The organism is Petrotoga sp. 8T1HF07.NaAc.6.1 (genome assembly GCF_016772115.1).
In the GTDB taxonomy this organism is placed as follows: Bacteria; Thermotogota; Thermotogae; order Petrotogales; family Petrotogaceae; genus Petrotoga; species Petrotoga mobilis.
On record NZ_AUPG01000002.1, the window covers coordinates 1 to 57,671 of the forward strand.

A 57,671-nucleotide genomic window follows, 5' to 3' on the forward strand; every position below is an offset into this window, starting at 1 on the left:
TTCACCGGTAGTAAAGAGCATAACACCGCCATGAGGCATAGGGCAAAACGAATGGGTATAAAGATGAACGAATATGGTTTGTTTAAAGGGGATACTCTCATCAAATGCCAAGATGAGGAAGAGATATTCAGAAAATTAAATTTGTCTTATATTCCACCTGAAATTCGTGAAAATATGGGTGAAATTGAAGCTGCCGAGAAAGGTGAAATACCAGTATTGATTGAAGAAAAAGATATCAAAGGTGTTTTTCATGTACATACTAATTACAGCGATGGGGCGAATACTCTTACCGAGATGGTAAATGGTGCAAGAGAAATAGGTTACAAGTATATAGGTATTACAGATCACAGTAAATCTGCTCGATATGCACATGGTTTAAAAGAGGAAGATATATTGAGACAGTTCGATGAAATTGATAGGTTGAACGAAAAATATGAGGATATAAAGATACTAAAAGGCATAGAATCAGATATCTTGAAAGATGGTTCATTGGACTATGAAGAAGATTTATTAAAACAGTTTGATTTTGTAATTGCTTCGGTACATTCTAATTTTAAGATGAGCAAAGAAGAGATGACAGAAAGGGTTATAAAAGCTGTAAAGAATAAATATACAACGATTTTAGGGCATTTAACCGGTAGGTTATTACTTTCAAGGGATGGATATGATCTTGACGTTTATAAAGTTATCGATGCTTGTGCTGAATACGATAAAATAATTGAAATAAATTCAAACCCCCATAGGTTAGATATAGATTGGCGATACCTTAAATATGCGAAAGAAAAAGGAGTTAGACTTGCTATTTGTCCAGACGCTCATAGAGTGGAAGGACTACAAGACGTAAAATATGGAATAGGTATCGCACGTAAAGGTTGGCTTGAAGCGAAAGATGTGATAAATACATATGATGTAGATAAAGTGTATGAAATTTTCAAACGAAAATGAAATATAATTTGATAAAAAATCCCCAAATATGGGGATTTTCCTATAAGTTTAATTCTTTAATGTTTTCAATGCTTCATGCAATACTTCGTTTTTCTTTAGAGCTTCGATACAAAATTCTTTGTCTTTTCCAGATAAAATCATCAGTATTGCCAATTTGGGTTTCATATCAGCCTTGATTAAGTACTCTTTGCAGGTTTTTTTATCCAATCCAGTTACCTCAGAAATTATTCTTTCTGCTCTTTCTTCTAATTTTTGATTCATGATTTTAACGTCCACCATATAGTTTTTAAAAGTCTTTCCAAGTTTTATCATAGTAACGGTGCTTATCATATTTAAAACCATTTTTTGGGCTGTGCCAGCTTTCATTCTTGTGCTTCCTGCAATGACTTCTGGGCCCGTTCTTAAAGAAACTACAATATCTGAGATTTTCATCAATTCGGGGTTTTTTACGTTGCAAATCAAAGCTGTTTTACATCCTATTTCTTTTGCCTTGGATAATGCACCTTTTACATAAGGGGTTCGCCCGCTAGCAGTTATACCTATTACATAATCTTCAGAACGGACATTATTTTTTTCTAAGTCTATTTTCCCACCTTCTTCGTAATCTTCAACATGTTCTGTAGCTTGAAAGAAGGCTTTTTCTCCTCCCGCGATTAAGGGGAGAAAGATTCCTGAATCTATACCAAAAGTTGGAACTGTTTCTACCGCATCTACAACGGCTACTCTACCACTCGTCCCTGCCCCAACATATATGATCCTTCCGTGATTCTTAATGGCTGAAATACAGTTAACAACCACATTTTCTATATTCTCTAAATTTTCGGCGATGGATAACGCTATTGTTGCATCCTCTTGATTAATTATTCTTAGTATTTCATGTATGTCCATCTCGTCCAAATTCTGAGTCTTAGGGTTACTTTTTTCGGTTTCCAGATTCTCTAGCATTTTCTAGCCTCCGTTTAATTGGTAAATTCCCAGTTGGTTTTATTTCTCCTTTGAGAATTTTAAGCAAAGAAGTTTGAATATTTTCATTAAAACCGTATGTGCAAATTCCGTACTTTACTTTAGGAATAAATACGTCATATGGGTTTCTTAAAGCAACTAAAATTAGTTTTTTTGATTTTTGGGACATGTTACTTATCAAATCAACCAATTCTGAATGCAAATATGCATTTTCAGCTAGAACCAAGATAGTTTTGTTTTTAGAGTTTTGAATTATTTCTTCCCTTACCAGAGGGTCAATTATTTTACTCGTTTCTAAAATGTTTACTTTTGCTTTGAGTTCTTTTGATATTGGCTCAATAATATAAGAAATTTGTGTTCTTTTGTCTTCGATTCCGTAAGATAATGACTCTTTAGCAAAGTAATAAATTTCATCAACGTTTTTTAAAGGCAAAAAGCTTTTGTCATGAGACATATTAAGAACAGTGATAGATTTATCAAAAATATTTTTAGCTAAGTTTATATATTCTTTTTTGCCAATTTCTTCTAGTGATATTTTATTATTGTTTTTCTCCCTCAAATCTGCTGAAATTTTCATTAACGATTGGATTCTCTCTAATGATGAATTTATCTTCTTTTTAAAATTTTCGTTATTTTTATACTCTCTCAATACAGCGTTTTTGGCTGCTGATTGTTTTTCAAAAGAATGGCAGATACTAACTATGTCCATTCCGGCATTCAGTGATTTTATTACTGCCTCTTGGGCTGAATAAAAGTTTGCTACTCCCCCCATCTCAAAATCATCCGCAACCAAAACTCCTTTATATTTTAGTTCTTCCCTTGCCAATCCTGTTAAAATCTCTTCTGATAAAGATGCTGGTCCTTTTTTATTTTGTATCTTGGAAAGGTACACATGAGTCGGCATCCATGAAGGAGAATCAATATTTAGAAACGGGAATAACTCTGTTGAAAGAAGATCATCTTTGCTTAATTCGCCTTGGGGAAGGTCTAAATGAGGATCGGTGTTGACGTTCCCAATACCAGGGAAATGTTTTAGACAAGAAAGTACTCCCCCGTCATGCAATCCCTTCACATATTCACGGGCAAACTTTAGTACCACATTTTTATCATCGGAAAAACTTCTAATTCCAATTACAGAATTCTGTGGGTTGTTGTTGATATCAACAACTGGAGCAAGATTCCAATCGATTCCCACTGCTAACATTTCTTTTGCAAGTAAATTTGCAGAAAGATATGCATTCTCTGGTTCGTTAGTCGCAGTTATACCATAGCGCTGGGTACAACAGTAAATCCTTTTTTTAATCTTGCTACCGTTCCACCTTCTTGATCGATACAAAATAAGGGTTCGTAATCTAAAAAATTTTTAATATCTTCGATAAACTTGCTAAGTTGATATTTGTTTTCTATGTTTCGTGAAAAGAAAATGATAACCCCAGGCAAAGTTGATTTTAAAACCTTCATATTTTCGTTGTTTAAAGAGGTTCCTTGAATTCCTATTAAGAATAGTTTCCCCAAAGCCTTCTCTAAACTTTCCATAGTTTTAATCCTCCATATAATAGTATATCTTCACAAAAATCAATGAAATCTTGGGAGCTCTTGTACAATTCATTTAAATAAGTGTCATTATTCTCAAAGAAAATTTTTTTATCCTCCCCCAATAAATTTTCTATATGATCTCTTTGTGTTTGACTTCCTTTATCTATGTATTTTCTAAACTCAAATTCTCCTTTTTGTTGAATTAAGTGGCGTATAATCTCTATGGCAACAATGGTAAAATTATCTTTAATTTCAGGGAAAAATTCTATGCCCTTGCACAATTCACCTTGGTATTTAGAAGAATTTGGTATAAAATACCTTTTTCTTAAAATTAAATAGGGAAATTTTTCTTTTATGAATTTGTATAGAATGTTTTCATCTATCCAAGGAGCTCCCACGAAACAGAAAGGTTTAGGAGTTCCCCTTCCTTCACTTACATTAGTCCCCTCTATGAGACAAGTTCCACTGTAAGCCAAGGTACAATCAAATGTTGGAAGAGAGGGTGAGGGAATATTCCACTTCAATTTAGTGTTTTCAAATGATTCTCCTTTCCATCCTTCAATAGGAATGATTTCAAGATCTAAATCAAGGTCAAGATATTTTTTGTAGTACTTTGCTAATTCACCTGGTGTCAAACCATATCTTAAAGGAAGTTCATATCCACCAACAAAAGTTGAATATTCTTTTTTTATTCGTGAACCAAAAACAATCCTTCCTAAAGGATTTATTCTGTCTAATATGATTATTTTTTTACTATTTTCTTGGGCGGAAATTATTGTATTAGCTAGAGTGTATATAAAAGTATAAAATCGTAAGCCAACATCTTGAATATCGTATACTAGTATGTCGATATCTTCTAACATTTCTTGTGTAGGCTTTTTGTGCTTTCCATATAAGCTAATAATTGGTATATTATATAAAGGATGAATCTGATCTGAGTATTCAACTCCATCAGCAAGACCATATAATCCATGTTCGGGTGTAAATATTTTTCTTATATCTACTCCATTTTTCAACATTATTTCTATGCCATCTTCCATATTTTTGTTAACTAAGGAATAATTTATTACCAAACCAACTTTTTTGTTTTTTAATTTTGTGAACCCATCTTTTTCCATTAAATCCAAACCTTGAAGAATCATTTAATATTCTCCCCCACTTTTTTTATTATACATATTGTATCTTAAGTTATAACAATATGTCAATTCTATTTTTTTTAATTAAGAGCGATTATTTGGAATTATAGGCAATTATTTTGGATTAGAAGATTATATCTCGTTATCTCTAATTTGCAAAAGAAAAATTATAGTAGTATAATAAAAAAGTATAAATGTTTCAAATAAAAGTCATTACTTAAATACAAATTAAATTTCTTTTTTTTACAGTTTGATACTTTCTAAATCTTCACAAAATTTTGGTATTATACTAACTATACGAAGAGGGCAAATGTATAAAATCTGTGTATACGGTTAACCCTAGTACCACATCTATGCAATAAAGTTAATACGAAAGAGAAAGAGTTTGAAATTTGAAACCAAATTTACTTTGATTATGCTTGAATGAATTAGGGAGTATAGAAGAGAAGGAGTATAAAATAGGTTTTAGTTTTTCTGAATATAGTATTTTCAAAAAATTTTAAGGAGGGAACAAAGATGAAAAAGATACTTTTGTTTGTAGTGATTTCTATTTTAAGTGTGTTTTCGTTTGCAAGTACTCTTTCTATGATCATGGATGTGACAGGGCCGTTTTCAAGAAATTTCAACCCTTATTTTTCAGGTGGTAGTAACTTCTCGGCTAGAGGTTTCATTTACGAAACTTTGTTTTACATTAACGGATATACTGGCGAGGTTGTCCCATGGTTAGCCACAGATTACGAATGGTCTGATGATTATTTGGAACTTGAAGTTACATTAAGGGAAAATGTTAAATGGTCTGATGGAGAGAATTTTAACGCAGATGATGTGGTATTTACTTTTAACATGATTAAAAGTTATCCCGCTCTGGATACTGGAGGTATGTGGAAAAAAGGCTTGAAAGAGGTAACCAAAGTGGATAATCAACATGTTAAGTTTGTTTTATCTCAAGTTGATACACTCATATATACAGATATTTTTAGCGTATACATTGTCCCCGAACATATCTGGTTAAATCTAAGTGATCCAACCACTTACACTGCTGAAAACCCTATTGGAACAGGTGCTTACTTGTTAGGACAGTTTACTAGCCAAGTTTATACATTGGAGAAAAATCCAAATTATTGGCAGAAAGAAAATGTGAAAGTCGATACTATTAGAATTCCTGCCTTTACTGGAAACGACGCTGCTCAACTGGCTTTAATGAATAAAGAAATTGATTGGGGGACTTTGTTCTTTCCAAATATTGAGAATATATTTATTAAAGCCGATCCAGAGAACAGAGGTTATTGGCTCCCGGAAGGAACCCAGTCCTACTCTTCTTTAACCTTGATGATGAAAGGTTTAAAGATGAGAATTTCCGAAAAGCTATTGCTTTGGGTATAGATAATGAACAGCTGGTACAGATAGGAATGTCGAATTTAGCCACTGTTTCTAATCCGGTATTGATAAAAGGTGGCTTCTCAGAATTAATCAATGACAATTTAAAACATATGTGGTATGACAAAGATGTTGAACAAGCAAAAGAAATGTTGAATGATTTGGGGTATAGTATCGGTAGAGATGGCATATTCACTGATAGTAATGGAAACAAATTAAGTTTTGAACTGATAGTTCCTGCTGGATGGACAGACTGGATAGCAGTGTCACAAGTACTTTCCTCCCAATTAAAACAAATAGGGATAGATGTAGTTGTATCACAAGTCGATTTTGGATTGTATTTAGAGAGAATTAGAAATAAAGATTTTGAATTGGCGTTGAGTTGGGTGAATTACGGTATAAATCCTTACTTTTTCTATGAAAGGTGGTTGCACTCTAGGAATGCTTATAGTGGTGACAACAGAGGTGGTTGGATTAGCTTAACCACAGACTCTTTGTTGGAAATTTTCAGAAAGACTTCAGATGAAAAAGAGAGACAACTTGCTATTTCCTCACTCCAACTCATTGTTTTGCAAGAAATTCCTGCTATTCCTTTATTTTACAATCCAACATGGTTTGAATATACTACATATAATTTTGAAGGATGGCCTAATAAGGAGAATCCATATGCTTTACCAACTATAACCGGAATGGATAAAGCATACATAATGATGAACTTGGAACCTGTTAAGTAAGTGAATTCAGGGAATAATAACAACCCGCCCCTTTTGGGGCGGTTTTTGGAGGTATTATGCATGAAATATTTGAGAGAAAAGATTTTCTTTTTTGTAATAGCTTTAATTGCTGCACTTACAATCAATTTTATATTACCAAGGTTGATGCCTGGGGATCCTGCTGAAAGAATACTTTTAAGAATGGGTGGAGAAGTACAGCCTGAAGCAGTTGAAGCAATGAGAATAGCACTGGGCGTAGATAAGGAAACGCCAATACTCAAACAATACTTCGCTTATTTAAAAAATACTCTAACTTTTAATTTTGGAGTATCATATTCATATTACCCTGTTGAGGTAAAAGATTTAATCTTTTCTTCTTTACCATGGACTATTGGGCTTGTGGGGATTTCAACTGTAATCAGCTTTATTTTAGGAACTTCTTTGGGCATAAGAGCGGGATGGAAAAGGAATACACCTTTTGATTCTTTTGTAACGGTCATGGGCCTAATAATTAGAGGTTTTCCGTATTTTTGGTTAGCTTTGATTTTGCTTTATGTTTTTGGATTTTTGTTAGGATTATTTCCACTTTCAAATGCTTATTCAACACAAGAATTTTTAAGTGGATGGCGGTTTGTAGGAAGTGTGTTATATCATGCTTTCTTCCGGCCCTTACACTAGTTTTAGCTTCTTTAGGTACCTGGATTCTAACCATGAGGAACAATATGATATCAACCCTTTCAGAAGATTTTATAGTAGTTGCAGAAGCTAAAGGTTTGAGAGATAAAGAGATTATGAATAGATATGCAGCGAGGAATGCACTTCTACCCAGCGTAACTTCTTTTGGGCTTTCTTTAGGATACATAGTTGGTGGAGCTTTATTGACAGAAATTGTTTTTTCATATCCTGGAATTGGATATTTAATGTATAAAGGGGTTACTAGCCAGGATTACCCACTTATGCAAGCTATTTTTTTTATTATATCTTTATCGGTTTTATTAGCTAACTTTTTGCTTGATTTTATTTACATGTTCCTAGACCCAAGGACAAGGGGTTGATAGTATATGCCAAAAAGACTAAATAAAAAAGCCATTGTAGGTTTATCAATAATATTATTTTTTGTTGTAATAGCTATATTTGCTCCCTTTTTTGCACCTTATGATCCCAACGATTTTGTAGGGACCCCATATAGTGGTCCTACCTTAAATCATCCTTTAGGGCTAGATAGGATGGGAAGGGATATATTATCTCAATTGATTTATGGAACTAGGCTTTCTTTAATAGTTGGTCTTTCAACTGGAGTTTTGATGACAAGTATATCGATATTAATAGGGATGACAGCTGGATATTTTGGAGGATTAGTTGATAGAATACTTTCCACAATAATAGACGTTTTTATGGTAATTCCTGGATTGCCTTTAATGATAGTTATAGCTTCTTATATAAGGATTAGAGGAGTTGTACCTATTATCTTAGTAATAGCATTCACAAGTTGGGCTCCCGGAGCAAGGGTTATCAGATCACAAACTTTAACAATGAGAAGTCGCGAGTTCATTCTTGCTTCAAAAATAACGGGTGAAAAAAGTGGAAGAATAATCTTTTCTGAGATTATGCCAAATATGTCTTCTTTGATTGCTTCTAATTTTTTTATGGCTTGTCTAACTGCAATTGTTGGCGAAGCTTCGCTAGAATTTCTTGGATTTGGAGATGTTAGTTCTATAACCTGGGGAACGATGTTGTATTGGGCCCAAAACAGCAGTGCCTTATTAAACAATTCTTGGGGCTGGGTTTTGGCTCCTGGAGTAGCTATAGCAACATTAGGAGCCAGTTTTGCCTTGCTAAATTTTTCCATTGATGAGATTACAAATCCAAGACTAAGAGGGGTGTGAGTAGTGCTTTTAGAAGTCAGAAATTTAAATGCAGGATATAGAAGTAACAATAAAATAGTGAAGGCGGTTAAAAATGTGAGTTTCAATGTGGAAGAGGATGATTTCTTAGGCATAGCGGGCGAATCCGGCTGCGGTAAATCTACTTTACTCTTTTCTATACTAAAACTTTTAAAAAAACCTGGTGAAATTTTTGGGGGAGAAATAATATATAAAGGTGAAAATATTCTAAAATTGGATAAAGAAAAACTCAGAAAGAAAAGATGGGTAGAATTTTCGTTAGTTACACAAAGTGCAATGAATGCTTTAAACCCTGTTTTCAAGATAAAAGATCAGATTATGGATGTAATATTCGAACATAGTAATTACTCAAAAACTGAAGCAATAAGTATGGTTGAAAAGGTTTTACGTATGGTTGGAATTCAACAAGAAAGAATGGATAGTTACCCTCATCAATTATCCGGAGGAATGAAACAACGAGTTGCTATTGCCATGGCTTTAGTTTTTTCTCCGTCATTAGTAGTAATGGATGAACCGACGACATCGCTTGATGTTGTCGTACAAAGATCAATTATGGATCAAATAGATGAAATAAGAAGAGAAAATAGATTTTCAATTATTTTTGTAACCCATGACATATCTTTGTTATTTGAGTTATCAAAAAGGATTGCAATCATGTATGCTGGAGAAATTGTTGAAATTGGTCCCACGAAAGCTGTGTATTCACATCCACTGCATCCATACACTGAAGGATTAATAAATTCTTTTCCAAGGTTAACTGCTACATCAAAAGAATATAGAGGAATACCGGGCAGAATACCAGATCTGTCCAAAGAAATAGAAGGATGTCCATTTAAAGAGAGGTGTATTTATAGAAAAGATTTATGTGATAAAAAACCAGAATTCAAAGAGATCATCCCTGGGAGGTGGGTTGCATGTCATTTTCCCCTGTAATCTCTTTTGATAATATAACAAAAAAATTTTCTATAAGAAAAGGATTTAAAACTCAATATGTTCATGCTCTGAGAAATATCTATTTGGATGTTTTTTCTAAAGAAATCATATCTATAGTAGGAGAAAGTGGTTCAGGTAAAACTACTTTGTTACGGGTATTATCTCGTGTTTACTTGGAAAACAACGGAAGTATAAAATTCAAAGGAGAAGTAATTCCTAAAAAACTTAAAAGGAATGAAGAATTAAAATTCCGAGAACAGATTCAGATGATCTTTCAAGACCCTTTCTCTTCCCTCAATCCAGTAAAAAAAGTGTATCAAATACTAAAAAGACCTCTTGAACTTCATAAATTTGAACAAGTAAACCAAAGAATAAAAGATGTTCTTGAAGAGGTTGAACTTACGCCAGTAGAAAACTTTATCAATAAATATCCTCACGAACTATCTGGAGGTCAAAGGCAGAGAGTAGTTATTGCAAGGGCCATAGTTACAAAGCCTTCTGTAATATTGGCGGATGAACCTACTTCTATGTTAGATGTTTCCATTAGAGCGGGTATAATGAAATTAATGTTGAAAATTAGAGATGATTTAGATACAACATATATTCACGTAACTCATGATTTAGCAGCTGCTAGATACATTTCAGATAGAATAGCCGTGATGTATGCAGGTATGATAATGGAAGAAGGAACAGCGGATGAAGTAGTATTAGCCCCATTACATCCTTACACAAAATTACTAAGGAAAGCCGCACCCGATCCAGACAAAATAACTTCAGAAAAGTTAGGAAATACTGGAGAAGTACCAGATTTAATTAATCTTCCCAAGGGTTGCCCTTTTGAACCTCGTTGTCCCTTTGCTATGGAAAAATGCAAGAATTATCTACCTCCATACTTTCAGGTAGATAACAGAAAAGTGAGATGTTTTTTGTATGAAAATAGATAAAGATGGAGTATTGGAAATTTCTGGGGTAAAAAGTACTCACTTAGCTAATGAGTATGGTACTCCATTATTAGTGTTGGACGAAATTAAAATCATGGAGAACATCAAAAGGATAAAAAATGTCTTCGATAGCGCTGATTATACTAATTACGAAATTGCTTATGCTTCGAAGGCATTTTTGAATACAGAGCTTTGTAGAATTTTACAAAGTGAAAATGTGTCTTTAGAGGTGGTTTCGGGTGGAGAACTTTATATAGCCTTTCATAGTTCGTTTCCTGCAAATAAAATTTTTTTTAACGGCAACAGTAAGGCTAACGAAGAATTAATTATGGCTCTAGAGAATGATGCAGGTCACATTATAGTTGATAATGAAGATGAATTTAGAAACATTGATAAGATCAGTAAAAGATTAAGAAAAAAGGCAAAAATTTATTTTAGGGTTATCCCCAACATCTCTCCAGACACTCATAAGTATATTTCAACCGGTCAAAAAAATTCCAAGTTTGGGATGCCTTTTGATGACATGTTGAAACTTATTAAATCCATCAAAAATTCTGAAAATTTGGAGATAAAAGGTATTCATGCACATATAGGTTCTCAAATAAACGAGGCAGAACCTTATGTGGAGTTAGTAAAAACTTTTTTTGATCTTTTAAACAAAATAAGAGGAGAAACAGGGGTTGTTTTACCAGAAATTGATATTGGTGGAGGATTTGGTGTAGCGCACTCGACTTTTGAAAAAGCTATAGATATTCAGAATGCTATAAAAGGGGTCATTCAAGAAGTTAGATTTTTGTCAAATGAGTTTCATTATCCTTCTCCAAAAATAATAGTAGAACCAGGTAGATACATTATTTCTAACGCTGGGACCACACTTTACACTGTTGGCACAATCAAGAAAGCCGAAAATAAAAAATACGTAGTTATTGATGGAGGTATGGCTGATAATATTAGACCTGCATTGTATGGCGCAAAATATGAGGTGTTTATTGCGAATCGGCCAAAAAATAAAACGAACTTAGAAAAGGTTACAATAGCTGGTAGGGCTTGTGAATCAGGAGATATTTTAATTGAAGAGACTTGCCTTCCAGAAATAAAACCTGGAGATTTGTTAGCGATCCCCTCCACTGGAGACTATACCTATTCGATGTCAAGTAATTATAATGGTTTTCTAAAACCTGCCATTGTTTTAGTTAACAATGGGAAACATAAGCTGATAACAAGAAGAGAAGTTTACGATGATTTGATAAAAAGGGATATCGAAAATAGCGAATGGAGATAAAGAATGGTAAGTGAATTTATATGTACTCATTTAAAAGATAAAAGGTTATATGATCCAGATTTTTGGATTGATAGGTTGCATAACCCCGATGAAATTTTGGTGGATGAATATGAAATAAAATCATTCAACCATCTTCTATATAAGAAGATGGTTGAATCTCATTTAGAAAACTATTATTATGTTTTCTCTGATTCTAAAAAAGAAGTAACATCAGATGATTTTATAAACGAAATTGAAAAGATAATGTCGATGGAAGATTTAGAAAAATTAATGCAAGAAAATTTATTTTTCAAAGATAGTGAAAAAATAAAACCATTGAATAAATATCAATTAAAAGAGTTCCTTTCAAACTTTCGAGATTTCAAAAAGGGGATTTCTGCAGATATTCCGATATCTTTTGGCTTAATAACCAATAGAAGTGGCCTAAAATCGATCCCTTTTAAATATCCATTGGGAATAACACCAAATTATCCTTTTCATGATATTACCAGACTCACTACTCTTTCACCAGGAGAACCGATTTTAATATACAGAAGAAGTTTTAAACTGAATTGGTATTTTGTTCAGAGTTCTTTTTATTCAGGGTGGATAAACACCAAAGATTTAATTGAAGTTTCTAAAAAGGAATTTTTTGATTACAATAAATCAGCAAGAACTCTAATATTGATAGAAAGTAAAGTTTGCACTGAGGAGGTGCCTACAATTGGTAAATTTCATTTTCAAATGGGGGATAAGTTAGTTTTAGCGAGCGAAGAAGAAACAAATAAATTTTATTTAAAAATGAACACCCTATTTCCTGAAGGGTGTTATCCGATAAAAATCCCTCTTAAAAGAAGATTGGTAGACGAAAAGTATGGGATTTTTCCAATTTCTTCGGCAAAAGAAGTAAAAACTTCCTTTCTTAATTTTACCCAGAGAAATTTAATTAAACAAGCTTTTAAAATGGTTGGTGAAAGATACGGCTGGGGAGGGAGTGATTACAATAGAGATTGTTCGCGTTATATAATGGATATATTTAAATGTTTTGGAATATATTTGCCAAGAGATACTAAGTATCAAGAAATCATGACTCCTGCTGAAAGAACTTCTTTTCCTCAGCAAACAGATAAAAGAAAAATAATATTAGATGGTTTAAAAACCGGGGATCTTCTTTTTATGAAAGGTCACGTTATGATGTATTTAGGTAAATTCAGAAATGAATACTATGTAATACATCAAGGGTCGGGTTTTAAGCAGAAAAAGGCTAATGGAGATTTTGAGAGTTTCGATATTCATGGTACATTTATTATGCCCCTTTCTGCCTATACTTTAGGTACGAGAACTACTTATTTGGACTCTCTTTCATCGGCTGTAAAAATCACACAAGGCCTTAATAAAATATAAAAATTATCAGAGCTTATATCTTTCTATCTTTTTGGGGGAGGTATATTTTTTGAAATTTTTTTAGCTTTTCTAAAACTTTTTTGTCGAAAGAAGAAATGATTGTTAAAAATCTTTATCAGTCTTTTAAGCTTCCCTGTGTAAGCCCTGCGATAATATACTTTTGTGAGATGGAAAATACTATAATTGTTGGTAAAAGAGCGATCACGATTCCTGCAGCCAGCACATTCCACTGCACACCAGCCTTTGATACAATGGAATATAGTCCTACAGGTACGGTATATTTGTCGGAAGTATTTAAAAACATCACAGCAGTAAACAGCTCGTTCCAGTTATTCACAAAAGAAAAACTAAGAATAGCCGATAAACCAGGTAACATTAAGGGAATAGTGATTTTGAATAGAGATTGGATTTCATTACATCCGTCAATTAAAGCGGCTTCTTCGATACTTTTTGGAATTCTATCAAAAAAACCCTTAGCCATTATTGTACTAAAAGCTGCTCCAAAACCGCTATAAATTATCACTAGGCTTATGAGTTTATTGATTAAATTTAAATTTGAAAACATTGTGTATTGTGGAACCATGATTAAATAAGTTGGGATCATCTGAGAAAAAAATAAGAATAATATAATAGGATATTTCCATTTGAATTCTTTCCTTGAAAGTATATACCCACTTAACATGGCAAATATTGTTGAAACAAAGGAAGCGCCTAAAGATACGAAAATACTGTTTACAAAATACCTTTTAAAATTGACGAATTCAAATAATCTTTTGTATCCAAACAGCGTGGGATTATTTGTCCAATACCTAATTGGAAATGAGTATATTTCCTGCGTGGGTTTTAACGAAGTTAGTATAATCCAATATAACGGGAAAGTTGCAAAAATAAAAAACATAGAGAGTAAAATTATACGCATAACTTTAGGCAAAATTTTTTTCTTCATAGGCTAAACTCCCGTTTAGAAGTTAATTTTAAGTACATAATAGTATAAATGAAAAGAATTGAAATAATAACAACCCCATGTGTTGCGGCTTTGCTGTAGTTGGATTCATAAAAAACGGTATTTATCATCTTTACAGCCAAAATCTCTGTGCTGCCAGCAGGCCCACCGCGTGTCATCCCGTAAATTATATCAGGAAAATTCATAACCCATATGGTTCTCAATAAAATTGTATTTATCAAAGTGGGTTTAATATATGGTATAGTGATATTAAAAAGCTTGGTGAAGTAACCTGCGCCGTCGATTTCCGCTGCATCGTAAAGGGAATCAGGAACAGACTGTAATGCTGCTAAAATCATGATGGCGAAAAAAGGTATTCCATACCAAACATTCACTAAAATAACAGAGAACATTGCTAACGAAGGATCCGAAAGAAAACTAATGTTTTCTTCGATAATTCCAATTTTTATTAATATATCATTGATCACCCCAAATTGACCATTTAACAACCATGACCATATTAAGCCTATGGCAAATCCAGAGATTGCCCATGGATAAAAGACTAATCCTGCATATATGCCTCTACCTTTAAAAGGCTCTTTCATTAAAAGAGCTAAAATAAAACCTAAGATTAGCTGGAAAAGCACAGAGAATAAAACCCATTCCAAAGTGTTCCAAATAGTATCTATATAAAAAGGGTCGGAAAAAATGGCTTTAAAATTTTCAAAGCCTATCCATTCAATGTTTTGGAAGTTATAAAGGGAGTAATTTTTAAAAGACAACATTACCCCACTGATAGTGGGGTATAAAATGATAAAAGATATTAATAACAAAGTGGGTAATAACAAGAAAAAAATGAATTTTCTTCGTTTCAATTAAACCACCTATTTAATGCCTGCATCTTTCCAAAAGTCAGTCCATTGTTTTAAGCAACTTTCCACAGAAAGTTGCCCGAGCAACACCTGCTGCATTGTTTTTTCCTGGAATTCATTCCACTTTCCCCAGTTTTCATTATCTAAGGGGTACTGAGTAAATTGATAATGTTCGGGATCGTCAAACATCCTGGTCCAACCTTCGAAAATTTCTGAGCTGAAATATGAATCGTACGTATAAACTGATTCTAATACTGGTAAAGCACCATAACTCTTGCTCCAATATCCGTTTATTTCAGCTGAAGCAACGAATTTAATGAATTTCCAAGCCAAATCCTTATGTTCTGAATATGTAGGAATTCCCCAGCCAACGAATCCAAAGGAAGGGTAAGCTTTTCCACTTGTTCCTAGGGGAAGTGGGGCAGTTTTATATTGGCCTGGTTGAAGCATTTCGTTTAGCATGCCAGTGGTGTCAGGGTCTTGAAATAATAGAGGTGTTATGCCAGAAACAAACGAATTAACTTGTTCATCCCATCCCCAGTTAATTGAATCTTTTGGAGATGTGTCTTTATACAAACTAACATAGAAATTTAACGCTTCTACAGCCCTTGGATCTTCAAAAATAATTTCACCAGATTTAGTTAAATACATATTGTTTGGATCTATATCATCAAAGAATGAAGTGATAACAATATCAATAAACGCCGTTGGATAACCCTTACCTCTAAAAGCGAAACCATACTGATTTTTGCCGGATTCTGTTAATGTCTTTGATATTTCGTACAATTCAGACATCGTTTTTGGATAGGTTTCAATCCCGTATTTTGCTAAAATATCTGGCCTGTAAAAGAGTGCTTTTACAAAAATGCCGTGAGGTAACAAATAAGGGATACCTTGGTAAATGCTGGCGGCTTCTAAAACCCCTTCGACCATGTCATCTTTTTCAGGCCAAGACTCGATATAGGGAGTCAAATCTTCTAATTTCCCCATAGCGGCTAATGCACTTAAATCCCAGTCACCTATCTCTACAATATCAAGTGGTTGTTCTGTACTTACCATTAAATTGATCTTTTGATAGGCTGTTTCGTATGGTGGAGAGATAACATTAATTTTTACTCCAGGATTCAAAGTCTCGAACATTTGTATTATGTTGTTTAAGGTAGGTGTTCTGTAGGGGCTTGAAAAGGCTTCAATTAAATTCAAAGTTATAACTTCTTCAGAAAAAACGAACAAACTAACAATCAAAACACACATTAAAACAAATAATTTTTTCATAAAACACACCCCCTAGTTTAATAAGTTTTGTATAATTATATCATATCTGCGAAAAAGATGAACATTTTAAAAATAAACATGATATAATACAAAAAACAATTATTGATAATAAAGTAATTACTTTATCCCATATTAAAATATTTTAGAAATAAAAAAAGGGTGGGGAGCGGGGCGAAGGGGCGCTAAATCAAATTATAGAATTTTTAAAAACAGTATTTATTTCATATTGGAATGGAGGAGTTTTAATGGATTTGTTTCTCAGATTAAATCCAAAACCAAAAAAATTATTCTATGAAGGTGCAAATATTCACTTAGAAAGTTCGAAGCTTTCTATTTTGAAAAATTTCGAAGAAGAAAGCTTTATTAAGATTTTTCCGAGTGAAGATTTTGTCTTTGTAATAGACCCAGTTTATTCCGACTTAAAAATAGAATCTATTATTTCTCCTTCTGAAAAGGACTTAAATGAATTTATCAAAAGCAATGATATAGAGTTAAGTATCGATATTATGGATTTAGAAAGCTATTTAATGAAAGTGGAAAAAGAAAACAGAACGGTTAAAATCTTTTCTAAATCAAAGAAAGGTATTTTTTATGGATTACAAACCCTAAGACAACTTATTGACTTAGAAAATAAACTTCTGCCTGTAGTTGAGATATTCGATTCTCCTTCTTTTAAAATGAGAGGAGTAATTGAAGGTTTTTATGGGGAACCATGGAGCCATCAAAACAGAATTGATTTGATAAATTTTTGTGGAAGAAATAAAATGAATACTTATTGGTATGCTCCAAAAGACGATCCATATCACAGGGAAAAATGGCGAGAGGATTATCCAGAGGAAGAAATGGAAAAAATAGATGAGCTAATAAAAGTCTCAAAAGACAATTTTGTCGATTTTGTGTTTTGTGTAAGCCCAGGACTTAGCATGAAATTTAGCGATCAAAAAGAGTTTGATTTATTGTGCAAAAAATACTATGAAATTTTAAGTAAAGGTGTAAAAAAATTTGCTATTCTTTTCGATGATATCCCTGAAAAATTGAATTACGAAGAGGATGAAAAAAAGTTTGAAGGGAATTACGGTTTGGCTCAGACGTATATAGCAAACAAGTTATACGAATTTTTAAAGGGGAAAGATTCAGAGGTTAACCTGTACCTCTGCCCAACTGAATATTGGCAGGAAGAGGATTCGATGTACAGAAGGACGATGAAAGAACACTTAAATCCTGAAATTCCTGTAATATGGACAGGGAATGGTGTATGGTCAAAAAGAGTAAGTAGAAAAAACGCAGATAAGATTTCAAACCAGTTCGGTCATGATTTGATCTTATGGGATAATTATCCGGTAAACGATGCAGATCAAGGCGAACTTTTCTTAGCCCCGTTAATGAACAGAGAAAACGACTTATGCATTTCAAGAGTAAAAGGGGTTATCTCAAATCCGATGAATCAGCCATATGCATCGATGCTTGCAGAACAAACAATAGCTGATTATCTTTGGAACTCAGAAGGTTACGATCCTTGGCGTTCTTGGAACAAATCTATTTTTAATTTGGTAGGGTCAGACTTTTTTGAAGATATGAAATTATTCAGTGAAAATTTTCTAAAATCTAGAATTTTTGAGGAGACATCCTTTAAGTTGAAAAGTCTAATAAAAGAATTCAGAAAAGATCCTTTGAATAAGGGAAAAGAGCTAAAGGAATATTTAGAGAGGTTGGGCAATCTTGAAGGAAAATTGAAATATTTAAAAGATAAAAAGTTATATGAAGACATACATCCATGGTTAAAAAAGCTTTCCCAGCTTGCAGAAATCGCTAGTAAACTGCTTAGTTCTAATGAAAAAGTTGAGATAAAAATTGAAGTAGATAAGTTAGACTCTTATGTGGTTTGTGATGGTATTTTAGAAAGATTTATAGAAGATTTCGAAGGGAAGTGATGATTTGAAAGACAAAGATATCGAATCTTTAAACGAAATTGTTTCATCGGGAGTAAATAATGTGTATACAGGGGCATCCATTTTAATAGGTAAAAAAGAAAAAATATTGTATAAAAATACTTTCGGAACAAAAGATGAAAAAGAAAGACTTACTGAAGAGGATATCTTTGATTTAGCAAGTGTTACCAAAGTGGTTGGAACTGCAACCGCGGTTATGAGACTAATAGATGAAAATCAAATAAAATTGGAAGATAAAATAGGCAAATTCATAGAGGTAAGTAGTCCAAAAAGCGAGGTTACAATCTTCGAATTATTAACTCATACTTCTGGAATGCAAGCTTATTCAAATCTATGGGAAGAGTATCGAGGAGAGGAATTGCTTAAGTACATAATCAATATTCAGCCCCAAGAAAATGCCTACAAGTGTTACGAATATTCTTGTTTAAATTTTATAACACTTATGAAAATTGTTGAAGAAGTTACTCAAAAGAATTTCAAAGAGTATGTCGAAGATATTTTTAAAAAAATAGGGATGGCAAATACTTGTTTCAATCCAAAGAATAAAGATAAAGCCGTATCCACATCTATCCGAGAAGGTAAAAGGTTGAAGGGTGTAGTAGAAGATGAACTTGCCTACTCTTTGGGTGGAGTAAGTGGTAACGCAGGTTTGTTTTCTAATGCCAGTGATTTAAGGATTTTCATAATCAGCTTGTTAAATGGGGAAATAGTTTCAAAAGACACTTTGGATCTTTTTATAACTACGTTGGTAAAAAGAGGGGAAAATACTACTCATATAGCTTGGATGGCTCCACCTGTTGCAGGATGTCAATACTCACTTGATAGTACAGGTTTCGGCCACAATGGTTTTACAGGCACATCCATTTGGATCAGAAAAGATGGGTTATTTTCAATATTTTTGACAAATTCTGTTTATTACGATAGATTCTTAAAAAAGCCTGAATTGAACGTGATACGAAATAAGATAAATAATATAATTTTTCGAAAAGATCATTAATAAATGAACACTTTGGAAGTAAAAGGAGAAGATATTATGTTGGTAATAGGTTTAATGTCAGGGACATCAGTGGATGGAATAGATGCTGCACTAATTGAAATAACAGAACAGGACGAGCAAAAATTAAATGTAAAGGTTGTTAATTTTATAAATACACCATATAGTAAAAAAATGAGAGAAAAAATTTTAGAATGTTCGGACCCCACAACTGGTAGCGTGGATAAAATCTGCAGATTGAATTTCGAGCTTGGTGAATTGTTTGCTCAAGCCGCCAAAGAGGTTGTTGAATCAAAAAGTTTGAATATGCAAGATGTTAGTTTAATAGGTTCCCATGGTCAAACTATATACCATTATGTGAGTGATGATTTTATTTCCACTCTTCAAATAGGTGAAGCTAGTGTAATAGCAGAAAGGACACAGACTACCACCGTTAGCAACTTTAGGGCAAGAGATATTGCAGCGGGTGGTCAAGGTGCACCACTTGTACCTTATGTTGATTATATTTTGTTCAAAAGTGATGACTACAACAGGGTTATGCAAAATATTGGAGGAATAGGAAACTTCACCTATATACCAAAAAAATCCACGATAGGAGATATAAAAGGTACAGACACAGGTCCAGGGAATATGCTTATAGATGGTGTAGTTCAAATTTTAACCAATGGAGAACAGAGTTATGACAAAGATGGAAAGATTAGTGAAAGAGGTAAGGTTTCTGATGCTCTTTTAGATGATCTAATGGCTCATCCTTTTATAAAAAAAGAACCTCCCAAAACCACAGGAAGGGAAGTTTTTGGATTAAATTATGCAAAAGAGGTAATAAACAAAGGGAAAAGTATGAAATTAAACGACGAAGATATTGTTGCAACTGTAACAGCTTTTACTGCTAAATCGATTGTCGATGCTTACTTAAGGTTTATAGGTACTGACATAGACCAAGTTATAATCTCTGGAGGGGGAAGTTATAATCCTACTTTGGTATCGATGATAAAATATTATACAAAAAAGATGATAAGTGAAAAAACTTCCGTGATGGTACTGGAAGAATTAGGTTTTTCAAGTGATGCTAAAGAAGCGGTAGCGTTTGCAGTGATAGCTTATCAAACTTACAAAGAAAGAAAAAATAATGTACCTCAAATAACTGGAGCCAAAAGGTTTGTTACCCTTGGTGAAGTAGCCCCCGTAGATAAAAATAAAAATATTGACAAAACACCATTTTGATGATATAATCATTTTTGGATTTTGAAAGTATTTTATTTTTTCCGGGTTAGCTCAACGGTAGAGCGGGTGGCTGTTAACCACTAGGTTGGGGGTTCGAATCCCTCACCCGGAGCCACCATAGTCGTATCATCCCCTCATAGCAGCGAATTATTTCGCTGCTTTTTTTGTTTTTGTATCTAAATGGTATAATTGAAATAAATTATAGAATATGCAAAAACTTAAAATGAGGTGATATCAATTACACCAAGATTTTCGAAAACATTGAAAAAAGCAAAAATAGAATTTGACAAAATTCATCACTTTTTGGTAAGAGATCCTGTGGTGAAAGAAACCTTGTTTACTTCAAGTTCAACGGTTTATTCTGTTTTAAGAACTATTAACTTGTTTTTTTCTTTTGTTGTATTTATCCCTATTATAGGAAGCATTTGGGATTTTAACTTACCACATTTTTTAGGATACCTTTTAAGTGCTTTTGGAGTTTATTTAACTTGGGTTTTTGAATGGGTAACAAAATCTACGATTCTTGAAGAAATACGTACAGTAACAATAATACAAATTTCTTTACATAGTGTATTTGGTATGTGGTATCAATTTTATGATCGCTTTGAAATTTACGATTTTATTCTTCATTTTACAGGAGGTATTTGGCTTTCATTTCTTATATATCCCTTAGTAATGGGTTCTGAACTAATCTGGACTAAGATGAAAATGCCTTTTTTCTTTTTAAAAATATTTGTTGTTACCCTCTCTATTGTTATGACATTGGGCGTGTTTTGGGAAGTAGGAGAGTTTACTTCGGATCTAATCTTTAGAGATTATCCTGGATACAGATTAGCTCAAGAAGATAGTCTTTTTGATACAATGACGGATTTTATTGGAAACTTTATAGGAAGTTTAACGGGAATATATATTTTTTGGAACACTCTGAAAAGATTGAACAAAACTCGTGATATGAATTCCCTGCTAGAAAGAATCGGATCAGCTTTAAGAGATTATGTGAATTCTTTTTAAAAACGTTCATAGAAGGAGGAATGTTTTAACATATGAAAAACCTAATATTAGTTAGGCACGCCAAAGCAGAAAAAAGATCTCCGGAAATTGATGATTTTGAAAGAAAGTTGACAAAAGTTGGTAAAAACGATTCTAGAGAAGTTGCAGAATATGTGGCTAAAATTTTAAATAAGGTTGATCTTTTGATTACCTCTCCTGCTTTAAGAGCGAAAGAAACCGCAGAAATCTTTGCAAAGTCTTTTAAATCAAAGCCAAAGGTAATAGAAGAAGAATTACTGTATGCTGGAGAAGTAGAAGAGATAATTGAAAAAATCTCAAATATTACGAAAGGGTATAACAATGTAATGATATTTGGACACAATCCAACTTTTGATGAACTTGCAAAAAGATTAACTGGTGATGATTTGCATTTGAGAAAGGCGGGAGTAATTTGTATTGAAGGAGAATCATTCGATGATATTTTATCTGGAAAAGGAAAATTAAAATGGATGGTAGATCCGAAGTCACTAAGCTCTTAAACGATATTTCAGCCAATCCATGGATATTTTTAAAAGAGTACATCGAATATTTTGAAAAAATGAAAAACCGTCTTCTAAAAAACATCTCTAATGTTTTTGATGAAAAGGGAGAAGATAGTGTTCACGACATGAGAACATCGTGTAGAAGGATAGAAGCAAGTATAGATTTTTTGGAAGGATTTTCAAAACGCGAAAGCTCTAAGAAAGCTAAGAAAAAAGTAAATAAGATATTAAAAAAAAGCAATAAACCAAGAGATTATCAAGTTCACTTAGAATTTCTTATGAAAATTGAAGAGCAAAATAATGAAATAATAGATTATTTCAAGAAAAGATACAGTAAAGAGAAAGAGAAGTTGAAAAGTTATTTAAGTTCTTTAAAAACCTCGGAGTTAGATCATCTACTAGAAAGTTGTTTGAGTTTCTTGGTGTTTGATTTTGTACAAAATTTTCAGATAAATGATCCTTATTTTGATAATCTTTATAAAAAAGAATTTAAAGAAGTTTATGAAGACTTTAAAAATACCGATAGAAGTGACGATAAAAAACTGCATAAAATAAGGATAAAGGTTAAAGACTTGCGTTATAAAACAGAGATATTGGGAGCATCGAAGGGTGAAACTTTACCTGAAGAAGACATGTTTAAGCAGATTCAAGATATTTTGGGGACTCATCATGATTTGATTATTTTAAAGAAAAAGTTGGTAAAAAAATTTCAAGAAGATAATATTAAAGCTTTATTAAAAGAAATTGATAAAGAAATAAACCTATTACAAGGGAAGATAGATGTTGGGGTGAGTGAGATTTTTGAAAAGTTATACGACAATATTTGTAGCGAAAAGGCTTAAATTTAAATCCTATAAATAGGGGTGAAAAAAATGAGCAATTGGATAGGGGTAGATATAGGGGGAACCAAAATACTTGGCGCCTTATTTGATGAGAAAGGTAACAAATTGAAGTCAGAGAAAAAGAGTTCCAAAAGTTCAAAAGGCAAAGAAAAAGTTGTCGAACAATTGAAGAAAGTTTTGGATTCTTTACTGAAGGAGAATAAAGATGTAAAAGGGATAGGAATAGGTGTACCAGGAGTTATAAAAGATGGAAAAATTACCTTTACTCCTAACATGCCTTTGAATGAATTTAATTTAGTAGATTTTGTTGAGAAAGAATACAATATCAAAACTATTATAGAAAACGATGCTAATGCGAGTATGTATGGGGAATGGAAGTTTGGTGCCGCTAAAGGAGTAAAAAACGCCGTAGGTTATTTTGTGGGAACAGGAATAGGTGGCGGTTTAATATTGAATGAATCATTATATAAAGGTTCGTTCAATTTCGCTGCTGAGATTGGGCACATGAATGTGTACCCTGAAGGCCCTCTTTGTGGTTGTAATCTTCGTGGTTGTTTGGAAAGTTTGTCTTCTAAAATAGCTATCCAAAGAGAAATAGTTAGAAAAAAAGAGAGAGGCGAGAAAACCTTAATAAAAAGCAGTGATTTGAAAGGCATAGTGAAAAGTTCTACTTTGAAAGCTGCTTATGATCAAGGGGACGATCTTGTTAGAGGGATATTGAATGATGCCGCAAGATATATAGGAATAAATGCTGGTTCCATTATTAATTTACTAAATCCTGAAGTTATAGTTTTAGGAGGGGGAGTAATGGAGGCATTAGGGGAACAATTGATGCCTATAGTAGTTGAAACAGCCAAGCAGTACTCTATACCTCATATCTTTGAGTGTTGTGAGTTTAAATTATCTCAATTGCTGGATGATGCATGTTTGTATGGGGCTTTTTCACTTGTTAAAGAAAAAGTAGGTGTATAACAATGGTAGCAGGTGTTATAAACATAGGAACAGAAAATATATCTTTTGATATTGCTCAGAACGATCAAGATGATATCGATATAATAGAAAGTTTGGATTATCCCTTATTCTTAGGAAGAGATACCTTTACAACAGGAAGGATATCTTTTGAAAAAGTAGAGATCCTAAGTCAAAAACTTTTAGGATTCAAAAGGGTTGCAGAGGAATATGGAGCTAATAAATTGAAAGTAGTAGGTACCACCGCTTTGAGAGAAGCAGAAAATTTAGATTTTATTTTGGATCAGATCGAAACAAGAACAGGTTTTACTATCGACGTTTTAGATGATTACGAAGAGAAATCACATATCTACATGGAATTGATAAGGAACTTTGAAAAATATAAAAAGTACAAAAGGGATGATGTTTTATTTGTTTACATAGGAACGGGAAGCATGGGTTTAGCAACGTATTCTAAGGGTTTGATTGATAGTTCTCAAAATATAAAAATAGGTTCTGTTAAAGTTTCAGAGATGCTCAGAGATTTGGAAGAAAACACATTACACTATAGTAATTTAATCAGAGAGTATTTAAACACATTTTATCAGCCTATAAATGTTTGGCTTATTAATAAAAAGATCAAAACCTTTGTAACTTGTGGCAATGAAATTGAGTTTTTAGCTGGACTTTTGGGAAAAAATGAAGAAGAAGTATTAAACATTCCCCAAGAGGAGTTCGATAAACTTTTTCAGAATTTGAAATCAAAGAATGCCACCGAATTATCTAGAGAATACGATATTTCTGAAAGTAAAGCGAATTCGTTGTTATCAGCTTTAGCTTTTTATCGATTACTTTTAGAAGTATCGGGAGCTGAAAATATTTTAGTTTTTCCGAAGGTTAATTTAAGTAGGAGCTTGTTATTTCAACGGTTGTTGAGCAGAAAATATAGAAGATTTTTTAATTTATTGGAAAAGAGTACGATTATCTCTTCTAGAAATATAGGTAAAAGATATTTCTATGAGGAGACTCACAGTCAAACGGTAGAAAAATATGCGATAAAATTATTTGATGTTTTAGAACCAGTTCATCAGTTGGGCAAAAGACATAGACTCCTTTTGCAAGTGGCTGCTATTTTACACGATATTGGAAAATATGTAAATATTAAAAAACATTATTTGCATTCGTATAACATAATTAAAGGCTCAGAGATCATAGGTTTAACTTCTAGAGAGTTAGACATTGTATCAAGGATCGCTTACTTCCACAGCGCTCAAGATTTGGAGATTGATGATTATTCATCACAATTGGAAAACATACCGGATAAGATTTTGATAACAAAGATGCTTGCCATATTGAGGCTTGCAGATGCCTTAGACGTCGCTCATGAGAGCAAATTGGGAGATATTGAAGTTAATTTAGAGGGTAATCATCTGATTATAACTACTCATACACCAAAGGAAACTTTGTTAGAAGAGTGGGCATTGAAAAGGAAGGATAATTTCTTTTTGGAAGTTTTTGGAATACTTCCAGAGTTATTGAAAAAAGTATAAAGGGATGAGATTTTATGGCAAAAACTAGTAGCAACAAAACTAAAGAAAAGAAAATAGATTTGAGCGATTACAAATATTATAATAATAGAGAGCTAAGTTGGTTGGACTTTAATTTTAGAGTGTTAGAGGAAGCCTATGATACAACAAACCCTCTTTTAGAAAGAGTCAAATTTCTTTCCATAACCTCATCCAATCTTGAAGAGTTTTTCATGATAAGGGTAGCTGGCTTGGAAGAACAACTTCAAGCTGGTTTCGGTGGAATGGATATTTCTGGCTTAACTCCTAGAGATCAATTAATGAAGATCTCACAAAAAACCCATGAAATGGTGGAAATGCAATATAAATGTTTAGAAAGTGAGCTACTACCTTCTTTAGGAAAGGAGAACATCAAAGTTCTCAAAGTTAATGAGATTGATGAAGAAAAAAAGGAGTTTTTAGATAATTATTTTCAAACGACGGTTTTTCCCGTAGTAACTCCCATGGCTGTCGATCAAAGTAGACCATTTCCGATATTACCTGGTAGCGGCATAAATCTAGTTGTGGAGTTAGAAGATGAAAAAGAGGAAAGGTTATTTGCCTTTATACCCTTACCGACGATTTTTCCAAGATTTATAAATATTCCCTGCACGGATGGCACATGTTTATTTTTAACTGAAGATCTTTTAAAAATGCATTCTGATTTATTTTTTAGCGGATACAAAGTAATTGAGATTTCTGAGTTTAGAATCACACGTGATGGAGACCTTTCTATTGACGAAGATGATGCTAGAGATTTGTTAATTGAGATAGAAAGTTCACTTAAAGAAAGAAAAACAGGTTTTCCTGTCAAATTAGAAATATCCAAAAATATGGGAAAGAACCTGAGGGATTTCCTTGTAAATGCGCTAAGTTTAAGAAGTGATAATATTTATGAGATTTCCAATCTTTTAGATTTGAGTTCTCTTATGGAAATTGCTAATTTAGAAGGGTATGAGCATTTAAAATTTGAGTATTATTCTCCCCAACCTTCCCCAAGCTTTTATGGCAAGGAGGATATCTTTAAGGTAATTAGGGAAAAAGATGTTCTTTTACACCGCCCTTATGAGTCTTTTGAGCATGTGATAGATTTTTTAAGGCAGGCGGCAGAAGATCCTCAAGTGTTGGCAATCAAACAAACTTTGTACCGAGTTGGGAAAACATCTCCAATCATAGATTATCTTATTAAAGCAGCAGAGAACGGCAAGCAAGTTACCGTTGTGGTAGAAGTCAAAGCCAGATTTGATGAAGAAAATAATATCCAATGGGCTAAGGAGTTGGAAAAAGCGGGTTGCCACGTTGTTTATGGGCTTGTTGGATTAAAAGTACATGCAAAACTATTGTTGATTGTTAGAAGAGAAGAAAGTGGGATCAGGAGATACGTTCATATGAGTACAGGGAATTACAATTACATAACTGCAAAATTATATGAAGATATAGATTTTTTTACTTGTAAGGAAAGTTATGCTCAAGATGTATCAGCACTGTTCAACATCTTAACGGGTTATTCAAAACCTCCAACATGGAAAAAATTGGGAGTTGCCCCTACAAGTTTGAGGGAAACTTTTTTACGCTGGATTGATAATGAAATAGATGTAGTTAAAAAAGGTGGAAAAGGGAAAATAATAATAAAAGTGAATTCCTTGCTAGATGTATCTATAATAAAAGCCTTGTATAAGGCATCCATGGCTGGTGTGAAGGTTAACTTAATCGTTAGAGGGATATGTGCTTTAAAAGTAGGGATAAAAGGTGTTAGTGAAGGCATAACGGTTAGAAGTATCGTAGGAAGGTATTTAGAACATAGTAGAATATATTATTTTGAAAATAACGGATTACCTAAATTATTTATATCAAGTGCCGATTTAATGCCTCGAAATCTGGATAGAAGGGTTGAATCTTTGATACCAATAGAGCAGGAAGATTTGAAGCAACGATTGATAGATGTATTGAACCTTTATTTAAAAGATAATTTCAAAGCAAGAGAGTTACAACCGAATGGAGAGTATAAAAGACCAACGGGGAAAAAGTCGAAATTGTTTATAGTTCAAGAAGAGCTGATGAAGGAAGCAAAGAAAAAGTTTAGAAAATTTATAAAAAAGCAAGAAGTTGACAAGTTTAACTTTCCAAAATTAAAATAAAAAAGGGCTAAAAGCCCTTTTTAATATACAAAAAAAACTCTGGCTTCCCCTGGATTGATTGTTACTCTTAAATGTGCATCCTGAACGTTCCAAGAGCTTTCGCCTCTTCTGTAATTTTCCAATTTTGTTTGTATGTTATGCTCACTTTTCCAGGTATAATATCCAAGGTCTATATCGAAGAAATAAGGATTTTTAAAGTTAGTATTGATAGCTATTACAACTCCTTTTTTTCCGTTCCACCAAAACATTGCACTTGCATCATCAGAAAAATCAATAAAATGGTAATTGTTAGGATTTTTCAAAAGATCTTTGACTTCCTCTTTTAGTGTGCCTAATAAGGAAAGTAATTTCACCATATGATGGTCTGTATCCCAGTGTAGGACATACCAATCAAAGAATGCGAGTTTGCCATAAAATTGATCTGTTGAAGGTAAATTTTTAAATCTTTCTTCCACAGGATCTTCTACATCTAAGCCTGTGTTCATAGGTTGAGGTTCAAAAAGCTCATATCCGGAGTTTATAAATGTTATTCCGTTTGGCATGAAAGTATTTACCACCGCTGTCAATTTTGAGAAAGTTTCTTCACCTTCTCTTGTAACCGCTCTTGGGGTATCTGGTGTCTCTGCCGTTGCAAATGTAGGTAAAGATAATTTTGGTGCTACTTCTGAGATGAATTTTTTGAACCAGCCTTCTTTTATTCTTGGCTCAGCCCACCATGAATTTCCCAAAATTCCATCGTAACCACTTTTTTTAGCTTTTAAATGATTGTCCATGTTCAATTCTTCAGCTATTATTACAAAAGCAGGGTCGTATTCTTTCGCCCTTCTTATAATTTCAGCTTCAAGTTCGTCAGGTAGAGCGTGACCCATGTCCAACCTAGCACCATCTATACCGAAATTTTTTTGATAGAATGGGATAATATTTGCTATTAGGTTCCAAAGTTCGGCATTCTTTTCTTTCCCTGGGAACAAACTTGATTTAACTACGTCGAAGAGCACATAAGGAGGTTGATTTGTCTCGTCTATATATTTTAGAGCTTCTTCTGGATGAGAAAGATAGAGTCTTAAGAAAGTGACATCTTCCCATGCTGGTTGGGGATCATTTATCCAATCTGAAAATCCTGGAACGGTTATTACTTTAAACTCTCTTGCTATTTCATCCAAAAAATCTGGGTTGTCTTTATTTAGTTTTATAAAATTTTCCCATTTTTGTGGGTTCTGAGTTCTTGGATCCCATCTAAATTTTTTAAGATGATTTTTGACTTGTTCGTCATTGTACACAATTTTTAAATTTTCTTTGCTCGGTTGAACAAATCCCAGACCTTCAACTTTAGGAGGTGCAAAACCGTTCATTTCGTCTATATCTATCCAATAGAACCATTCGGGATGTTCTAAAATAAGGTCATTGTCCCTTGATCCTGTTCTTGGTACAAAATCCAACAAGACTCTCATTCCAGCCATATGAGCGGCTTCGACAAAAGCTCCAAATTCTTCATTAGGGGTGAATTCATTTTCCAAAAGTGTGTCATGATAATCTTTTTCTACAGAGAAAAAATTTTTAACTGCATAAGGCGAACCAACTTCACCTTTTTTAAATTTACTGCTGGCTTGGGTTATTGGAAGTAAGTATATACTATCGACGTTGTAAGTAGAAAAATAAGGGATTAACATCAACATTTTTAGGAATGTACCCGATTCAGTATAACCTTTTTCATCTATTGGAACGAATAAAGTAGTTTGATCATGAACATATGCAGCTGTAGCTCGTACGTGAGCAGAATAAAGTATGCTCGTTCTGATCCAATCAGGTTCTTTAACATTTTTAATGAAAGAAAGGGGTTTGCTGTAATCCACATCTTTTCCAGCATTTTTTAATAGATTATCGATTATGTTGGATATAAACTCATAGGGATTAACAAAAAATTTCCTCCCCGCTAGTTTAACTTTACCGGTATAATTAGGTGGCATCCATCTTTTCGGTATTGCATAATCGTCTTTCCCCTGTGAAATTTTACTTTGTAGGTATTTATTAATTTCAGATAGAATGGGCATCTTTTACTTCCCTCCTCATATAAAAATTGGCGGAGGCGGTGGGACTCGAACCCACAAGGGGATAAACCCCACCGGTTTTCGAGACCGGCCCCTTAGCCAATTCGGTGCACGCCTCCACAAATTATTGTAAACTATTTAATAAGGCCTAAACCTTGTAGATATTTTCTGGCAACAATTTCTGGTTCTAAACCTTCAAAATCAACCAAGTAGTTCAGCCTTATAATTATATCCTCATTTAAATACAATGTCAATGGTTTTAAAATTCATTTATTGACCATTCAATTTTTGCCCCTTCGGTGAATCCGTATCGATCAAAGAAACCTGCTTTTACTTCTAAAGCAAATTTGAAAGGTGTGTAAATTATGTAAATAGGGCAAGGTGATTCTTCACAAGGTTTCATGTTTTGTATATCCAATATTGTTCCATTGGCATCTATAAAAGCAATGTCGAGTTCAACAAAGGTATTTTTCATCCAAAAGCTTCTTATTCCAGGACTTGGGAAAACAAAAAGCATTCCATAATCTTCAGGAATATCTTCCCTGTACATCAGACCGAATTCTCTTAATTCGTTCGTATTAGCAATTTCAATAGGGATTGTTACACTACTTCCCTCTTGTGAAATAGTTAGAGTCCCTTTTGGAAATTCTGGTATATTTATCGTTTGACTAAATAAATTGGTTGAAATAATCATCAAAATTAAAAGGGTGAAAGCAATTTTCTTCATAATTTTAACTCCATTATAATAAATTAGGCTTCGAACTTTTTGTCGAAGCCTATTTAAGTTTCTTTCATCTTTTGATATAATTCATAATTTCATTTAAATCTGGTTGATCTCTTAATTCGTAAACTTTTACAAATTCAATTTTTCCTTCTTCGTCGATTAAAAAATTCGCTCTTTTGGAAAAACCGTTTTCTTCATCGAATATACCATATTTTCTAGCAACTTCTCCATGAGGCCAAAAATCTGACAAAAGTTTAAGTTTGTTGATTTTCATATTTTGAGCCCATGCTTTTTTTGAAGGTGATGCATCAACGCTAATTCCCAAAGGTACAACGTTGAGTTTTCCCAATTCGTCATACTTTAAATCCAAGTTTTTCATCTGGGTTTCGCAAACCCCTGTCCATGCTAAAGGATGAAAGGAAAGCAAAACCTTTTTTCCTTTAAAACCAGATAAAGAATTATCATCACCGTTTTGATCTTTCAATTTAAAATCTGGAGCCAATTCTCCAACTTTCAATGCCATCATATCACCTCTTATCTCATTGAATTTATGAAACCTTCTAATTTGTTTAAATCTATGCTTCTTTTAAAAAGTGGATCTTTGTTTTGCTTATAAATAGTCAATTGTTCTTCAAAAGTTGGTTTTCCCTTTTCTTCATATATTATACCTAAAGGAATTTTGTCCTCTTGGAAAGCTATTTGTAGAGCTTGCATTTTATCTGATGGATCGTAATCTTCCCCTAATTTGTAAGTATGTTCATTAAACCAGGCGTAAGTGTTTATTTTATTGAACGTCACACATGGTTGGAACAAATCAATTAGAGCATAGCCATTATGTCTAATAGCTTTTTTAATAATTTCTTTCGTGTTTTGCATATCTCCCACAAAAGCCCGTGCCACAAATGTGGCTCCATTGGCTATAGCAACGGCAATAGGATTGAAGGGGTTAAGTATTACTCCGTTTACTTGAACAGGGGTGACCATTCCCTGTTGTGAAGTAGGAGAAGCCTGGCCTTTCGTCAGTCCATAAACCCTATTATCATGAACTATGTTTGTTATGTTAATGTTTCTTCTCATATTGTGGATAAAGTGGTTGCCGCCTTCACCGTACATGTCTCCATCTCCACTTTCAGCTACTACGTATAAATCTGGATTAGTCGCTTTTATGGCAAAGGCAACGGGTAAAGTCCTACCATGAAGACCATTAAAAGCGTTGTTTTTAAAGTAATGAGGGATTTTTGCTGCTTGTCCTATTCCTGAAACGAGTACAAAATTGTTGGGAGTTATTTCTTCCATTTCTTCCAGAGCCTTTTTTAATATATTCAGTATTCCAAAATTTCCACAGCCTGGGCACCAAGCAATGTCTAATTCTTTTTCATTTTCTAGACTAAACATATTTTTTCTTTCTATCATTGTAATTCCTCCCTTATCTTAGCGGTTAGCTCTTCAACTGAAAATGGCATTCCATTGAATTTTAATATCTTACTATCTATTTTTATGCCAGTTTCTGCTCTTATTAACTTTGCAAATTGGCCTGTGGCGTTATTTTCAACATCGATTATTTTTTCTGCCTTCTCTAAAAATTCAACCGCATTTTCCGGGATGGGATAAACTTGGCTAAAATGAAGCATAGCAAGATCCTTGTTATTTATATTTTCTAGAGCTTCTTTGACGACATTATAATTTGAACCCCAACATACGACGAGATATTTGTAGTTATCATTTCCATAGAATTCAGGAGAAATAAAATCCTCCTTTAAAGCCTCAAATTTTTTGAGTCTTTTTTCCACCATTTTAATTCGGATATCCAAATCTTCCGTTATATGACCTTCCTCGTCATGTTCATCACTATCTACAACAACTAATCCATTACCATAGTTAGGTATACCTCTTGGTGAAACTCCGTTTTTTGCTTTCGAAAGATCATATCTTTTATAATCTTCAGTAGTTTCTACAAAATATTTTTTATTTTCAATTTTGGAAAGGTCCAACTTTTTAACGTTATAATACGAATCAACAAAAAATTGATCTGTCAAAATGAATACGGGGATTTGATATTTATCCGCAATATTAAAAGCCTTTTGAGTTAAATAGAAAGCTTGTTCAAGGCTACCAGGAGAGAAAACCAACCTTGGGAATTCGCCATGTCCAGCGTGTATAACAAGGTTCAAGCCTTCCTGAGCGGTTCTTGTCGGTAAACCTGTTGCAGGAGCAGGCCTTTGGGCTAAGTGAATTACTAACGGGGATTCGATCATCCCAGCTAGAGAAAGTCCTTCTTCCATTAAAGCAAATCCTCCGTCAGAAGTGGTCACCATTGATCTTGCTCCTGCGTACCATCCACCTATTGCCATATTGATTGCGGCTATTTCATCTTCGGCTTGTTCGACTAAAATATCGAAATTTTTTGAAAAATTGGCTAAATCAACTAGAACTCCCGATCCAGGTGTCATTGGATATGAAAAAATTGAATCACAATTGCCTGCTAACGCTCCAAGAGCTACCGCGTCGGTTCCGCTAATTAATAAATCGTCTTTTAAAGATTCGTTTGCAGAGATCTCTATTTTTATCTCTCCACTTTCAGAAAAGTCTTTACCCAATTTGTAACCTTCTGAAGCTGCTTTTATGTTATCTGAAACAATTTTTTCTCCCTTATCTCCAAATCTTTCTTTTAGATACTCTTCTATAGTCTTTATGTTTGTTTTGAAAAGACCCAAAATTACACCAACAGCAACTATATTTGCATATATTTCGTTACCTATTTCTTTCGCAATAGAAAGGATGGGGACGTTGAAAAGGTTTTTATTTTCTAATTTTAAAAAATCGTTATCTGCTATGATCAGAGTATCTTCAGTCACTCTGTCTCCAAGATGTTCAACAGAACTTTTTGTAAGAGGTATGAGTATATCTATTTTGTCGACGTAACTTTTTACAGGTTTAGAGCTTACCCTTATTTCAGTTGAATTACTTCCACCTCTAATCCTAGACATGTACTCTTTTGTGGCAAATACGTAATAACCTTCCCTTTTGAGAATAAATGTTAACAATCCTTCTATCGTTTGAATCCCTTGACCCGCTTCACCCGATAAGACGATTGACACATCTTCATTGATAGTTTTATTCATCAGGATACCTCCTAAGATTTTATTTTATGTTTATTCAATTATATCAGACAAAATAAGTCGAAAAAGAAATGGAATGTAAAAATTTTAAATTATTTTATAATTTTTGATTATGAAATTATAAAAGTGATTTCCAGCCATTTTCGTTTAATTTAAATTCTACAAATTCACCTTGAAAATTGTAATTTATTTCCTCTGGAAGTACTATTGTTTCATAGCTTTTTAAGTTAACATATACGCCAAACCCTTTTTTATTTTGGTTGGCAAATCTGGAAAAGCTAAAGTATTTGGTACACAAGCCTTCGGTCTTCCTTGAAATAGAATAACTGGTGTGAATGTTGTTGAGAACTTTTTTAGATTTATCAACATGGATTTCTCGAGGTCTTCCCCAGTCGTATAATCTATAAGTTAAATCTGAGCTTTGCTGTATTTCCAGTAAAAGGCTGTTAGGACCTAAGGTGTGAACAGTTCCTGCAGGTATAAAGATGGAATCGAATTTGTTCATTTCGTAATTTTCTAGTACTTCATCCCATCGATTATCATCAAAAGCTTGCAAAATATGTTTGTTATTATTTGAAACTTTAATTTGGCCATTATCTTTCAGAAAGTACCATGCTTCTGATTTTCCCCATGGTTCGTTTTCTAATTGTTTAGCCATTGTATCATCCGGGTGTAATTGTATGGAAAGCCAGGATGAGGTTGCGATTAATTTCAACAACAAAGGAAAATTTGGGAAAAGTTCACTTGCATTGCCATATTCTTTTTGGCTATTTTTTCCATACAAGACGGTTTCAAATCCATTTAGAGGAGAATAAAGCCAGGCTTCTCCTATTGGTTGGGTTTTTTCATAGTTGAAAATTCTGTTCAATTCATTATTTCCCCAAATTTTTTCACTAAAAATAGGTTTTGAAATAAGCGGCTCCGATATCTGCATGTTTACCTCCTGTTAAATGTTTTGAGTTCATTTTCTAAAATATTAAGTCTTAATAATATTTTGTCTTTATATGTTTCTGACCCACCATTGTAAATACTATACGCATCTTCTTCGCCAAAACGTGATTTTATATCGTATAAGTATAAGATAGAAGTCAATAATTGCACATCAGGTCTTTCTTTTATGTTATCCCAATACCAAGGTTCTAAGAAATTAATTCTTTGATAAAATTCAGGGTAATTATGTTTTAAATACCAATAAGTAGGGGCTTGTATCTGAAAATATCCCAAACTTTCCCCACCATCTCCTTTTACGTTTTCAAAATTTGTTTCTACTATTCCAATAGCTAACAATTCGATCGGATAAACATATTCAGTTACATAGAGGAATTCGTCATATAATAATTCAAAAACTTTGACGAATTCTTTTATCGTTGCATCGTCCAAAGTATAGTTGTTTTTTAAATATTCTTCAAAAAAAATGATCTGCTTTTTATAGTTTGAGGATTTAGAAACTAAAAAAACAATTATTATACATATTATTAAAATCAACAAAAGTATAAATAGGTATTTCATACTTCTATTTGATAAGGATTTTTCCATGTGTCTCTCCAAATTGATTTTTTGTAGACATTAAAATAATTATATCATCTTTTACAAAAACACTTAATCAAAACTTAATAAAAATCAGTCATTCTGTTTATTAATGTTTTAAAAAACTACTAAATCTTTTCTCACAAATAATATAATAATTCTTGAATTATGTTAAAATATTCAATGCTGGGAATTAGAAAAAATGATTGATAAAAGGAGTATTTAAATGCTTTTGGATAATGTTGCCTTGGGAAGGTACGTTGAATTAGACTCATTGATGCATTCACTGGATCCAAGGGGAAAACTTTTAGGGTTGTTTGTTTTGGCAGGATTTGCTTTTTCTATAAACAGTTTTTATGATGTTTTGATTATGTCTTCTTATACGTTGGTTTTGATGTTGTTATCTAAACTAAGCTTGAAGTATTATATGAAATCCTTAAAATCAATATGGTTTATAGTTATCTTTGCTTTTGTAATTCAATTATTTACAATAGGGGGGAATACACTTTTTAGGATCGGGTTTATCAGAATAACAGATACCGGTTTATTTAATGCCGCTATAATTACCTTCAGAATATTATTTGCAGTTTTATTATCTTCTGTTCTCACGTTAACTACTTCTCCTACCTCTTTAGCTCATGCTCTAGAAGATGTCTTGAGATGGTTTTTTGTACCTAAAAGATTTGCTCATGAAATATCGATGGTAATGACGATTGCTATAAGGTTCATCCCTGTAATTGCAAATGAAGCAGATCGTATAATGAAAGCACAATTAAGTAGGGGGGCAAATTTTGATGATAGAAAATTTTCTGGAAGGATTAGAGGGGCTATATCTATAATTATTCCCTTGTTGGTATCTGCTCTGAGAAGGGCTGAAGATTTGAGTATTGCTATGGAAGCAAGAGGATACAATGGTTGGGAAGGGAGGACGAGATTTAAGCAGTTTAATTGGAAAATAAAAGATACTGTTTTCCTCATTTCTTTTTCTTTAGTATGTTTCACTATTATTTTTATTTAAAGGGTGATATTTGATATAATTTAAATGAGTAAAAAAAGCGAGTATATATTGGAGGTGTCTGATGAGTTTTCGATATTTATACGGTCCTGTACCTTCTCGAAGATTGGGAAGATCCTTAGGAGTAAGCCCAATACCTCCAAAAACTTGTAATTTTTCTTGTGTATACTGTCAGTTGGGGAAAACGACTAACATGACAAACCAAAGACAAGAATTTTTTAATTTGCAAGATATTTTGGAAGAGTTTAAAGCTTATATTAAAAGCGATGTATCCCAGTTTGATTTTGTAACTATAGTTGGTGAAGGTGAACCATTATTATACTCTAGAATTGGTGAACTAATAAAATCAATAAAAGCTTATGTTGATAAACCTGTTGCTGTAATTACAAATGGAGCTCTACTTTGTGAAGAAAAAGTAAGGGAAGAATTAAATGAGAGCGATCTTGTAATGCCAACACTGGATGCTTATGATCAAATAACCTTTAAAAAAATAAATAGACCTCATAAAAGTATATCTTTTGATTCTTACGTGGATGGGTTGATAAGTTTTTCTAAAAACTTTAAAGGTAAAATCTGGATGGAATTTATGATGATAAAAGGGCTAAATGATGATGAAGAATCTTTAAGGAAAATCAAAGAAATATTTAATAGAATAAGTTATGATAGATTGTATATAAATTTACCAATGAGACCCCCAGCGGAAGATTGGGTAACAGTTCCAGAAAAAGAAAAAATTGAGCTAGCGCAAAATATCTTAGGAGGCATATCCCTTGATTTTTTAGAAGAAGAAGATTTTTACAGTTCTATAGAAGACGATTTGGAAGCTATCTTAAGTATAATAAAAAGACATCCGATGAATCAGCATGAAATAGAAAGTTTTTTGGATCAAAGAAAATGTGAAAATAAAAATGAAATTTTTGAAAAATTAGAGAAAGATGAAAACGTTGAAAAAGTACAGTATTTTGGATTAAATGTATATAGGTTAACATCTGTGAGGAGGTAAATAAATGCCTGAAAATAAAAACGATAAAGAAAATAAAAACACCAAAGAAGAAAAAAAGAAAGTAAAGTTTTCCAACATAATTTGGGTTTATATTATATTTGCGATTATTTTTATTGGGGCTCTCATTTCTTTGAATTGGGAAAATAATCCTATAATATCCTATTCAGAAATGTTGAGTTTGATCAATGATGGCCAGGTTGAATCCATGAAAATAAACCAAAATGGAAACGTGGAAATACTTAGCAAAGACGGTACTACTTATGAATCTTTTTCGCCAGCTTTAGTAATCGATAAACAGTATGTGAATAGTTTAATTCAAAAAGGTATAAAGGTAGAGTATGTTGAAAGTGTAGGATCAAAGTGGTGGTTTGGTTTATTGATAAACATAATTCCAATAGTAGTAATGGTTCTTTTCTTTTTTTGGTTGTATCGTTCGGCTCCCGCAGGAGCTAGAAGCAGTATGAACTTTGGAAAGAGTGGGGCAAAAAAGTATGAACCTATCGGGGAAAAAGTTACTTTTAAAGATGTGGCAGGAATCGATGAAGTTTTGGACGAAATCGAGGATATTGTAAAATTTTTGAAAAACCCTCAAGAATTTCAAGAATTGGGTGCAAGAATGCCTAAAGGAACTTTGTTGGTAGGCCCTCCGGGAACTGGTAAAACTTTGACAGCAAGGGCTATAGCCGGAGAAGCAGATGTACCTTTTTATTATGCAAGTGGATCTGATTTTGTCGAACTTTTTGTAGGGGTTGGTGCATCGCGAGTTAGAGACCTTTTTAAAACAGCTAAAGAAAATGCTCCTGCAATAATATTTATCGATGAATTAGACGCAGTAGGTAGACAAAGAGGAGCTGGGCTTGGTGGAGGGAACGATGAGAGAGAACAAACTCTCAATGCCTTGTTAGTGGAACTCGATGGTTTTGACACGTCGACAGGGGTTGTTGTCATGGCTGCTACCAATAGGCCTGATGTTCTTGATAAAGCATTGCTTAGACCAGGTAGGTTTGATAAAAAAATAATGGTAGGTCCTCCAGATGTAAAAGGAAGAGAAGAAATTTTAAAGATACATACACGAAAAAAGAAAATAGCCCCTGATGTTGATTTAAAATTGTTAGCCAAAAGGACACCGGGCTTCGTTGGAGCTGATTTAGAAAACCTAGTTAATGAAGCTGCTTTAATAGCCTCAAGAAAGAAAAAAAACCAAGTCGAGATGAGTGATTTTGAAGAGGCTATTGATAGGGTGCTAACCGGTCCATCAAAAAAGTACAGGATAATATCCGATAAAGAAAAGAAGATTCTATCGTATCATGAGTTGGGACATGCTGTATTGGCATATTTATTGCCTAATACCGACCCTGTTTACAAGATTACTATAATTCCTAGGGGTGCAGGTTCGTTAGGTTCTACTTTACAAATTCCTGAAAAAGACAAATATTTAATTAAAAAATCTGAAATACTTGATAGGATCGTTGTAGCCCTTGGAGGGAGAGCTAGCGAGAAATTAGTATTTAATTTTGCTACTACCGGGGCTAAAGATGATCTGAGAAAAGCTACAGATTATGCAAAATCCATGATTTATAGGTTAGGAATGTCCAAAAGAATGGGCCCTGTGTATTGGGAAGGAGAAGAGGAAGAAATATTTTTGGGGAGTGAGTTGACAAAACAAAGAAATTATTCGGAAGAAACCGCTAAAGAACTTGACGTTGAAGTCAAGAAAATAATTAATTCTATGTACGATAAAGCTCTCGAACTTCTTAAGCAAAATAGAGAGAGGCTTGATCTTCTAGCTTCTTATATTTTTAAAAATGAAACAATTTATGGGGAAGAATTCAAAAAGCTTATGAGTAAAGACCTTGAAGAGTTAAAGGAATATATTGGGGGCGAAAAAGAGATAAATGAATTTCTTAAAATAGATGTTGTGAATCATGTTAATTATCAACCTGTGTAAAAGCTAGGAGGTAATAATGTTAAGAGCCATTATTTTTGATATGGATGGGGTCATTATTGACAGTGAACCCATCCATTATAGTGCAAATAAAAGAATTTTTGAAGAACTGGGAATCCCAATTAATAGAAGTTCATATAGTAATTATATCGGTGTAAGCAACCAAGAGATGTGGCAAGACTTAAAAAATGAATACAATCTACAACAAAGTGTTGAAGAATTACTTGAAAAACAAAACTTAGAGAATTTGGAATTATTAAAAGAAGGGGTTAAAGAGCCAATAGAAGGTGTAATAGAGCTATTACAGACACTGAAAGAAAACAATTATAAAATAGCGTTGGCCTCTTCCTCGCCGATGAGATTGATCAAAGAAGTTCTTTGCATGCTTGACATTGAGAAGTATTTTGAAGTGGTGGTGAGTTCAGAATACGTTGCTCGTGGTAAACCTAAACCTGATATTTTTATATATACAGCTGGCTTGTTAAAAGTTAAACCAGAAGAATGTGTAGTTATAGAAGACTCAAAAAATGGTGTTAAAGCGGCAAAAGCTGCTGGAATGAAGTGCATAGGTTTTAAAAACCCAAACTCACTCAACCAGGATCTATCGAAAGCAGATTTAGTGGTGGAAAATATGAAAGAAATAACTTTGGAATTGATAGAAAAGTTAGAAAAAGTGGAAGCTTAAAACCAAGGAATTTTTTTAAAATTTAGTACCCATTTTTAAGAATAATAAACGTTGTCCACAAACCAATCCATTTTCATTAGTTCTTCGTCTGAGATATCTTTGCCTTCCGAGACTTTCATATTACCTTCTTTATCAAAAATACCCCCCCTGAAAGGGTGAAACCTATTTTCCATAATATCCGTTTTCACAGTGTAAACAAGGTTTTTTGTAGTAGAAGGAACAATTTTGCTTATAGGTGACAAACAAACTACTCCACTCTTAAGTCCACCCCAAAAGTTCTCAATCTTTTCTGAACCAGAAAACAATCTAAATAAAGAAAAATTTGACCCTCTTAATACATCTTTAATTATGTTTTCGTAGTAAACTCCCCAATTCCATACAACAGAGGTTAAATGGGTATTTGGAGCATAATCTTTCATGTCAATATGGTAACCAATAGTGTAGACGCCGTATTCTTCTCCAACTTTGCAAACTTCCGGAGAATCTTGATGATGGGTTAAAACATCCACTCCAATTTCATTTATCAAATACTCTGACGTGTCTCTTTCATATTCTATATTGCGCCAAGTATTCGTCCATCCAACAAATATCTTTGCTTTTGGATTAACAGCCTTTGCCCCTAAAGCAAAGGCATTTATTCCCATTATGACTTCAGGTATACCGTAGGAAGCAACGTAACCTATTTTATTGTTAGTGGTCATTGCACCTGCTATCATTCCAGAGAGGAATCTTGGTTCGTACATACGACCGAAATATGTGTTAATATTCTTTGTAGTACGATATCCGGAAAAATACATGAATCGAACATTTTGAAGTTCCTTTGTGTTCTGATTTTGTAAGAAGTCAAAACTGGTAGAAAATATTAGGTCGAATTTTTCTTCTTCGAGTTGTTCCAATATTTTTTCATACGTTTTTAAATCAGAAATATTTTCAAAATACTTTGTTATTATTTCATTTCCTAAACGTTTTTGAACGTACCTTCTTCCCAATTCATGGGAATATGTCCATGCAGACTCTTCTATTGAGGTGTTATATAGAAAAGCTACTTTTAATGTTTTCCCTGCGAAGATCTGAGGTAATTTGAATAAAGGTTCTGATGGTTTACCTAGACGTTCTTCTAGTTCTTCTATTAATTCGTTGACTTGTTCGCTCATTTCTCTTTCGATAGTGGGAACATTTTCCAAACCAAATTTTTTTAGGTATTCTAAAAAAGCCTCTTCTTCAGTAAGCGAAATCGTGTCCTTAGCAATTTCCCTATATAGCTTTCTAAATAGAAGATATACTGAATGGACTAATTCATCATATTCATTCTCAACAAAATCACTTTTTTTCTTATAATCTTTGATTAACTCGTAAAGTTCTTTGAATTTGCCCTCTTTGTTGAACCAGATTATATTAATTTTTGTCTTTTTATAAAAATCTAAAAATTCATAGTAGATCCTTATTTCAGGATTGTTTTCATCCCATTTTGGAATCAATCTAGTAACTTCCCCACGGACTGAAAAAGCGTCTGAATATTTCAAAACGCTTACCCTTTTGTTCCCTTCAACAATATAAAACCAGTTTAAATATTCGTAGGCTGTTACAGGATCCCTTATTCCTTCAGATATATGAGCTTCATACAAATTGATCCATTTACTTGCAAATTCTGAGTCAATTTTCATTAAGGGATAAAAATTTGCAGAAAAAGATAGTGAACGAGAATGGTAGTACGTTCCTTTGATCCTTTCTATAGGGATATCTATAAGACCAAGTTTTTCTTCCTTAATTATTTCAGCGTTGTGGATGATATCTTCTAAACACGGCAGATATCCTTCTTTCCCTTTTGAAATATTAGCCAAAAAGTCTTTCTTTGCTAATCTATTAGCTTTTTCGTACTCGCTTCTGCTGAGACTTCTTGAGGTCCTATACATTAGGTTAGCCTCCTTTTTTGTGGGCACGTTAAGGGGTAAACCCCTTAAAATCCCCAAGTTCAAAATCAAAGTTTATTATAAAAAAGATTTTTGCAAGAAACAGTAAAACCTTTTAGGGATATATTCTTATATTAATAATTCTATAATACAGAAAAATAATTAAAATTTTATTTAAAAGAATTAATTACTTTCTAAATTAAAATGGTCTTAGGACTTATCATCTTATAAGTATAAATTTCTATTACTTCTTTCTTTTCTTCATCGTACTTTATTAATTTATAAGGTACCGCATTTATTAGATAAGATACATTATTTAAAAATTTAATTTCAAAATCAAGTTCTTGAAAGTCGTATCGTGGATGAATATGGCCGTATATCCAAATTTTTGGAAATGCTTTAAGATAAAACTCCCCCAAAGCTCTTGAAAGGGTATGAGATTGCCCGTATTTTTTTATCGTATTTTTTATGTAAGGAGGATTGTGTGTAACCATTATATCGATTTGCTTGTACTTATTACCTTTAAAGATTGTACTGAAACGTACCTCTCTATTAAATTTATTAATATCCTTTTCTTTGAAATAAAAAGGTCTATATCCATGAGCTAAAGCACCGGAAAATCCCGCTACTATTATGTCTTTGCCGATGAATTTTTTTAAGTTAACTATCCCATGGTTTAAAACATAGACCCCTTTGTATATCTTTGAAAAAGAGTTATTTTCCTCTTCATATAACTTATAATACTTTTTATCATGATTACCATGTACCATCAAGCTTAAGGATGGTTTGAATTCATTCATCACGTAATCAATGTATTGCGGAGAAAGATCTCCAGCGCAAATAAGTAAGTCAAACTTTTTTTTGTCTTTATTTGTTAAATATATTTCCTCGTCAGAAATCGCAATTATATCTATCATCGTTTTAATTCCTTTTTAATAAGAGATTCTATAAAAGTATTTTATCAAAAAATAGAGATAAGTTGAAATTTTGTATAATGATTTACAACTCATGAGAAAATTGAATGTAATTAGATTTAATTGGTTATAAAAAGGTTTAATCAACTCTTATCGTCTCTGAGTGGATTTTGAAAAAACTTATAAGTCATGTACAATATATTTACTTACAGTAAGAAAATAATTAGTTCAAAGAGGTGTTCACTTATAACCGAACATAATCATGTGAAAGGGATTAGAAATATTAACAGGTATAAAATCCTAACTTATATATACAATCATAAAGTAGCAACAAAAGCTGAGATATCGAAAAAATTAAAAATTAGTGCCCCCACGGTATCTAGAAATTTAGAACCATATTTAAATAATCTGGTTTTAACTTCGGGAATGAAAGATAACAAATTAGGTAGAAAAGCTGAGATTTTAGAACTCAATGAAGAATATAAAATACTTGGAATTCAGATTGAAAATGAATTCATAATATATGGAATATATAATTTGAAAAACGAACTTTTAGATTCCAAAAAGAAGTTTTTATCTTATTATGATTCTATAACAGAACTCTGTGTTCAGTTAGAAGATGAATTAAAAAAGTTCAAAACGAATGTCTTGTCCGTAGTGGTGGGAATCTCAGGGTATGTTTCAAAAGATGGAATTATTAATTCTTCCGCTTTAAGAATAAATGGTTCTAATATTATGTTTCTGGTAAAAACTTTGAAAAAATTGTTTCCGAATACATTAATTGCATTTGAAAATGATGCAAACCTTTTAGCGATAAAAGAGAGATTTTATTCGGATAGAAAAGTGAAGAATGTAGTTTGTATTTATTGGGGAAAAGGGGTAGGAATGGGCTTAATATTTGATGAAATGTTGTATGTTGCAAAGGCCAAGCAGGCGAGTTAGGAAGCATACTTACCAATGGTCAAACTTTGGAAAGGTACATAGATTCTTCTGAAAAAAATGAAGTTATAAAAGAATGGGTGCGACTTTTAAGAAATATTTATTACGTCCTTCAACCAGACAAAATCGTTTTGAATTGTACTCACCAGGAAGAAATGGATAAGATAATAGAAGAATGGGAGAAAACATATCCCAATTTTAATGAAGTTAAAATTCACAGAAGTGAAGAAAATGCGATTGTTGAAGGAGCTGCTATTTTAGCTATAGAATTGTACTTAAAAAAAGTTACAGTAGGATTGGAAGGGGAAAATGTATACTGAAACTATTTCGTTATTCAAATCATTTTGAAGGAGGTAGGTTAGTATGAAAAAAGTATTTTCGATGTTGTTGGTGAGCGGCATGATGATTTTATCAGCCATTTTTGGATTCTCGCAAGATATCACATTTGCGACTTTCATCGATGGACCAGATCTGCCCGTATTTCAAAAACAAGTTGCTTCTTATGAAGAAGAAACAGGGAAAGATGTAGAGCTGTTGGTAATACCCTACGCAGATTGGAAGACTAAGATGATCATGATGTTGCAAGGAGGGACACCCCCCGATGTTGCAAGGGAAACAGATGTTGTGTATTTACAAGATTATGCCATCGATATAACCCCTTATGTAAAACAATACACAGGCATGGAACCTATGGATTGGTTGGACACAGTTACCGTGTATAAAAGTTGGTTTAAAACTTACAGTTTAGAAGCAGGAATGATTCCAGCAATTCCATATACCACAGACGTTTTTGCCCTCTTTTATAATAAAGAATTATTCGAAATGGCAGGAATAACAGTCCCAACAGATGGGGTTTGGACAATTGACCAATGGTACGATGCCATGGTAAAGTTGAAAGAAGCTGGAGTACGTTATCCTTTGGTTTGGGATAGAAGTCCATCGAGGTTCTCCTGGTTGCTGTACACGTATGGTGGAGGCTATTGGGATGAAACCGGTACAAAGATTATCTTAGATTCTAAAGAGTCTATTGAAGCAATGGAATTTTTCTTGAAAATTCATGATGAGAATTTGATGCCGAAAGCCGTTTGGATTTCTGGTGACGCCCCTTTAAAGTACTTCCAAAATGGGCTTTCTGCAATGTATCTATCCGGTACCTGGATGCTTCCAACCTTTGCAGAACAATTGGATTTTGAGTGGGGAGCAATTCCAATGCCTGTGAAGAGAGAAAGATACACTTATTCTGGTGGTAAGTTGATAGTTCCATTAACCGAAGAAGGTGTTGAATTAGCATTCTATTTAACAAATAAACAGAATCTTGCGGATATCAGTTCTGCATTGTATCTATTGCCTGACAGATCAGACATGACAGAAGTAACTTACGATGATAAAATGGTCCAAGAAGCTAACATAGTAGCTATGAATGATTTGCTTAACACATCTCCAGCGGCAAAAAAGAGACAAGATTTTGATTGGTATAATTTAAAGACATCTCCTGTGATCCAAGGGAATGTATCTTCGATAGTTAATATGGTTGTTTCAGTTCTCACTCACGAACAAACACCTGAAGAAGCGATGAAGAAACTCGCGGATCAAATTCGGGTTGAAGCCGGCTTGAAATAATTCGTTCCGTATAATCCGCATGTCTGTATAGGGCATGCGGATTATTTCTACAAGGAGGGATACTTTTTGGCTGTATCTAAAGGTTATCGTGATGAAGTTACGGGATTATTTTTCATCTTACCTAATCTAATAATATTCACTTTGTTTGTAATTTTTCCGGCGATTTCAGGGATTTTTCTGGCGTTCACAGATTATAGTATGTTGGGAACATCCGCAAATTTTGTTGGCTTTGAAAACTTTGTAAAGATTTTTTCCGATTTTAGCACTTCTTCCTTTTTAAGAAGTATATTAAGAACTTTTCTCTTCACAGCGATGTTTGTTCCTTTAGTTTTTTTCTTTTCGTTGTTTCTGTCCGTTCTTACTACTTCGGAGATTGTAAAAGGTAAAAGTATTCTCAGAGCCCTTTTCTACTGGCCCTGGATTTTATCCCCCGTGATTGTTGCACTTTCTTGGAAATGGTTCTTGGATATCGATGCGGGTTTTTTAAATATAATCTTAGAAAGGGTTGGCATGGAACCAAGAATGTGGTTATTAGAGCCAGATCTTGCCTTTTTTTGGGTTACATTGGTTAATGTCTGGTATGTTGCAGGATATTTCATGGTTATGTTCAATGCAGCTTTGACATCTATTCCTATTGAAGTATACGACGCAGCAAGTATAGATGGTGCAAACAAATGGCAAAGGTTTTGGTATATTACTTTTCCCCTATTAAAACCAACTTCTGTGTTGGTAATGGTCCTTTCAACGATTATGGCTATAAGAAATTTCGAACTAGTTTATGTTTTTACAAAAGGTGGTCCAGGGAACGCCACTATGTTTATGGTTCAAAAAGTTTATGAAGCAGGCTTTCAAGATTACAAATTAGGGTTGGCTTCTGCAATGTCGGTTGTAATGTTCTTTATTTTACTTGGCCTGACGTTACTACAATTTAGGTATATGAGGGGGGAAGATTAATTTGACGAACAAAAAAATTGTAATAATTATCATAAATTTACTTGTGTACATTTTTGCAATTGTATATGTTACTCCTATAATATGGACAGTTATATCGAGTTTTAGATTAGAGAAAGATTTGTTTGCGTATCCACCAAAATTGATCTCTGAATTTACCTTTCGCAACTACATTAATGTCATTCAAAATACTGATATCCTGACTTATTTTAAAAATTCTGCGATAGTAAGTATAACCTCTACAATTATCACGATAATTATTAGTCTAATGGCTGGGTACGCTTTAGCTAAAATTCAGTTTAGATCAAAGAACTTTTTCTTCACTTTATTTTTATCAACATTGATGATACCAATGCAGGTTATTATGATCTCAATATATTTTGTTTTGGCCCGTATTGGGTGGATAAACACCTATTGGGGATTGATAATACCACCAGCGGCTACGCCTACAGGAGTTTTTTTGGCAACCCAGTATATAAGGTCAACGATTCCTACAGAGGTGATAGAAAGTGCGAAAATCGATGGGGCAAGTGAATTAAAAATATTTTGGAGGATCATTATACCGTTATCTCAACCTGTAATAGCTGCCTTAGCTGTGTTATCATTTACCTGGAGATGGAACGATTATATTTGGCCTTTGTTAGTTGTTAGTTCCCCAAAATATATGACGGTTCAGCTTGGGTTGGCATTATTCTCTGGTGAGCATACCGTACAATGGGGATCTCTTTTGGCAATGACAACACTTTCGATGATTCCTGTAATGATTGTATTTTTAGCCTTTCAAAGGTATTTTGTAAAAGGTATAACAATGGGATCTTTAAAATAAGAAAAAAGGGGAGGAGAAAATATGGTGGATGCACTTTTCATAGGGGCCCACCCTGATGATTATGAGGCTTTTGCAGGAGGAACAATACTTCGATTGAAAAAAGAAGGGAAGAGTTGTGGTGGAATAATCTTAACCGATGGCTCTGCAGGGAGAAACAACGATATCAACGTAAGAAAATTGGAGGCAGAACATGCTGCAAAATCTTTGAAACTTGATTATTTTGAAATGATAGGACTGAAAGACGGATATTTAGATGAAATTAATAATTTAGCAGCATTAATCGCAAATCTTATACGAAAATATAGGCCCAAGATCCTTTTCACACACTATTTTGAAGACAAGCACCCCGATCACAAGGCAGTGGGAGAAAGTACTAAAGATGCCTTATTTTTAGCCAGAACCAAAAGAGAGGATTTAGAGAATGAACCTTACAATTGTTCCAACGTTCTTATGTTCATATCTGACATCACAAAGATTCCTCAATCTAAATTTCATGTAGATATCACTGATTTTTTGGAAGATAAAATCAAGGTTTTAAGATTATACGAATCTCAAAGGGAAGTCTTAGAGCCCATACCTTTGATGAACAAATACATAGCAGCCGATGTTTTAGAGGGAAGAAACAAAGCAGTAGAAGTATTTTATCCTCTAACTTTGGTAAAAGGGGAAGGATATTATGTATTATAAGATTGAAGAAGATGGAAGCTTAACTTATTTTCAAATATTTCCGAAAGAGTACATAATAAGTAACAGGTCTTCCACAATGTTGTTGAAAAACTGCATGCCTTTTTCTGTTTTTTCCAACAAGTATGGAACGGTAATCTCAAAAATAAGATTAAACTTTTACCCAAATCAAAGAGTGAAATTTTGGCCTGATGGTATGTCAGCTAATAATGGTTTATCAAAAATGACTGTTATGAGCGACCCATCTGCTTATTCTTTCCTTGTTAAATTTAAAAATTTAAAAAATTTAGTGTTCTCCTTCACCCCTGTTTTTAAAAAAGAATTCAAATTACCTTTTTTCGATAAGATAGAAATTCCTATAAGTTACAAACAGGAAGTAGAAAATAAATGTTTGTCATTCGCTGATGACTTTAAAATTATCATTAAAAAAGGTGAAATAAGAGATCTAATAAAAGGTGAAAAAGTAGCCTTCGTGTTGAGATCTGACGAGAACAACGAAATAGAAATTATTATTGGAAAAGAAGAAAATAATTTAGAAAAAAAGAACACAGAATACCTTAATTATCTGAACAGTTTGGTACAAAACAAAGACTTAAGTGAGTTAGAAAAATCAGAGTTTTTATTTACAATGCACACGGCTTTTTCTTCTATAAAAGATTATGATGGAAACCTAGCTTTAGCGGCTGGAGTTAATTATTCTTTCCCGAATAGGACATATTTTAGAGATAGTTTTTGGACTATCCAGCCGATAATGAAAGTGGATCCAAAATTTGCTAAGAACCAAATTTTATTTTTGTCCGAAGGTGTTCACGAAGATGGAAGTTGTCCAAGCGGTGTTATGAAATTAGGTGAAGAGGAATTAGCTTTTATTAGAAGCAGAAGAAATATGTTACCCAAAAAGGCAAAAGAATTTTATAGGTACGAAAAAGATTGGTGGTCAAACCATCATGACTCTGGAGGGTATTACATAATACTTTTGTCTGATTATATTAATAATACTGGAGACTTGAGTATTTTAAAAGAACGATTTCCAGATGGCACAGTACTGGATAAGATTGGTAATATTCTTAAAAGGTATGTTAGTTTGGATACTGATAATGATTTATTATTTGAAAAACCTTTTGATTCAAACGATTGGGCGGATAATGTGTACAGAAATGGAAGTGTTACCTACGATTTGGCGATTCAGATAAAAGCCTTCGAAGAAGCTTCTTCAATATATGATTTAATCGGTGATAAAAAGATTGCAGAAGATACAAGAGCAAAATATCAAATAATGAAACACAATTTCAACAAAAAGATGTGGAACGAGGGAAAAGGGTATTTTAATGATTTTATTGGCGACTATTTGGAAGATCACTTGAATATAGACACGATATTGGCTTTGCTTTTTGATATAGCAGATGAAGACAAAAAAAGAAAAACTTTAAACGCTATGGAGAGAATGCTTGAAACAAAGAATAACAAAGAGCAAAAGTTTGAAGATTGGGGGGTTATGTCCGTTTGGCCATTTTTCAAATCAAAAAAACACCTTTTCAGTAAAAGTATTTTCCCTTACAGGTACCACAACGGGAGTGATTGGCCTTATTTGTCCTCTATATATGCCTTGGTTAAGAAAAGAGAAGGTATGGATTATAGATATCCTTTAAGTAGATGGTGGGAATACTCCTTGGAAAAAGGATGGATAAACCCTGTAGAATACTATAGTCCAATCTATGCTCGAGGATCACTCAACCAAGGATGGTCTTCCATGGCTGCAACATTATTTCTTTAAGTTATCAACGATTAAGAGTAATTTGAGACGATTAGGCAGAATTATAAGCGGTTATTGTATAAATAATTAATTTCATTTTAGAACGAATTAATTGTATAATATAAATAAGAATTTTTAAAAGGAGATGATCAAAGTGAGTAAAGTCGAAGATTATTTTAACCTGGAGGGTAAAGTAATAGCTATAACAGGTGGAGCCGGTGTTTTATGCTCTGAAATGGCTAGGTCCTTGGGAGAAGCTGGTGGGAAAATTGCGATATTGGATCTATCAGAAAAAGCTATGTCTATGTTAAGTAATGAATTAGCAGAAAAAGGTGTTGAACACATAACGATAAAAACTAACGTCTTGCAAAAAAATGATTTAGTAAGAGCAAAAGATGAAATTCTCAAAACATTTGGTAAAATAGATATACTGATAAACGGAGCGGGTGGCAACAAACCCGAAGCAACAACAAGTAAAGAAAAATCTTTTTTTGAACTCCCGGAAGATGCAGTACAGTGGGTTTTTAACTTGAACTTCTTGGGAACATTTTTGGCAAGTCAAGTGTTTGGAGAATATTTTGCAGAAAAAGGTTATGGAGAGATAATAAATATTTCATCGATGAACGCATTTAGGCCTTTGACGAACATCCCTGCTTATTCTGCAGCTAAGGCTGCTGTGAGTAATTTTACGCAATGGCTAGCGGTTCATATGAACCACAACTATTCAAAAAAGATAAGGGTCAATGCGATAGCTCCAGGATTTCTGTTAACTAATCAGAATCGATTCTTGCTGACCAATGAAGATGGTAGTTTAACCCAAAGGGGAAATCAAATATTGGATCACACACCTATGGGAAGATTCGGAGAACCTAAAGATCTTATTTCTACGGTGATGTGGTTGATAAGCGATAGTTCTGAGTTTGTTAACGGTGTTGTTGTTCCAATAGATGGAGGTTTCGCCGCATACAGTGGTGTATAATATTCATTTTTGTTTGTAAAAGGTACAAGGCCAAATTGTACGCCTGAAAGCCAATTTAATAAAAAAATAAGGAGTTGATATAATGGATCATCAAAAGAGCGATATAGCGGTTATAGGGATGGCGGTGATGGGGCAGAACCTCGCTTTAAACATGGAGTCGAAGGGTTTCATGGTATCTGTTTACAATAGAACAAGTGAAAAAACTAAAAGATTTGTTGAAGAAAGAGCAAAAAACAAAAATATTCGAGGTGTTTACTCCATTGAAGAACTTGTTAATTCATTAAAAACACCAAGAAAGATTATTTTGATGGTTAAAGCTGGTAAACCAGTTGATGATGTAATCGAGGAACTTTTGCCTTATTTGAATAAAGAAGATATAATCATAGACGGAGGGAATTCTTATTACAAAGACACAGACAGGAGATACGAAGAATTACATAAAAAAGGAATAAAATTTTTAGGAACCGGTATAAGTGGAGGGGAATACGGTGCATTACACGGCCCATCCATCATGCCAGGGGGAGATGAATCCGCATATGAAGAGGTAAAAAATATACTCGAAGCTACTGCTGCTCAAACAGAAGATGGTCCATGTGTTACTTACCTTGGTCCCAAATCAAGTGGTCATTATGTAAAAATGGTTCACAACGGGATAGAGTACGCCATCATGGAATTGATAGCAGAAACATACGATATTATGAGGAAAGTGCTTAAAATGACTCCTCTGGATATGAGTGAAGTATTTAAAGAATGGAACGAAGAACACAAATCTTATTTGATGGAAATTACTTATAAGATTTTAGAGTGGAAAGACGAAGAAACTGGTCAACCAATTGTTGACATTATTCTAGATAGCGCAAAGCAGAAGGGTACAGGGAAATGGAGTGTTCAAGACTCTTTAGACTTGAATATTTCCATACCCACCATAAACGCTGCCTTAAATGCAAGAACCTTATCCTCAATAAAAGATGAAAGGATGAGGATTGGAGAGATATATGAAACCCCCATCGAAATGAATTTAGACGAAAGCTTTATAAATTCCCTAAGGGATGCTTTGTATATTTCAACGATAATTGCTTACGCAGAAGGTATGAAGTTATTGCAAGTTGCATCCAAAGAATATACGTATAATTTAGATTTATCAGAAGTTGCAAGAATTTGGGAAGATGGGTGTATAATTAGATCCGCATTTTTAAAACCAATCCAAAGAACATTTAAAAATGATCCCAATTTAGTAAATTTGATAATTTCTGACGAATTCAAAAGTGATTTTAAGGAGAAAATTCCAAAGTTGAGAGAGGTAGTTTCCCAGATCAAAAAAGCGGGTATACCTATTTCTGCTCTAAGTTCGGCTCTTGATTATTTTGATGGATTAAGTTCAAAAGAGCTGCCCGCGAATTTGATTCAGGCACAGAGAGATTATTTTGGGGCTCATACATACGAAAGAAGGGACAAAGAGGGAATATTCCACACAGAATGGCAAGATATTCACAACATATAAAAAAGGGAGGTAAAGAGGTGGCTGAAGATACTACTAACATCGCAATAGTAAATTCCAGCACTTTTGGTATATATTTTCCTGATTTAATGCAAAGATTAAAGAAAATAGGTATCGTTGAAAGAATAACGGTGGACCCTGAAATACCGGCGAAAGAGTTAGCAGTCAAATTGAAAGGTTTTAAGTTTGTTATAGCAAGCGTCACACCAAATTTTACTTCAGAATTTTTTCAATACAACAAAGATGTAAAACTAATCGCTCGCCACGGTATTGGATACAACAATGTGGATATAAAAGCTGCCACGGAAAATGGCGTTATGGTTACAAGGGTTCTTGGTATCCACGAAAGAGATTCCGTTGCAGAACTTGCGGTTGCATTGATTCTCATATGTCTGAGACGAATTATTCCTGCAAATAAAGCGGTTACAGAAAATAAATGGCAAGATAGAAAAAATTTTGTCGGTGATGAACTATCAAAATTGACGGTAGGAATAATTGGTTATGGAAACATTGGAAGCCGTGTGGCTGAGATAGTAAAAGAGGGATTCGGCTCAAAAGTAATAGCGTATGACCCTTATATAGCTGACAAGGTTATAGAAAAAACTTGGGTAACACCTGTAAGTTTTGAAGAACTTTTAAAAACATCCGATGTAATAAGCCTGAACGCTTCTTTAAATGAAGGGAACTATCATTTTATAAACAAAAAAGCTTTCGACTTAATGAAAAACGAGGTTGTAATAGTTAATACGGCAAGGGGAGAATTGATAAACCAGAATGATTTTATAGAGGCTTTAGAATCAAAGAAAGTTTCCGCTGCAGGGCTTGATGTATTAGAAGAAGAACCAATAAACCCAAATAATCCATTATTGAAATACCCTAATGTGTACATACTGCCTCATATAGGTGGATATGGAAAGTATTCTTTGAGAAAAATGGATGAAAAAATGGTTGAAGATATAGAAAAGTTGATGAAAGGTGAAATTCCTGAACAAATAGTTAACCCAGAAGTTATAGAAAAAATTATAACACAATTCAAAGGTAGAAAATAAGTTATTAATTTAAGGTGATCTGCAGCGAAAAATATTTCCTTAAACCTTATGGGTGGGCAGCGGAGCGAAGGGGCGCTAACACAGATTAAATGCGACTTACAACAATAAAAATCTTTCAAAATTTTTTGGATATTAAAAGAAAAACAACAAAAGGGGTTTTCGGTTATGAAATATGTTTTAGTCCTCGATGTAGGAACGACAAACATGAAAGTAGCAATTGTAAACGAAAAAGGTGACATTATCTCTCAAGAAGTCAAAAAGATAAATTTAATTCAGTCCGCGGAAGGGGCAGCAGAACACGATCCTCAAGAATTGTGGGCAAACTTTTTGGATATATCAAAGAAGATAATCACAAACTTCGAAGGTGATATTTCATTATTAATTTTTTCTGGGTACCAATTCGGTTTTCTACCGATAGATAAAAAAGGGAATCCTTTGATGAATATGGTAACACTCTTAGACACAAGATCACAGAACATAATGAATGAAGTTGAAGAAAGATTTTCCTTTGAAGAAATATACCAAAAGACTGGTTGCCCACCTGCTTTTAATTATACAATAGCCAGAATATTGTGGCTGAAAAAAGAAAAGCCAGAAATTTTCGCCAAAACCTATAAATTCTTGGACATCAAAAGCTTCTTCACATTCAAATTAACAGGTAAGTGTTACACAGAACCAAGTTTAGCTTCTGTTACACAACTTTTGGATATAAAAACGCAAAAATGGGATGAAGAACTAATAAAAAGATTGGGAATTGATAAAGACCAATTGCCTGATCTTGTTCCTGGGAATGTAATAGTGGATACTGTAAAAAAAGAAATAGCAAAAGAAATGGGCCTTGAAAAAGAAGTTCCTATTATGTTGGGAGTCTATGATGGTGGCGCGATGATTTTAGGAATGGGGGGTTATAAAAAAAGCGCTGTATGTAATTTAGGTACCACTGCAATGTTTAGAAGCGCGTATAATGAGCCATTACTTGATAAAACAGGGCAGTACAGGCTTCAAACCTATGCTCTATTACCTGGTATGTGGGCTATAGGAGGAGCGGTGAACAACGCAGGTGTAGTTTTGGAATGGTTTAGAAATAATATAGCTAACGGAATGAGTTATGATCAAATAAACGAAGAGGCTTCGAAAGTTAAAGCGGGTTCCGAAGGCCTTATTTGCTTTCCATTTCTAACAGGAGAGAGAGACCCAAGAATAGGCAGTTTATCTACGGGCAGTTTTTTTGGATTAAAAACTTTTCACAACTTAAGTCACATGGCAAGATCTATATATGAAGGTGTAGGCTATGGACTGAATATGATAAAAACAGCCTTAGAAGAAAATAACGTCAATTTAAAAAGATTGACAGTGGGTGGTTCAGGCAGCAAAAGCGATGTGTGGATTCAAATTTTAGCTGATATATTCAACATCCCTGTAACCAAATCTAAGACTGAAAATGCAACATTGATAGGTGAATCGATGGTAGCTTTTTCACAATTGGGAGTTTACAAGGATATTGAGCAAGCTGGGGAAGTTATGATAAAGTTGGGAAAGAGCTTTGAACCCCAAACCTCTTCAGTTAAAACATATGAAGGTTATTATAATTTTTTCGTAAAAATGATTCAAAACTATCGGGATATGTATACCTTACATACGCAATTGATCAATTCTTTAGGTGAGGAAGAAAAATGGGAATAAAATTCAGAGAAGCAAGAATAGAAGATTATGATCAGATGTATAGATTATGGGGAACAACAGAAGGCATGGGTTTAAGCAACTCTGATACAAAAGAAAATATTGAAAGATTTTTGAAGAAAAACCCCGGTTTAAATTATATATGTGAAGATGATGGAAAAATTATTGGTACAATCCTATGTGGCGAAGATGGAAGAAGAGGATATCTCTACCATCTTGCGGTTGATAAGAAGTGTAGAAGAAATGGGATAGGGGAAAAATTGGTAAACTTGGTTTTAAACAGTTTAAAAGAAAAAAGTATTATAAAATGTCATTTATTTGTTTATTGTGAAAACGAAATTGGCAAGACATTTTGGGAAAAAACAGGGTGGTACAAACGTGATGAGTTGTTGATTTATTCCAAAGATATTAAATAAATCAAGGATTACTATTCACCTTGCTTTTGTTATCTGTTTTCTTTCGCTTATGGCAGTTAGTTTCCCAGTACCAAGTTTATGAATAGACTTTCCACTGAACAATGTTGAAATAATAGTTCCTCCAGAGATAATCATCGATATAATTCCTGCATACGATACAGGCACGTTTAATGTTTCATAAATTTTATTATCTTTAAACGTTCTTATAGTTTCCTTATTTGAATTTTTTTCGATGAAAGTATCGCTTTCAAGTAACAGTTAGTAATAAAAATATGATACCATTTCAAAGACTTCGAATTATGATCTAACTAATCTTTTTCACGGACATCTAATATAATCAAATTTGTAAATATTAAGAGGTGTGAAAGAATGAACGAAACTGTAAATCAACCAACATATAAACGGCAACGCTTTCTGTTGTCATTTGTACACCAGATTAACGGCAGCGTGTCGGTTACCGACTTGCAGAAGTTGGTATTCCTTCACATGATGTCGGAAGACTCGAATTACTACGAGTTTATTCCGTGCAAATATGGCCCGTACTCGTTCCAACTAAAGGAGGATTTGGATATCCTTCAGCGGGGAGGGTTCGTGACTTTGGATTATGTGCAGGGTAGCGAGAGAATTAAGGCTACCGGAGATTTTCCAACAGGGTATTTTTTTAGGATTCCAACAGAACGAGGCAAGGCACTTATGCGAAGAGCCTACCGTGAGTATCCGTATTATTCCATAAACAGTGAAATCACAGATCGTTTTTTTCAAGGTGAGGAATTGGAACAATTCAATCGAGGAAAGCAAACTTATGCCCAAACAGAGCAGGTCTTGTTCACGATTGGGTATGAAGGAAAGAGTATCGAGGCATTTATCAACACCTTAATCCAGAATAATGTCCGATTGCTTTGCGATGTTCGTAAAAATCCCATAAGCCGCAAGTTCGGGTTTTCTAAAGGGAAACTTAAACATATCGCACAGACGGTTGGAATACGGTATGTTCACATCCCCGACCTTGGCATTGATTCCGATAAACGACGCTCTCTTGCGACGCTAGACGACTATAAACACCTGTTTGAAGATTATGAAAAGACCCTCCCCAGTAAAAAACGATTTCTCGATGAGATCTTAATGCTACTGCAGCAGAACACTCGCATTGCCCTGATGTGCTTTGAACTTGAGTCCAATATGTGCCATCGGCACGTTATCAGAGACTATCTCGTTAGGACTAACCAAGTAAGGAGCGTGGATATCTAATGTCCGAAAAGAAACGCGTTTTCATTTTGGTGAAGACTTACCCCACCATCTCTGAGAAATACTCGGAGTTAGTCTGCACTGCTGGCGTTCTTGAGGACGGTTTTTGGATACGTCTTTACCCTATGCCGTTTAGGCTGTTGAACAACGACCAGAAATACCCAAAGTATGCGTGGATTAACGTGGAAGTGGAACGTAACACATCGGATTTTCGTCCCGAATCCTATCGGCCAGACATATCTACATTGTTCGTTGAGCCTAAACCAGCAAAAGTTGACTGGGATGAGCGGCGTAGGATTATTTTCAAGAACAAGCAGGTTTACACCAATCTGCAATCGTTGATTAATGAAGCAAAATCACCAGCCAGAACGTCACTCGCAGTTTTTAAACCAACGAAAATACTTGATTTTGTGGTTGAGCCCGACGATAGGAACTGGGATCCAAAAAAGTTGAAGAGTCTACAAAGCCAGTCGCAGCAGCTACATCTGTTCAAGACCTTGAAAGAAATCGAGGAAGAATTTAAGGTCGTACAGAAAGTACCTTATAAGTTTTCCTATCGGTTCGAGGACGATTCTGGTAAGCAATCTAAGATGATGATCGAGGATTGGGAAATCGGTATGCTGTATTGGAATTGTCTGAAGAGAGCAAATAAAGACGAAGCTGTGGCAATCGCAAAGGTCAAGGAAAAATGCTTCGATTGGTTCTTGACACGGGATTTGTACTTCTTCCTAGGAACAACAAAGCAGTTTCACAATGTATCTCCTAACCCGTTCATTATTATCGGTGTCTACTACCCACCGAGATAAGTTACCGTAAAAACCGCTTTACCAATTTTACGGTGGCAAAGTAGTATCTCTGCAAAATGCTTTCCTTTCGATGCGATTTACTCTGACGGTAAAACAGTTATTGTCCTTAGTGGGGAAGCCAAGACATCTTTGGTTGCTGCAATCCAAGAAAATTTTAAGAGCCATTCCTTGCAAGTCGGCAAAATTCAGAAAAATTCTACTCATTCCCCGGGGATGCTGGAGGTCTTTAAGAACAACAAGGATGTTTTGAACATACGGGTTCGCTCATTGACATTAGGTGCCTTGTGCTTGCTGGTAATTTTAATGAAGTTACAATACAAGGTGTAAATTTTTATGGGATATAGACTCGCCAAGTATTAAGGCTGAAGTTGAGTGCTTGTGAAGTGTAGGTAAATTCCTGGGTTGAGTGCCTATCACCTACTCAAGCCAATTAAATAGCATGAGCGGTTAGGGGAATTCTGCTGTAGAATAAAGAGAATAGTAAAGTGCAATCCGAAGGAAGGCTTATGAGGATAATTTCTGTTAAAATTTCAAATTACAGGAACATCGACGGCATATCCGTCTGCTTCAACCCGGACTGTAATTATATTGTTGGTGAAAACAATTTGGGCAAAAGTAACTTCTTATCTCTTCTTGACACTGTATGCAGTGGCAAGGGGTTTGAAGAAGCGGATTTTGCCAACTACGAAAGTCGAACTGGACATCAAATTGCTTCCCTACGAGCAGGGTTTTTTTGACGACAACTTCTGTTCAAATGATGCTTCCTTGCTGAAAATTCGTTATCTTCAGACCATCAAGGAAGCATATCCAACAATCGTTAACGAAGACTCAAACGAGAGCATACCGAAGCCGCTGATCAAAAAAATCAACTTTCTGAAGTACGAGACCACGTCTGTCCCAAGTAGAGAATTACGCCTTGATTCGCAAAAGGTAGCAGGAC

Annotated in this window: 51 protein-coding genes, 2 tRNA genes and 3 pseudogenes (1 of these 56 running past the window's edge); 39 read left to right on the top strand and 17 right to left on the bottom strand. The window is 33.8% G+C overall.

Annotated elements, in window-relative coordinates; all coding sequences use genetic code 11:
• On the top strand, positions 1-945 hold a 945-nt coding region (locus tag NAAC61_RS01460), incomplete at its 5' end, for a PHP domain-containing protein (protein WP_202695042.1).
• 48 nt (positions 946-993) lie between these two features.
• Here NAAC61_RS01460 and murQ read toward each other — a convergent pair.
• The 3 genes and pseudogenes from murQ to NAAC61_RS01480 form a co-directional block, all read right to left on the bottom strand.
• Entirely contained in the window at positions 994-1,890 is an 897-nt protein-coding gene (murQ, locus tag NAAC61_RS01465; protein WP_103064625.1) for an N-acetylmuramic acid 6-phosphate etherase, read from the bottom strand.
• Positions 1,859-3,444: pseudogene (gene nagZ / locus NAAC61_RS01470) on the bottom strand (beta-N-acetylhexosaminidase). The gene murQ and the pseudogene nagZ overlap by 32 nt, the downstream one beginning before the upstream one ends.
• Positions 3,432-4,586 (bottom strand): exo-beta-N-acetylmuramidase NamZ family protein, encoded by a 1,155-nt coding sequence (locus NAAC61_RS01480; protein ID WP_103064623.1) that lies wholly within the window; start codon positions 4,584-4,586, stop codon positions 3,432-3,434. Before NAAC61_RS01480 ends, nagZ begins: the two are co-directional and overlap by 13 nt.
• Positions 4,587-5,096: 510 nt before the next feature.
• Here NAAC61_RS01480 and NAAC61_RS10970 point away from each other — a divergent pair.
• The 8 genes and pseudogenes from NAAC61_RS10970 (at position 5,097) to NAAC61_RS01525 (ending at position 13,113) form a co-directional block, all read left to right on the top strand.
• Positions 5,097-5,963 carry an ABC transporter substrate-binding protein gene (locus NAAC61_RS10970; RefSeq protein ID WP_202695044.1) on the top strand — a complete coding sequence of 289 codons (867 nt, stop codon included), beginning with the start codon at positions 5,097-5,099 and terminating at the stop codon, positions 5,961-5,963.
• On the top strand, positions 5,867-6,691 hold the full coding sequence (locus tag NAAC61_RS10975; RefSeq protein WP_202695046.1) for an ABC transporter substrate-binding protein: 825 nt from the start codon (positions 5,867-5,869) through the stop codon (positions 6,689-6,691). Before NAAC61_RS10970 ends, NAAC61_RS10975 begins: the two co-directional genes overlap by 97 nt.
• Positions 6,692-6,751: 60 nt before the next feature.
• Positions 6,752-7,725, top strand: a pseudogene (locus tag NAAC61_RS11275) (ABC transporter permease).
• Between the two features lie 6 nt (positions 7,726-7,731).
• A complete protein-coding gene (locus NAAC61_RS01505) occupies positions 7,732-8,556 on the top strand; it encodes an ABC transporter permease (protein ID WP_103064620.1) in 825 nt (274 codons plus the stop codon).
• Positions 8,557-8,559: 3 nt separating this feature from the next.
• Complete coding sequence (locus NAAC61_RS11170; RefSeq protein WP_202695052.1) at positions 8,560-9,507, top strand: oligopeptide/dipeptide ABC transporter ATP-binding protein; 948 nt, start codon at positions 8,560-8,562, stop codon at positions 9,505-9,507.
• On the top strand, positions 9,489-10,451 hold the full coding sequence (locus NAAC61_RS01515) for an ABC transporter ATP-binding protein (RefSeq protein ID WP_202695054.1): 963 nt from the start codon (positions 9,489-9,491) through the stop codon (positions 10,449-10,451). The genes NAAC61_RS11170 and NAAC61_RS01515 overlap by 19 nt, the downstream gene beginning before the upstream one ends.
• A complete protein-coding gene (gene lysA, locus NAAC61_RS01520) occupies positions 10,438-11,730 on the top strand; it encodes a diaminopimelate decarboxylase (protein ID WP_202695056.1) in 1,293 nt (430 codons plus the stop codon). Before NAAC61_RS01515 ends, lysA begins: the two co-directional genes overlap by 14 nt.
• A 3-nt stretch (positions 11,731-11,733) precedes the next feature.
• Positions 11,734-13,113: an NlpC/P60 family protein gene (locus tag NAAC61_RS01525; protein WP_202695058.1), complete on the top strand. Its 1,380-nt coding sequence runs from the start codon at positions 11,734-11,736 to the stop codon at positions 13,111-13,113.
• A 115-nt stretch (positions 13,114-13,228) separates the two neighbouring features.
• Here the strand turns inward: NAAC61_RS01525 and NAAC61_RS01530 are convergent, their stop codons facing one another.
• Genes NAAC61_RS01530 through NAAC61_RS01540 form a run of 3 tightly spaced genes read right to left on the bottom strand, consistent with a single transcriptional unit; the run spans position 13,229 to position 16,203 of the window.
• A complete protein-coding gene (locus NAAC61_RS01530; protein ID WP_202695060.1) occupies positions 13,229-14,059 on the bottom strand; it encodes a carbohydrate ABC transporter permease in 831 nt (276 codons plus the stop codon).
• Positions 14,056-14,931 carry a carbohydrate ABC transporter permease gene (locus NAAC61_RS01535; protein ID WP_202695062.1) on the bottom strand — a complete coding sequence of 292 codons (876 nt, stop codon included), beginning with the start codon at positions 14,929-14,931 and terminating at the stop codon, positions 14,056-14,058. Before NAAC61_RS01535 ends, NAAC61_RS01530 begins: the two co-directional genes overlap by 4 nt.
• Before the next feature lie 9 nt (positions 14,932-14,940).
• On the bottom strand, positions 14,941-16,203 hold the full coding sequence (locus NAAC61_RS01540; RefSeq protein ID WP_202695064.1) for an ABC transporter substrate-binding protein: 1,263 nt from the start codon (positions 16,201-16,203) through the stop codon (positions 14,941-14,943).
• Positions 16,204-16,448: 245 nt separating this feature from the next.
• Between NAAC61_RS01540 and NAAC61_RS01545 the strand changes: the two genes are divergently transcribed.
• The 10 genes from NAAC61_RS01545 to NAAC61_RS01590 all read left to right on the top strand — a co-directional run bounded on the left by NAAC61_RS01545 (position 16,449) and on the right by NAAC61_RS01590 (position 27,395).
• A complete protein-coding gene (locus tag NAAC61_RS01545) occupies positions 16,449-18,134 on the top strand; it encodes a protein O-GlcNAcase (protein ID WP_202695066.1) in 1,686 nt (561 codons plus the stop codon).
• Between the two features lie 4 nt (positions 18,135-18,138).
• Complete coding sequence (locus NAAC61_RS01550) at positions 18,139-19,149, top strand: serine hydrolase domain-containing protein (RefSeq protein WP_202695068.1); 1,011 nt, start codon at positions 18,139-18,141, stop codon at positions 19,147-19,149.
• A gap of 3 nt (positions 19,150-19,152) precedes the next feature.
• Positions 19,153-20,370 (top strand): anhydro-N-acetylmuramic acid kinase, encoded by a 1,218-nt coding sequence (locus NAAC61_RS01555; RefSeq protein WP_202695070.1) that lies wholly within the window; start codon positions 19,153-19,155, stop codon positions 20,368-20,370.
• 40 nt (positions 20,371-20,410) lie between these two features.
• A tRNA-Asn gene (locus NAAC61_RS01560) sits at positions 20,411-20,485 on the top strand.
• Positions 20,486-20,691: 206 nt separating this feature from the next.
• Positions 20,692-21,381, top strand: coding sequence for a hypothetical protein (locus NAAC61_RS01565; protein ID WP_337919682.1), 690 nt, complete (start codon positions 20,692-20,694; stop codon positions 21,379-21,381).
• 32 nt (positions 21,382-21,413) lie between these two features.
• On the top strand, positions 21,414-21,899 hold the full coding sequence (sixA, locus tag NAAC61_RS01570; protein WP_103898205.1) for a phosphohistidine phosphatase SixA: 486 nt from the start codon (positions 21,414-21,416) through the stop codon (positions 21,897-21,899).
• Entirely contained in the window at positions 21,866-22,744 is an 879-nt protein-coding gene (locus NAAC61_RS01575) for a CHAD domain-containing protein (RefSeq protein WP_202695074.1), read from the top strand. The genes sixA and NAAC61_RS01575 overlap by 34 nt, the downstream gene beginning before the upstream one ends.
• 30 nt (positions 22,745-22,774) lie before the next feature.
• Positions 22,775-23,716: an ROK family protein gene (locus NAAC61_RS01580; protein WP_103898204.1), complete on the top strand. Its 942-nt coding sequence runs from the start codon at positions 22,775-22,777 to the stop codon at positions 23,714-23,716.
• Between the two features lie 2 nt (positions 23,717-23,718).
• Positions 23,719-25,242, top strand: a complete 1,524-nt coding sequence (locus NAAC61_RS01585) for a Ppx/GppA phosphatase family protein (RefSeq protein ID WP_202695076.1) — start codon at positions 23,719-23,721, stop codon at positions 25,240-25,242.
• Positions 25,243-25,256: 14 nt separating this feature from the next.
• Positions 25,257-27,395: an RNA degradosome polyphosphate kinase gene (locus tag NAAC61_RS01590; protein ID WP_202695078.1), complete on the top strand. Its 2,139-nt coding sequence runs from the start codon at positions 25,257-25,259 to the stop codon at positions 27,393-27,395.
• A 20-nt stretch (positions 27,396-27,415) separates the two neighbouring features.
• Here the strand turns inward: NAAC61_RS01590 and NAAC61_RS01595 are convergent, their stop codons facing one another.
• From NAAC61_RS01595 to NAAC61_RS01630, 8 genes are all read right to left on the bottom strand, one after another.
• The gene (locus tag NAAC61_RS01595; protein WP_103064603.1) at positions 27,416-29,446 is read right to left on the bottom strand and encodes an alpha-amylase family glycosyl hydrolase; all 2,031 of its coding nucleotides are present in this window, start codon (positions 29,444-29,446) and stop codon (positions 27,416-27,418) included.
• 27 nt (positions 29,447-29,473) lie between these two features.
• A tRNA-Ser gene (locus NAAC61_RS01600) sits at positions 29,474-29,562 on the bottom strand.
• Between the two features lie 140 nt (positions 29,563-29,702).
• Positions 29,703-30,170, bottom strand: coding sequence for a DUF192 domain-containing protein (locus NAAC61_RS01605; RefSeq protein ID WP_103064602.1), 468 nt, complete (start codon positions 30,168-30,170; stop codon positions 29,703-29,705).
• 64 nt (positions 30,171-30,234) lie between these two features.
• Positions 30,235-30,690 (bottom strand): peroxiredoxin, encoded by a 456-nt coding sequence (locus NAAC61_RS01610; RefSeq protein ID WP_199171151.1) that lies wholly within the window; start codon positions 30,688-30,690, stop codon positions 30,235-30,237.
• Between the two features lie 11 nt (positions 30,691-30,701).
• The gene (locus NAAC61_RS01615; RefSeq protein WP_202695080.1) at positions 30,702-31,580 is read right to left on the bottom strand and encodes a thiamine pyrophosphate-dependent enzyme; all 879 of its coding nucleotides are present in this window, start codon (positions 31,578-31,580) and stop codon (positions 30,702-30,704) included.
• Positions 31,577-33,289, bottom strand: coding sequence for a 2-oxoacid:acceptor oxidoreductase subunit alpha (locus tag NAAC61_RS01620; RefSeq protein ID WP_202695082.1), 1,713 nt, complete (start codon positions 33,287-33,289; stop codon positions 31,577-31,579). The genes NAAC61_RS01615 and NAAC61_RS01620 overlap by 4 nt, the downstream gene beginning before the upstream one ends.
• A 115-nt stretch (positions 33,290-33,404) precedes the next feature.
• A complete protein-coding gene (locus NAAC61_RS01625) occupies positions 33,405-34,220 on the bottom strand; it encodes a type I phosphomannose isomerase catalytic subunit (RefSeq protein WP_202695084.1) in 816 nt (271 codons plus the stop codon).
• A gap of 2 nt (positions 34,221-34,222) precedes the next feature.
• A complete protein-coding gene (locus tag NAAC61_RS01630; RefSeq protein ID WP_202695086.1) occupies positions 34,223-34,822 on the bottom strand; it encodes a hypothetical protein in 600 nt (199 codons plus the stop codon).
• Positions 34,823-35,039: 217 nt separating this feature from the next.
• Here NAAC61_RS01630 and NAAC61_RS01635 point away from each other — a divergent pair, with 217 nt between their 5' ends.
• The 4 genes from NAAC61_RS01635 to NAAC61_RS01650 all read left to right on the top strand — a co-directional run bounded on the left by NAAC61_RS01635 (position 35,040) and on the right by NAAC61_RS01650 (position 39,461).
• Positions 35,040-35,831, top strand: a complete 792-nt coding sequence (locus NAAC61_RS01635; protein ID WP_202695088.1) for an energy-coupling factor transporter transmembrane component T family protein — start codon at positions 35,040-35,042, stop codon at positions 35,829-35,831.
• A 61-nt stretch (positions 35,832-35,892) separates the two neighbouring features.
• Positions 35,893-36,831, top strand: a complete 939-nt coding sequence (locus NAAC61_RS01640) for a radical SAM protein (RefSeq protein ID WP_103064596.1) — start codon at positions 35,893-35,895, stop codon at positions 36,829-36,831.
• Between the two features lie 4 nt (positions 36,832-36,835).
• Positions 36,836-38,779: an ATP-dependent zinc metalloprotease FtsH gene (gene ftsH / locus NAAC61_RS01645; RefSeq protein ID WP_103064595.1), complete on the top strand. Its 1,944-nt coding sequence runs from the start codon at positions 36,836-36,838 to the stop codon at positions 38,777-38,779.
• A gap of 16 nt (positions 38,780-38,795) precedes the next feature.
• Entirely contained in the window at positions 38,796-39,461 is a 666-nt protein-coding gene (locus tag NAAC61_RS01650; protein WP_012208292.1) for an HAD family hydrolase, read from the top strand.
• 35 nt (positions 39,462-39,496) lie between these two features.
• On the opposite strand, the gene NAAC61_RS01655 is transcribed toward NAAC61_RS01650, so the two are convergent.
• Entirely contained in the window at positions 39,497-41,374 is a 1,878-nt protein-coding gene (locus NAAC61_RS01655) for a BMP family ABC transporter substrate-binding protein (protein ID WP_202695090.1), read from the bottom strand.
• Between the two features lie 191 nt (positions 41,375-41,565).
• Positions 41,566-42,288 (bottom strand): metallophosphoesterase family protein, encoded by a 723-nt coding sequence (locus NAAC61_RS01660; RefSeq protein WP_202695092.1) that lies wholly within the window; start codon positions 42,286-42,288, stop codon positions 41,566-41,568.
• A 261-nt stretch (positions 42,289-42,549) separates the two neighbouring features.
• Between NAAC61_RS01660 and NAAC61_RS01665 the strand changes: the two genes are divergently transcribed.
• The 12 genes from NAAC61_RS01665 (at position 42,550) to NAAC61_RS01720 (ending at position 54,680) form a co-directional block, all read left to right on the top strand.
• Positions 42,550-43,227 carry an ROK family protein gene (locus NAAC61_RS01665; protein WP_202695094.1) on the top strand — a complete coding sequence of 226 codons (678 nt, stop codon included), beginning with the start codon at positions 42,550-42,552 and terminating at the stop codon, positions 43,225-43,227.
• 26 nt (positions 43,228-43,253) lie between these two features.
• Positions 43,254-43,544, top strand: coding sequence for a hypothetical protein (locus NAAC61_RS01670; RefSeq protein WP_202695096.1), 291 nt, complete (start codon positions 43,254-43,256; stop codon positions 43,542-43,544).
• A 43-nt stretch (positions 43,545-43,587) separates the two neighbouring features.
• Complete coding sequence (locus NAAC61_RS01675) at positions 43,588-44,844, top strand: ABC transporter substrate-binding protein (protein WP_202695099.1); 1,257 nt, start codon at positions 43,588-43,590, stop codon at positions 44,842-44,844.
• Positions 44,845-44,910: 66 nt separating this feature from the next.
• A complete protein-coding gene (locus tag NAAC61_RS01680) occupies positions 44,911-45,798 on the top strand; it encodes a carbohydrate ABC transporter permease (RefSeq protein ID WP_202695101.1) in 888 nt (295 codons plus the stop codon).
• 1 nt (position 45,799) lies between these two features.
• Positions 45,800-46,621 (top strand): carbohydrate ABC transporter permease, encoded by an 822-nt coding sequence (locus NAAC61_RS01685; protein WP_202695103.1) that lies wholly within the window; start codon positions 45,800-45,802, stop codon positions 46,619-46,621.
• A 21-nt stretch (positions 46,622-46,642) separates the two neighbouring features.
• Positions 46,643-47,308 (top strand): PIG-L deacetylase family protein, encoded by a 666-nt coding sequence (locus tag NAAC61_RS01690; RefSeq protein WP_202695105.1) that lies wholly within the window; start codon positions 46,643-46,645, stop codon positions 47,306-47,308.
• A complete protein-coding gene (locus NAAC61_RS01695) occupies positions 47,298-49,079 on the top strand; it encodes an amylo-alpha-1,6-glucosidase (RefSeq protein WP_202695107.1) in 1,782 nt (593 codons plus the stop codon). Before NAAC61_RS01690 ends, NAAC61_RS01695 begins: the two co-directional genes overlap by 11 nt.
• Before the next feature lie 124 nt (positions 49,080-49,203).
• A complete protein-coding gene (locus NAAC61_RS01700) occupies positions 49,204-50,037 on the top strand; it encodes an SDR family oxidoreductase (RefSeq protein ID WP_202695109.1) in 834 nt (277 codons plus the stop codon).
• Between the two features lie 82 nt (positions 50,038-50,119).
• Positions 50,120-51,538 (top strand): NADP-dependent phosphogluconate dehydrogenase, encoded by a 1,419-nt coding sequence (gene gndA, locus NAAC61_RS01705; protein WP_202695111.1) that lies wholly within the window; start codon positions 50,120-50,122, stop codon positions 51,536-51,538.
• Positions 51,539-51,555: 17 nt separating this feature from the next.
• A complete protein-coding gene (locus NAAC61_RS01710) occupies positions 51,556-52,584 on the top strand; it encodes an NAD(P)-dependent oxidoreductase (RefSeq protein ID WP_202695113.1) in 1,029 nt (342 codons plus the stop codon).
• Positions 52,585-52,749: 165 nt separating this feature from the next.
• Positions 52,750-54,267 carry a gluconokinase gene (locus NAAC61_RS01715; RefSeq protein ID WP_202695115.1) on the top strand — a complete coding sequence of 506 codons (1,518 nt, stop codon included), beginning with the start codon at positions 52,750-52,752 and terminating at the stop codon, positions 54,265-54,267.
• Positions 54,258-54,680, top strand: coding sequence for a GNAT family N-acetyltransferase (locus tag NAAC61_RS01720; RefSeq protein WP_202695117.1), 423 nt, complete (start codon positions 54,258-54,260; stop codon positions 54,678-54,680). Before NAAC61_RS01715 ends, NAAC61_RS01720 begins: the two co-directional genes overlap by 10 nt.
• A 45-nt stretch (positions 54,681-54,725) precedes the next feature.
• Here NAAC61_RS01720 and NAAC61_RS11280 read toward each other — a convergent pair.
• Positions 54,726-54,863 (bottom strand): annotated as a pseudogene (locus tag NAAC61_RS11280) (MFS transporter); the annotation flags it as partial.
• A 186-nt stretch (positions 54,864-55,049) separates the two neighbouring features.
• Between NAAC61_RS11280 and NAAC61_RS01730 the strand changes: the two are divergent.
• The 4 genes from NAAC61_RS01730 to NAAC61_RS01745 form a co-directional block, all read left to right on the top strand.
• The gene (locus NAAC61_RS01730; RefSeq protein WP_202695119.1) at positions 55,050-55,928 is read left to right on the top strand and encodes a DUF488 domain-containing protein; all 879 of its coding nucleotides are present in this window, start codon (positions 55,050-55,052) and stop codon (positions 55,926-55,928) included.
• Positions 55,928-56,731, top strand: a complete 804-nt coding sequence (locus tag NAAC61_RS01735) for a hypothetical protein (RefSeq protein WP_202695121.1) — start codon at positions 55,928-55,930, stop codon at positions 56,729-56,731. The genes NAAC61_RS01730 and NAAC61_RS01735 overlap by 1 nt, the downstream gene beginning before the upstream one ends.
• Before the next feature lie 506 nt (positions 56,732-57,237).
• The gene (locus NAAC61_RS11285) at positions 57,238-57,468 is read left to right on the top strand and encodes an AAA family ATPase (RefSeq protein WP_146026685.1); all 231 of its coding nucleotides are present in this window, start codon (positions 57,238-57,240) and stop codon (positions 57,466-57,468) included.
• Positions 57,407-57,671, top strand: partial view of an AAA family ATPase gene (locus NAAC61_RS01745; protein ID WP_041534021.1) — the 5' end (the start) only. 617 nt of this gene lie beyond the right edge of the window; only the first 265 of its 882 coding nucleotides appear in the window; its start codon is at positions 57,407-57,409; its stop codon lies beyond the right edge, outside the window. The genes NAAC61_RS11285 and NAAC61_RS01745 overlap by 62 nt, the downstream gene beginning before the upstream one ends.

Excerpts from the sequence above, each read along its gene's own strand:
- NAAC61_RS01625 (WP_202695084.1), bottom strand. The coding sequence starts at position 34,220 with ATGCAGATATCGGAGCCGCTTATTTCAAAACCTATTTTTAGTGAAAAA.
- NAAC61_RS01505 (WP_103064620.1), top strand. The coding sequence starts at position 7,732 with ATGCCAAAAAGACTAAATAAAAAAGCCATTGTAGGTTTATCAATAATA.
- NAAC61_RS01580 (WP_103898204.1), top strand. The coding sequence starts at position 22,775 with ATGAGCAATTGGATAGGGGTAGATATAGGGGGAACCAAAATACTTGGC.
- ftsH (WP_103064595.1), top strand. The coding sequence starts at position 36,836 with ATGCCTGAAAATAAAAACGATAAAGAAAATAAAAACACCAAAGAAGAA.
- NAAC61_RS01515 (WP_202695054.1), top strand. The coding sequence starts at position 9,489 with ATGTCATTTTCCCCTGTAATCTCTTTTGATAATATAACAAAAAAATTT.
- sixA (WP_103898205.1), top strand. The coding sequence starts at position 21,414 with ATGAAAAACCTAATATTAGTTAGGCACGCCAAAGCAGAAAAAAGATCT.
- NAAC61_RS11285 (WP_146026685.1), top strand. The coding sequence starts at position 57,238 with ATGAGGATAATTTCTGTTAAAATTTCAAATTACAGGAACATCGACGGC.
- NAAC61_RS01615 (WP_202695080.1), bottom strand. The coding sequence starts at position 31,580 with ATGATAGAAAGAAAAAATATGTTTAGTCTAGAAAATGAAAAAGAATTA.
- NAAC61_RS01590 (WP_202695078.1), top strand. The coding sequence starts at position 25,257 with ATGGCAAAAACTAGTAGCAACAAAACTAAAGAAAAGAAAATAGATTTG.
- NAAC61_RS01640 (WP_103064596.1), top strand. The coding sequence starts at position 35,893 with ATGAGTTTTCGATATTTATACGGTCCTGTACCTTCTCGAAGATTGGGA.
- NAAC61_RS01635 (WP_202695088.1), top strand. The coding sequence starts at position 35,040 with ATGCTTTTGGATAATGTTGCCTTGGGAAGGTACGTTGAATTAGACTCA.
- NAAC61_RS01610 (WP_199171151.1), bottom strand. The coding sequence starts at position 30,690 with ATGGCATTGAAAGTTGGAGAATTGGCTCCAGATTTTAAATTGAAAGAT.
- NAAC61_RS01545 (WP_202695066.1), top strand. The coding sequence starts at position 16,449 with ATGGATTTGTTTCTCAGATTAAATCCAAAACCAAAAAAATTATTCTAT.
- NAAC61_RS01700 (WP_202695109.1), top strand. The coding sequence starts at position 49,204 with ATGATCAAAGTGAGTAAAGTCGAAGATTATTTTAACCTGGAGGGTAAA.
- NAAC61_RS01585 (WP_202695076.1), top strand. The coding sequence starts at position 23,719 with ATGGTAGCAGGTGTTATAAACATAGGAACAGAAAATATATCTTTTGAT.
- NAAC61_RS01630 (WP_202695086.1), bottom strand. The coding sequence starts at position 34,822 with ATGGAAAAATCCTTATCAAATAGAAGTATGAAATACCTATTTATACTT.
- NAAC61_RS01595 (WP_103064603.1), bottom strand. The coding sequence starts at position 29,446 with ATGCCCATTCTATCTGAAATTAATAAATACCTACAAAGTAAAATTTCA.
- NAAC61_RS01730 (WP_202695119.1), top strand. The coding sequence starts at position 55,050 with ATGAACGAAACTGTAAATCAACCAACATATAAACGGCAACGCTTTCTG.
- NAAC61_RS01480 (WP_103064623.1), bottom strand. The coding sequence starts at position 4,586 with ATGATTCTTCAAGGTTTGGATTTAATGGAAAAAGATGGGTTCACAAAA.
- NAAC61_RS01675 (WP_202695099.1), top strand. The coding sequence starts at position 43,588 with ATGAAAAAAGTATTTTCGATGTTGTTGGTGAGCGGCATGATGATTTTA.
- NAAC61_RS01655 (WP_202695090.1), bottom strand. The coding sequence starts at position 41,374 with ATGTATAGGACCTCAAGAAGTCTCAGCAGAAGCGAGTACGAAAAAGCT.
- NAAC61_RS01715 (WP_202695115.1), top strand. The coding sequence starts at position 52,750 with ATGAAATATGTTTTAGTCCTCGATGTAGGAACGACAAACATGAAAGTA.
- murQ (WP_103064625.1), bottom strand. The coding sequence starts at position 1,890 with ATGCTAGAGAATCTGGAAACCGAAAAAAGTAACCCTAAGACTCAGAAT.
- NAAC61_RS01605 (WP_103064602.1), bottom strand. The coding sequence starts at position 30,170 with ATGAAGAAAATTGCTTTCACCCTTTTAATTTTGATGATTATTTCAACC.
- NAAC61_RS01530 (WP_202695060.1), bottom strand. The coding sequence starts at position 14,059 with ATGAAGAAAAAAATTTTGCCTAAAGTTATGCGTATAATTTTACTCTCT.
- NAAC61_RS01735 (WP_202695121.1), top strand. The coding sequence starts at position 55,928 with ATGTCCGAAAAGAAACGCGTTTTCATTTTGGTGAAGACTTACCCCACC.
- NAAC61_RS01695 (WP_202695107.1), top strand. The coding sequence starts at position 47,298 with ATGTATTATAAGATTGAAGAAGATGGAAGCTTAACTTATTTTCAAATA.
- gndA (WP_202695111.1), top strand. The coding sequence starts at position 50,120 with ATGGATCATCAAAAGAGCGATATAGCGGTTATAGGGATGGCGGTGATG.
- NAAC61_RS01555 (WP_202695070.1), top strand. The coding sequence starts at position 19,153 with ATGAACACTTTGGAAGTAAAAGGAGAAGATATTATGTTGGTAATAGGT.
- NAAC61_RS01690 (WP_202695105.1), top strand. The coding sequence starts at position 46,643 with ATGGTGGATGCACTTTTCATAGGGGCCCACCCTGATGATTATGAGGCT.
- lysA (WP_202695056.1), top strand. The coding sequence starts at position 10,438 with ATGAAAATAGATAAAGATGGAGTATTGGAAATTTCTGGGGTAAAAAGT.
- NAAC61_RS01720 (WP_202695117.1), top strand. The coding sequence starts at position 54,258 with ATGGGAATAAAATTCAGAGAAGCAAGAATAGAAGATTATGATCAGATG.
- NAAC61_RS01540 (WP_202695064.1), bottom strand. The coding sequence starts at position 16,203 with ATGAAAAAATTATTTGTTTTAATGTGTGTTTTGATTGTTAGTTTGTTC.
- NAAC61_RS01575 (WP_202695074.1), top strand. The coding sequence starts at position 21,866 with ATGGATGGTAGATCCGAAGTCACTAAGCTCTTAAACGATATTTCAGCC.
- NAAC61_RS01620 (WP_202695082.1), bottom strand. The coding sequence starts at position 33,289 with ATGAATAAAACTATCAATGAAGATGTGTCAATCGTCTTATCGGGTGAA.
- NAAC61_RS01660 (WP_202695092.1), bottom strand. The coding sequence starts at position 42,288 with ATGATAGATATAATTGCGATTTCTGACGAGGAAATATATTTAACAAAT.
- NAAC61_RS01525 (WP_202695058.1), top strand. The coding sequence starts at position 11,734 with ATGGTAAGTGAATTTATATGTACTCATTTAAAAGATAAAAGGTTATAT.
- NAAC61_RS10970 (WP_202695044.1), top strand. The coding sequence starts at position 5,097 with ATGAAAAAGATACTTTTGTTTGTAGTGATTTCTATTTTAAGTGTGTTT.
- NAAC61_RS01650 (WP_012208292.1), top strand. The coding sequence starts at position 38,796 with ATGTTAAGAGCCATTATTTTTGATATGGATGGGGTCATTATTGACAGT.